This is a genomic window from Butyrivibrio sp. LC3010, assembly GCF_000424385.1.
GTDB lineage: Bacteria > Bacillota > Clostridia > Lachnospirales > Lachnospiraceae > Butyrivibrio.
Map to the genome: position 1 here is coordinate 1 of NZ_AUJU01000005.1, position 57,671 is coordinate 57,671.

Genomic DNA, 57,671 nt, shown 5'->3' on the forward strand with positions numbered 1-57,671 from the left:
GAGAGGACCGGGATGGACGGACCGCTGGTGTATCAGCTGCATCGCCAGATGCATAAGGCTGGGTAGCCAAGTCCGGAAGGGATAAACGCTGAAGGCATCTAAGCGTGAAGCCCCCCTCAAGATGAGATATCCCTGCATTTAGCAGTAAGACCCCTTAGAGACTATGAGGTAGATAGGCACAAGGTGTACGCACGGTAACGTGTTCAGCTGATGTGTACTAATAGGTCGAGGGCTTGTCCAATATGGATATAGAACGAAAAAAGCGGATCAAAGATGAAGTATTCAGTGTTCGGTTTTGAAGGTACGGAAGGTTTGTGAGAACTGCTTCCTTTGCAGCGATTACTGTGTAATTCCTGCCATGTGGTTATAGTCACATGATGTACGTTTCAAACAGATCTTGGTATGCAAGCATCCCAGAGTCTGTTTGAACCGCACATAGCGCGGTTCAATTTTCCTCAATAGCTCAGTCGGTAGAGCATTCGGCTGTTAACCGAAGTGTCGTAGGTTCGAGTCCTACTTGGGGAGTTCGTTTAACGGAGTTAAACAAAAACATATCCTGTGAGGCAGGAAATATACGGCTCCGTGGTCAAGTGGTTAAGACATCGCCCTTTCACGGCGGTAACACGAGTTCGAGCCTCGTCGGAGTCATTTAATTAAGGAGCTTTAGCTCAGTTGGTTAGAGCAACCGGCTCATAACCGGTCGGTCCTGGGTTCGAGTCCCCGAAGCTCCATTTTAAAGTCGCTTAATAGCGGCTTTTTGTTAATAAAAGCCGGCGTGGCGGAACTGGCAGACGCCCGGGACTTAAAATCCCGTGGGTAGCGATACCCGTACCGGTTCGATCCCGGTCGCCGGCAGTATATTTGAAGAGAAGCATGCATTTGTGCTTCTCTTCTTTTTTAGCATGAAGTAGAATAATACTCATAAAATGCTTTCTTTGCTAAGGAGACTGGACATGCAGTTGGAATCACATGACTTAAACACGTTAAGAAAAATCATAAGGGATTTAGAGGAAGAAAATCATAACCTAAAGTCTCTTTTATCAGATAATGGCATTGCTTATGAATCCACAAGTGTTTTTTATGAGGATGTGTTTAACAGAGATGTTTATGATGCTTGGACCAATGAGGCACAAATATACCGCGAGACAGCAAGCTGATGAGCAGGGGATTGAAAGGCTTCTAGTACCGAGATTTACACGAGTTATCAATGTAACAGGGGAAGTACTGGATATTAATAAAGCGGACAGCCTTATTATTGAAAGTGAAGTAAGAAATGAGCAGATAGTCAGCGATGTTGAAAAAGCGATTTCTGATGGTAGGACACCTTTAGTGCTTACTAAGCTCAAAAAGCATGTGGATGTAATAAGGGAGAAATTGCAAAATAAAGCAGATCATGTATTCGTCATCTATGGAGATAAGCCAAGGCAGGAATCAGGTGTTAATATTGTGGTAATAACAATGAATCCAGAGACAGTGGGATATGAGGATACTATTGAGCTTGAACTTCTTATTGATGAACTCCAAAAAGCGGGTATTTTGGTGAGAACCACCGATGATTACTCTGAATGCTATGCTGTCATAGACAAGACTATTGTCTGGAATGGCGGGATGAACCTTTTGGGAAAAACAGATGCTTGGGATAATCTTATCAGGATAGAAGATATCCACGCAGCAGAAGAATTGCTGGAAATTACAGAGCAGATGTTGAAATAAGTAAAAGTAAAAAATTAGAATCTATTAGTTTGAGAAAGGATACAACATGAACCTGCCAAAATTTATGAGAGCAGTAGATACAGAACTTGAAAGTATGTCAGAACAGGAGCTGAAGTCATGTCTTCGTGAATTGGCAAGAACTCTTCCTGAAAATGATAGAACTCATTTTCTTAGTATTATTGATAATAGAAGTGGAATAGTAAAACAGGACAGTGATGAAGAAAAATTATTAAAGAAAAAAGTCGAGGATATCATATCTGTACTTGAAGAAATTGGTGAAGGTGAGCGCTGTCTTGCCAGTGAGTATAATGAAGAGTGGGATGATTGGTACAATAGTGATGATGATGAAGTTTTTTTCTCGGATCCAGAGAAAATAGTACCTGATTTTATAACAGCTATCAGACTAATCCATGAATGTGTTGACACCGAGTCGTATACAGAGGGGTATAAACTGGCAAAGGTATTATCTTCAATCAGTATTTTCGCTGATGGAGATTGGGATGATTATTGCGGAGATTCTTTAGGAATAAAGGATTTATATGAACATGAACTTATAGTAGGTCTTTTTGACAAATTGGTTGCAGAATCATTATATCTGACATATATGGCTAAGGAATCAAGGGCACGTGCAAGTGAAATATATACAATGATGGGAAATTTTGACTGTAATGATCTTAGGCTTGAAGATGTAATGCAGATAGGAAATCATTCTCTTCCTGAGTTCAATACCTTTTTGTCAGATTGGATAACACTCCTTGGTGCTCATAATGACTGGAGAACTAAAAGGCTTTTAAAAGAAGCAGTTTCTATGATTCAAGATGAGTATCAGGCTTTAAATGTGGCTAGAACGCATGCTGTAACGCATCCGGAATTATTTAAGCAGATTCTGGAAACCGGGGAGTCTGACGCAGATCCAATCAAGTTGTTTAGGATAGGAACGGAAGCTTTGGATAAGATACCGGATAATCTAACTATTCGCGGAGAAATAGCGCTTTTAACTGCAAACTATGCTGGCAGGATAAATACACTACCAGGAGTAGAGCTATGTTGGTTAGAAGCTTTTAGATCAGATAGTTCTGTAGTTAATTATCTGCGTATTCGTTTTCTTACCAGGGTTTGGAAGGATTATTCCAAGCAAGTTGAAGATATTATTGAGAGTGAATATGCCAAGACATTATCCCGCAGCAAAAGTGTAGATACGTATAATAGGGAATACATACTGAACGAAAATGCGTTATATAAAAATGATTATTGTACATTGCTTTTCTGGGAAAAGAAATTTGACGAAGTTTTTAACCTTGGGCTTTGTGAAAAACAGATGTTAGGATGGTCTAGTACCTTTATGAAGCAGGGGCTGGCTATGTTTATGCTGATTCTTTACGAAAGTGAAAAATACCAAAGCGGACTTCAGAGTATGGCTAGGTTAGCAGTGTCAGGATGTAAGCTTAATGCTGATGATTACTACAAAGGAACATGTGATTTGGAACACAAGGACAGTTATTCTTTGTTTATGGAGCTCTTTACTAACTTGAAGATGGAATTAGATGTCTCTGAAGATGATAAAATAAAGTGGCTTGATAAGATAGGAAAAATTATTGAAAAGCGAGTTGTTGCGATAATGGAGGCTGAAAGACGTAACTACTATGGGGAATGTGCATCATTTATTGCAGCTTTTGGTGAAGTAATTGAGTCAAGAGGGCAAAAAGAAGCAAAGCAGTCGCTTATGATGAGTTATAAAGCAAAGTATCCGAGAAGAAGGTCATTTATTCAGGCTTTGAAGAACTATGGGTTTAGAGCATAAATATGGTTTTTCAGCAGGAATAGCGTTGTTGGTTAGAAATAATCTGTTTTATAATAGGAATACGAAGGGAAAATCCACTGATGATTATTGTTGAAGAAGAAATAAAAATTGAACAGATGCCAGTTTTGGAAGACAAAATGTATTTCAATGAAGATGAAATGGTAAAGGCGGTAGCAGATGTTGATAAAGGGATACTTGCATTAAATGCAGAACTGCATTCAGATTTGGAACAGATGCTTTTGGAGAATGGATCAGATCAGAAGTCGTTATATGGATTCAATATATATTTCGATGGTGAAATTGAGTATGATTCTATGATTAACCCACCAAGAAACAGAGAGGCAGGATTCCCGCGTGTAGGGAGAGACGTTGCAGATCCGGTTGCAAGAGAAAAAATAAAGGAGCTAGTTGAAAAATGGATAAAGATTTAAGAACTACGTGGTTTGAAATGCCGGTTAGCATGCAGATTTCTAATATAGGTAGTGAGGTTTCCAGAGCAATTAATTGGAAAAATAAAGGTAATGAAAAAAGGAAAATAGGCTTTTGTGAAAAGGCGATTGAGTTTTTGCAACTTTCTATTGAAGATCCTAAGAACAGACATAGGATTGGGGAGTTTTCGTTTTGTATTGAGGAATTGAAAGATTATTTCCTTGGAGAGAATATTTACAAAACAACCGATGAGATGCTTCACAAGTATTACGATGCCTTTATTTGAAGTATATAGTTTTGTATGAGTAATGATATTTAAAGTGATTAAGTAAAAATGTGTATCCTTTACTACACGAAAATGGTACAAATTTGGTACAAAAAAGAGGCGTGGTCGGCGAAGCCCCTTTCTCTGCGGGGGTTGGAGACTGCTAAAAGTTCGATCCCGGTCGCCGGCATTTGATAGTGGTCGCAAACTCAGATATTATCTGGAGTTGCGACCTTCTTCTTTTTTATATATGGCGTACGGATATTTGCAGAGAAATATACAAGAAAGCTGATGCTATATCAAGGGCTTTATTACAGTTAATATAAGGAATTAGATAAGTGTTTTTGACGAAGATATTTGAATTTACCCTTGGGGCATAGTTTATCATTACGACAGGAGCTATATTAATGAAAATCATTGCTATCGGTGCGGTAACAGCAGGAGGAAAAACATCTGCAATCAATCAAATTGTTGGAAGGATTCCAAGGGCTGTAGCGCTGCACTTTGATGAGTACTCTTTTGAAGGCGAGGTTGAGGATTTTGGTCTGTGGGTTAAAAATGGAGCCGATTACAATGTTTGGAATTTAAGCCCATTGAAGGATGATATAGAAAAAGTAATTGGTATCGGTAAATATGAGTATTTATTTTTGGACTACCCATTTGCGTACCAGAATAGCTTGATTAAAGATTATATTGACTGCGCTATTTTTATAGATACGCCTCTTGATATAGCTTTAGCCCGAAGAGTGTTACGTGACATGCAGGAAGCATCTGCAGATAAAATAAGGTATGAGATGGAACTTTATCTGAAACATTCCAGAGCCGCCTATACACAAATGCTAAAGGATATTAGAACAACTTCAGATTATGTGGTTGATGGCGCGCAAGAGCTTGAAACAGTTGTGGAACATATCATAAGAATAGTAGAAAAAGTTTAACAGGCTATTTTGAGGGAAAATAATGCAGATACTTGAGTGGGCGAATAGAGGTTAAGTGACTATAGTAAGCATTTTCTGAGGCTGTGATCAATTCCATTGTTCATAATCACTGGGTTGAGCAGAATGCACCTTCTTTCACAGCATACAAAGATAGGCTGGAAATTCTTTCAAGAGGAAATCTCCCACCTAAACAGACAATGGAAGGCTTTTTCTTAGGAGAGTCTGTTCCGGTCAATCGAAAACTGTCGGATATCTTTTTACAGCTCCATATAAGCGAGCGTTCAGGGAGAGGTATACCAAGAACAGTTGGAAAATACGGAAGAGATGCAATTGAGTTTAGAGATAACACTATTCTTGTAACTATACCATTTGATAGATTACAGCAAGATATGGGTACAAAGGCTGCAAGTAATACAGTAAACAGAAATGACCGAAGTTTTGACCGAAGTTTAGATAGATATGCTGTTGATAATTTGGCTTGACCACTGGTAGACAAGGATATTTTTAACAGAATTCCAGTTCATCAAGAGAACTTCTAAGAAATACTTAGTAGTTCGACAAGTTGGAGAAATTGATTTTTACCGTAAACTCCTTCCAGGATATTTGTATAGAATGAGGATATGGATGAAGAAGAAAAAATAGGTTATAAAAACATAATAGTATAGGGAGTTGTGGGGAAATGGCATCATCAATGGTTCATTACATAGTTTCTCGGTTTGTGGCAAGAGAACTCGGAGTAGGAGATTTAAATATGTTCCTTGTAGGATCCGTTCTTGCACCTGATACTGGGAATAAAGAAGATGGAAGTTACTGTAAATTACATTACATGGATATTCGTGAAGAAATAGCTCGGAAAGGTTTTAATTGGAGAACATTCATTGACGAGCATGCCGATAAGATGCATGAGGATTATTACAAAGGATATTGCTGTCATCACTAGATCATTATGGTAAACAAAGTTTTAAGGGAAAATCTGTGGTTGCAAAAGTCTGTGAAAGGTATTTGATGCTTAATGCAATACATGTATCAGGCAACGAATTGGGGAGTAATGGAACTACCCAATCGGTGAACGAGAAGAAATTAGTTGTTAGAAACAGAGTTTCAGTTCTTGGTAGAAGGAAACGAGTATGATCATATAATACGAGGAAAATTCATTGGCTTTGGGAGGAATGGGGATATATGGCATCAAGTATTATACATTTGGCGGTTACAAATGAACTTACGAAAAGGCATACATTCAATGATGAGGGAAGGCTAAAGTTTGGGGCGATTCTTCCGGATGCAGGAAAAGGAAAGGCAAGTCATTTAAACAAATATGTATGGGGATTTAATCGAAAGGCATATGATTTTGAGCTTTTCAGGTCTAAGTATGGAGAACTGATGAAGACAGATGATCTCTATATAGGCTATTATCTGCATCTTGTTCAGGATATTTGCTATAGACATTTTGTTTTCGACAAATATAAGTGGAATCCCATGATACCGGGGAATGTGGAGAAGCTTCATAAGGATTATTCAATAATAAATTATTATGTTGTCACACAGTACGGACTTAGCAATGATATTGAAGTGCCTGATAAATTCGAAGATGAGCTGATAGCAAGCTTATGTACTTATGATATTGATGGACTAATGAAGTCGATGGCTGACTATTTTGTTCCAGTACCTGACGATGATATTTTCTTTTTTACAAAAGAGATGGCTGATGAGTACATAGCAGAGGCTGTGGAATTGTGCCTTAAGGAACTAAAGGCATTAGAAACAGGAGAAGGTTTGATTGATAGCTACGACAATGCATGGGACAATAAGACATATTCTTTGCTTGAAACGACCTTAACTACCAGAGATTTAGGCGGATATAGAATTGACGGAACAGAGCGTTACACCAAGTATGGCAGAATAATACGGAGTGATGTTGCAAATTATCCATCTGAGAAAGATATATCATTTTTAAAGAACTCTTCAACTACAACGATTATCGATACCAGATCTACAGAAGAAAAAGAAAGAAAGCCTCATGGACTTGCGAATATGGAAGGCTTTGAATATTATGATATTCCAATAGAAGAAGGTAGTGGAGTTCCGGAAAGTGTAGAAGCTGTCCCGGAGAGCTACTATCAGATCGCGCATGCAGCTAACATTGGTGAAGTGTTTAGGACAATAGCAAACGCAGATTCTTCGGTTATGTTTAATTGCACTGCGGGAAAAGATAGGTCAGGGGTAATATCTGCGCTTTTACTGTGGCTTTGTGGTGTTAGGAAAAGCGATATTGTTTATGACTATATGAGGACGAAAGAAAACAATAAGAAGCGCTTTGAGCAGATACAGCAGAATTTTCCGGATCTGGATATGAAGATTGTTATTCCAAATGAGAATAATATGATCAAGTTTATGGAGATGATAGAAGCTAATCATGGAACTGTTCAGAATTATTTCACGTCAATAGGAATTACGCCTGATATTCAGCAAAAGATTATAGAAAAGCTATGTGAAGGATAAAGGGGATTTAATATATATGTCTAAGGTAATAATGACCTGCGGATTAATTTGTTGTGGGAAAAGCACATATGCCAAAAGGATTAAGAGCGAGAGCGGTGCAGTCATTCTCTCTATTGATGATCTAACGCTCTCTATGTTCCCAGAGGGAGCTGGAGATATGCATGATACTTATGTAATGCGTGCAGAAAGGTACCTACTGGAATTATCTCTTCAGATTATGAATTCTGGAATAAATGTAATTCTTGACTGGGGACTTTGGAACAGAGCTACAAGGGATAGAATCAAAGAATTCTATGCTTCCCACGGAGATATAAAAGCAGAGCTGCATTATCTTAAGGTTTCACCTGAAGTATGGGAGGAAAGAATCAATAAAAGAAATGCATCGGGTGAAGCTGCGTATTATGTTGATGAAGGTTTGCTTAATAAGGTCAAATCATTATTCGAAGAGCCATCCGAAGATGAAGTAGATGTGCTGGTCGAGAGTTAACTAAGAATAATTGACCTTGCCCTTAGGGCATAGTTTATCATTATGACGGAGCGACATATAAATGATACTTGTAACCGGAGCAAAAGGGTTTGTTGGCAGTAAATTAATGAAAATCTGCAAAGATGTGGTGGCCGCACCATCACTTAGAAATGCTTCTTTGGATCAGATCAAGAGAATTGTTAGTGAGAGCGGTGCAGATACTATTGTGAATACTGCAGCTATTTCAGATATTGGGGAATGCCAGAAAAATCCAGAGTCATCATATATTGCAAATGTTCAGCTACCGGTGTTTCTTGCTAAAGCATGCGAATGGAGAAAACTTATCTGCTTCAGCTCTGATCAGGTATATGGCGGACTTGAAGACAATGGGCCTTATACAGAAGAAAATGTTAATCCGTCAAACATCTATGCAAAGCATAAACTTGAAATGGAACAGAGGGTGCTTGATATCTGCCCCGATGCAGTTATGCTTCGTGCTGAATGGATGTATGACTATTATGTAAAAAAATCCAATTACTATATGAACATTGTAAATGCTAAGGATGCGGTTGCGTTTAGTTCTCGGCAATATAGAGGCATCACTTACGTAAAAGAAGTCGCTGAAAACATGGAAAACGTAATATTATTGCCGGGCGGAATTTATAATTTTGGCAGTGAAACTACAAAATCCATGTATGAGATAACAAGTCAGTTTATAGAAGAACTTGGGTTAGAAATTCGGCTAGAAGATGCACCTGCAAGGCACAATTTGTGGATGGACTGCAGTAAAGCAAAGAGATATGGTGTCATTTTTAGTGATGTTTCTAAAGCTTTGATGAAATGCGCAAAAGACAATGGATTTGAAATTAAGAATAATTCGGGAAAAGAGTGATTTTGCAGCGGACTTATAATTTCGAGTAATGGGAGGAACTATGCTACCAACAAGAATGGAAGCAGAAAGACTTTTAGAGGAAGCAGAGAAGTATAATCCTGGACCATGGGGGAATCACAGCCGTGTTGCTGCGCATTGTGCAGAGAAGATTGCTTTAGGCTGTGAGGGGATGAATCCGGAGAAAGCCTATATTTTAGGACTCCTTCATGATATTGGAAGAAAGTTTGGAGTAAGCTATTTGAAACATGTTTCTGATGGATATTCATACATGATGTCCTTGGGATATGATGAAGTTGCCAGAGTGTGCCTCACACATTCCTTCAACAACATGAGAGTTGATGAGTATGTTGGTAAGGTTGATACTTCAGATGAGGAGTATGAGCTGATTCAGACTGAGTTGGGGAAACTTTCAGCTGATGATTATGACAGACTGATCCAACTTTGTGATGCATTGGCCGGAAGTAAAGGTGTGATGAACATCGAAGAACGCATGAATGATGTCAAAAGCCGCCATGGAAATTATCCTCAGGCAAAATGGGATTCCAATATGCGTTTGAAAGCATATTTTGAAGAGAAAGCATCCAAAGATATATATGATTTGGTAGAAAAAGACAGTTATACGCTGGACTAATGGAGACTGATGGGGGGAGACAAGAAATGCTATTTAAATTCTGTGCAGAATGTGGACATGAGCTTCAAGATATAAAATGCGGTGATGATGACTGCAAGATTTGTCCTTCCTGCAAGCGGATATATGGAAGAAATCCAATCCCTACTTATAGACGACAGCATTCGACAGTCATCTGATCTAAAAAGCCATTTAGCAGAATAAAATACTGTTGAATGGCTCTTTTTCTGTTATAGTAAAAATATGTTTTTTTTGGAGGGTGTTCGATGAAGCTTATTGTTATAGATGTACAAAAAGGAATCACCGATGAAAGACTATATGATTTTGACGGATTCATAAAGAATGTGACAAGTATTATTGATGCTGCAAGGAAGAATAATGTTGAGGTTATTTATGTTCAGCATGATGATGGCCCTGGAACAGGCTTTTCTTTTGGTGACAAGGATTTTGAGATAGCTGATCAGGTGGCTCCAAAGGAAAATGAGAAGATTTTCATAAAGACGATAAACAGCTGCTTTGGTAATAATGATCTTGCAAATTATCTCAGAGAATCCAGAGAAAAAGATTTGATGATAGTCGGATTGCAGACGAACTTTTGCATTGATGCCTCTGTGAAATCGGCTTTTGAAAGAGGATACAAGGTAATAATTCCGAAAGGTACCAATTCTACTTTCGACAATGATTACATGGATAGAGAAACTACCTACAAGTATTACAACGATATGATGTGGCCGGAAAGATTTGCAAGCTGCATTTCTGTTGATGATGCAATTAATATGATAGAGGATTTGTGATGAAGCTGGATAACATAGAATGGCTCTTTTTTGATGTTGGCTCAACTTTGGTAAGTGAGGAAAAGCCATTTTTACATAGACTACACGAAATTGCTGATGCTGTTAATGAACCTTTTGATTCGATACAGAATAAGGTTACTCAGCTTTATAAGGAAAAGAAAAAGGGAGAACAAGTACTGATTCAGGAATACGGAATAGAAAGACCTCGCTGGAGAAGTGAAGATGAGGAATTGTTTCCGGAGTCATATAAGTGCCTTGAGCGATTGAGTAAGAAATATAAAATTGGAATTATTGCAAATCAGATCCCGGGAACAGCAGCCAGATTGGAAAAGCATGGTGTTTTAAAGTTTATAGATATTGTCATTGCTTCTGCAGAAGAAGGATTAGAGAAGCCGGACAGGAGAATATTTGAACTTGCTTTATCAAGAGCTAGTTGTAAGCCTGAGAATGCTGTCATGATCGGAGATAGGGTTGATAATGACATAATACCTGCTAAGAAAATAGGTATGAAGACTGTTCGTGTGAAGCAAGGGATGTGGAAATACTGGGATGCTCTTGGCGAAGAGGAACAGGCAGATTTTGAGGTGGATGATCTGAACGCGGTAATAGAGCTGTTAGGTTCGTTATGAAATCTAAATGGATTCTGCAATGAAGGATTATTTTTGGTTAATAAGCTGGTTGACAACTATAATTTGCTATGTGGATTTCTTTTGGTTATCGTAATTGTTTGGAACTTTCGAAGGAGATACTGTTGGAAGAATGATTCAAGCAGCTGAATGGGGAATTCAGAGGCGTCATAAAAGTTCAATCACGGTCGCAGGTATTAAATGTGTATGGCTTCAAACTTAGAATTTATCTAGATTTGAAGCTTTTTGTTTTACTAACGATTTAAGATGATATTTAATTATTGCGGAGATGTTCTCAAATACAGCTATTTTGTGGGAGATACTCAATGGTTATGCTAAGATATGTAGGTATTTTCCAAAGCATAATTATATATGGGAGGGTTGTCGATGCGGGATTATAGTGAGCAGCATAAAAAAGCATGGGAGTATGATGCCTATGACTTTTGGGTTAAGACAAGCGGAACACCACAAGAAAGAGCACAGAAGGACATAGCGGATCCAATAGGAATGCTCAAAAAATATGCCGTATATTTTGATTCCTTTGAAGGTATTAAGGTGGCAAATATCTGTGGCTCTTGTGGGAAGAAAGCTATTCCACTTGCTCTTCTTGGGGCAGATGTCACTATTTTTGACATTTCTGAAGATAACAAAAAGTATGCTATGGAAGTAGCAGCTTCTGCGAATGTCGAGATTGCTTTTGAAGTTGGGGATGTACTTGAATTAAACCTTGACAGGTATTCTGAATACTTTGATGTTGTTTTCATGGAGGGAGGAATACTTCACTATTTTCACGATATAGATGAGTTTATGAAAGTTATGAACGCTATTCTTAAAACAGGCGGAAAGATAATCTGCAGTGACTTCCACCCTTTTACCAAAATATTTGATAGTTTAAAGCTAGAACAGCCTACGGGGAGCTATTTCTCTACTGATATATTTGAAGGTGAAATGGCACATGCCAGATTTTACGATGAAGAAATAAGAAAAAGCATCCCCAAATGCAGTTATAGAAAATACACGATAAGCGAAATCATAAATTCTATGCTAAGAAATGGATTTTCTATAAAACAGTTTGATGAGCACCCTTCCTGGGAAGATGAAAGGCTGCCTGGGGAGTTTACTGCGATAGGAATTAAGTACTGCTAAGAAGTGATTGTCTGATATAGAAGAATTAAAGAGATCGCTTGATACAGAGGAATAGAGGTATAGCTTTGGAAATACAATTACTAAATAATGATGAGAAATATGGCTTTATGAAGCTTGGAGATTTTGAAACGATTTATGGGGGGAATGGATCAGCTATTTGAGAAGGTGATCTAAGTGAGCTGAGCAAGATATCATAAAGATACTATTTGCATTTTTAGCATAATTAAAATGGATAGGAATAATACATAATGAATATAAAAAATAAAGACATTACTATAAGAAATGCAGAAAAAACTGATTGTGAGCAGCTTGCTATATGGTGGAATGATGGTAAGGTTATGGCACATGCAGGCTTTCCTAACGGGCTTGGGACTACTGCAGATGAGATCCGGGATCAGATATCAAGTGACATGGACGAGACAAAGCGAAGGCTCATCATAGATTATAAAGGTAGTTCTATAGGAGAGATGAGTTATTACAACATGGGCGAAAATATTGCTGAAATTGGCATCAAGATCTGTGACAGCTTATATCAGGAAAAGGGATTAGGCAAAAAGATACTTAGCATGCTTATTGGCGAGTTATTTGCAAGAGGATATAAGAAGATTATTCTTGATACCAATTTAAATAACAAAAGAGCTCAGCATGTCTACGAGACTTTGGGTTTTAGCAAGGTTAGAGAAAATATAGATTCATGGACAAACCAGGTTGGAGAAATTCAGTCTTCAGTGGATTATGAACTGATACCGGAAAACTTTGTAGATTTTACATGACTATTAAAATATTAGTTTAAGGGAATGAATCATGGAAAAAGGGATGCATACGACAGTAAGCATAAAGAATTAAAAGAAACATTGAAAACGGTAGCTGATTACACTGATATTCAGAAACAGGAAGCGGTAAAAGCTAGCAGTTATGGCTTTATTACAGTTTTCATGGTATGTGCAGCTACAATTTTGGTTCAATTGGTAACGTATGCTGACATGAGACTGGTAATTGGAGAAACTGCAGCTATATTAGCCGGAGGCATTATATATCTGACGATTGTTGTCAGAGCAGGTGTATGGAACGGCTTAAAGAAGGAGTCGGAGGTCATAAGTAGGGATCTTCTTGTCAGTGCAGTAACTTCATTGGTGTTTACAGTACCCTTTTTCTTTATAGCACTTAGATATTCTGTAAGAAATGAATTTCAGCTCTCCATTGCTTTCTTTGGTATCATTTTTATTATATCTTTTGTTGTACTTAGGGCTTTAGCGGCTATTTCATCCAGGCACAGAAAATGATGTATTGTCGTATGAGAGCGGAGGTGCATTATGACATTTGACGATGAAAAAGATTATATCATGCGCATCATTAAGGAAATGGTAAGGGTACTTTTTTCATTGATGCTAGGTAAAAAGTATGTTGCAGTAGAGATGGAGCGTGATAATGGCTATGAAGTTTCCGGGAGAAAACTTGCTGAGCTTCTTGAAATGATAGATTGCGGAGAGATAAATAAAGCTGAAAATCTCCTTTTGGAATCTCTTGATTATTCTGATAAGAATAGCATTGCTGCTGCGGCAATGTTCTATCAATATTTATCTGAGAAGGGAGAAGAGTTCCTTATAGAGCATGATTTCTCCAGGGAAGAAGTGCTTGATGGAATAAGCCGCTTAATACGACAGGCAGGCTATGCTGATGTTATCGATATTGTAGAAGGTACTGTTATTACTTGAAATGCTTTGTAATTAGGAAAAACAAATAAAAGTGGTATAACTATATTTACATTTTATTCAGTATTCAAGTGGACCATCAACAAACGAAAGTGGGTCAGAATTTGGACCAAAAAAGAAGGTGAGACTTAATTATGAAAAAGTGTTGACCTTGCCCTTGGGGCAGCCCTTACCATTAAGTAATCACAGGATGAAGTACGTACGAATCAGCTGTATTACTTAGTTTCTAAAAATGCATTTACCTAAAAAGGAGGGCATCAGTATGAAGGAAAAAATGACATCGGGAGAAATTGCAAAGCAGGCAGGAGTATCAACAAAGGCGCTTCGTATATATGATGAAAAAGGGCTGCTTAAGCCTGTTGGGCATTCCGATGGCAATTACAAACTCTATGACAAAAGCTCACTGATAATTCTTGAAAAGATTATTGCGCTCAAGCATATTGGATTTAGTCTTGAAGAGATTAAGAGCAGTCTTGAGAATGATGAACAGAGTTCTATAAGAGAAATCCTCGAGAAACAGCTTGAAATGATGAATCAGAAAATATATGAACTTCAAAAGGCTGCAAAGTGCATAGAATCAGCGCTTGCAAGGTTTGATGAAAATCCTGACTGGGACGATATTGCAGACATTATCAAGAAGATGGAAATGAGTCAGGGGGCGGATGAGCGCAGATGGTATGCTGCGGAACATGCTGCAGACGGAATTGAGTGGTATGAAAAGATTTTTAATTCTTTATCATTTGAAGAAAATGATACTGTTCTTGACCTTGGTTGCAGCTACGGCCTTTTGTGGAGAAAGAACTGGGATCGTATTCCCAAGGGCTTCAATGTATTAGGTGTAGACATTCACGGAAATTGGGCTGATGATCTCTACAATTATCTGGAGGATAACCGCGAGACTCTTCCGGAAGGCTCTGATATTCAGATCTTTTTCAGTAATCTTGAAAAAGATGAGACATGGGAAAAGATAAGAGAGAAGAAGTATTCAAAGATCATTGCGCATTATCTATTATCTTATCTGCATGATGATGCTTACTTTATTCAAAATGTGGCGCAAGTGCTGGTGCCAGGCGGTATGTTCTCTGTTAATCATTACGGAGAAGCAGTGAAGGAATACGATTTCTGGGAAAATTGTTTAACTGAAGCGGGTTTAGATATTTCTTTTGCCCTTAAAAAGAGACAAGAAAGAAGGCAGGCAGACGCAGAGTTTGAGGCGCTTTTATCAGAGAACTTCGATAGAGTAGAAAAGATAGCGCTTCCGGGGCCATTAGTATTCGATAGCACAGATGCTCTTTTTGACAGAGTGCAAATGAAATACCCCGAGGGCGGGAAATATCTTGAGGACAACAGGGATGCTATAGAAAAATACTTTGAAACTGTGTTGCTGAAAGATGGCTCTGTTACTGTAGATATGGATAGCACATTTTATCATTGTTATAAGAGTGAGGGTTAAGGATGGATAATATGCTCTTTCCTGAGAGGCTTGATAGAAACAAAGTATATGAATGTGGAATATTTTCGTTATATACAGATAAAGTCAAGCTTCCAAGTGGGTATATCATTGAAAAATATCACCAGATTCATCACCATCATGAGGGTGTTTCAATAGTTGTCTTTAATGATAAAGATGAGATATTGATGATCAGAGAAATGCGATATACTGTGGGACATCTGGAGTGGGAAATACCTGCGGGCGGAGTAGAAAACGGAGAGTCAATAGAAGAAGCTGCCAGAAGAGAGGTTATGGAAGAAACCGGATGCACAGTAAAAGACCTTAAGTTCTTGTGCTCTCAGAATCCGTCAAATGGTATGTCAGATCAGGTGATGCATGTTTTCGGTGCTAAGGTGGATTCTGAAGGACGGATCAAGGATACTGATGAAGTAGCAGATAAAGTATGGATGCCAATTGCAGAGGTGAAAGAGCTTCTTAGAAACAACCAGACAAAGGATGGCATTGCTATTTTGGCAATCCTTTTTGCATTACAGTTTTATGAGTATTGACCTTGCCCTAAGGGCATGCTTTATCCTTATAGGTGAAAAAAATATGCAAAGGGGAAGCTATGAACAGAAAAGATATATTAGGGAATGAAATTAAGTCTGAGTGCGTAGGATGCGCAATTGTGCGTGGCGAGGTGAAACTTCCTGGGGGAATTATTTATGATGGGGAGTCGATTATTCTTGCCGCAGATCCTGAGATTCCAATTCCCGGTTTTCTAATAATTACAAGTAAAAGACACATTCAGTCTTTTGCGGAATTAACTGTAGACGAGAGAGCTGAGATAGGAAATACAATAGCAATTGCAGAAAGAGCTATAAAGGATCTGAAAATTGCCGAAACTGTTACATTGGTTCAGGAAGAACGCTCCAAGCACTTTCATATATGGATTTTTCCTAATCAGGAGTGGATGCTGGAAAAATTTGGATATGGTTTGCAGTATCTGCGTGATATCAATGCTTTTGCCAAAGATAATGCTTCTGATGCGGATGTTGAAATCGTGATAAGGACTGCCGAAGAAATCAAGAAATACATAGAAAGTGCAAACTAATATGACTAAAATTGTTCCAATAGAAGAGCTAATAATACAAGAAGTGGCGGCAAGAGAACTGCCAAAGGATATTCAAGAAGGAGTGCAAGTTTACTGGAATGAACTTACAGCAAAGTACCCGGGGATGTTTAATGGGGCGTTATATTCTGTAATCAATATGGAAAATGATGACGGCACAGTCACGATAACCTGTGAGCCCTCTGATTATGCCCATTACAAATACAGTGAGATCATGGATCTTGGAGAGTATGCATGTAGAAGTATGTATGCCGGTTGCATATTAGTTTCATCTGACAAAAAGCTGTTTGTTTCATTAAATGGAGTAGGTTCAGAGTTTGTAGGAAAGATTCAGGGGATAGGTGGAGTTATGGACCCTTCTGACAGGATTATTGGTGGTGCCACACGCAAGGATGGCAGTACAGAGACTAATAAGCTATCACCCTTAGTAACAGCATTTCGAGAGCTTGAAGAAGAGGTAGGAAAAGAAATCAGGAATAGCGTTACTGATATAGGCAAATCATATCTTGTTACTAATGACAATAAGTATGGCTTTCCTTTTGTGTTTTATTCAAGCCTTGATTCAGAAAACATTCTACATGCCTTTGATTCTTTTAAGAAGGAGACCGGCAGTAATGAGGTTGATAGGCTGATCTATTTTGGAAAAGATGATACGGCTGAACTTGAGAAATATGAATCCGGACAAGATATTGGTGTAGTGGATCTTTTGAAAATCATTATGGGGGAATTGTAAAAAAAGAAACTGAATATTACTTGTCTTTATCTCTATATAATAGGCAAAAAAAGACAAATAATGATTTTGCTATGCATATTTGGAACTTATTTTATATGCTGTAAAAGTGGTACAAACTTGGTACAAAAGAAAGGCAAGGCCGGCGAAGCCCCTTTCTCTGCGGGTTTTTGGGACTATTAAAAGTTCGATCCCGGTCGCCGGCAGTAAAGAGAAGCAGTGATGCTTCTCTTTTTTTTGCTGTATCATTAAGGTATAATATAGCTAACGATTGAAGCTATAAATGAGGTGCAAGCTTTTATGAGTGATATAAAAGAAAAAAATGAATTGGATTATACATGTGGAATTTCTGATGATGAACTAACTCAGAGATTTATTGAGTCCATTCGCATTGATGAAGAAATTAGAAAGATAAAAGGACTTCCTACATCAGGATATGATGCTGATTTAAAGAAGGCATATTTACTTTATCCGGATGGGAGGAAAGAATATGTCTGAGGAGAAGGCAAAGAAGAAGCAGCTGGATGAGGTGCTGACGCTGGATAGATAAGGTTCTGATCTATGATCTGGAGCATATCGAGATCAGGTAGAAGTTTCCAGATGAAGTGATAAAGTTCATAGAGGGATAGGCGGCGGAGCCGGTTGGAGCGATCTGATCGGCTTCTTTTTTTGCTTGAAAAATCCTGAGATTAAAATATACTACTAGTTATACAAATAAGACAACGATTGATCAGAGAACAGGGAAGAAATCATGGTCAAAAATAATATCGAATTAGATGTGAAAGTTAAGTGCATAGAGCAGGGAAAGACTCAGGCGCAGGTGGCGAAAGAGATTGATACCACCAGGGCCTATGTAAACCGGGTTATCAAGCGAAACGAGAGCGTAGTCAATAATACCTTCGTCAAGATGATGGAGGCATTGGGGTTTGACATTGAACTGCATTATGTGAAGAGGGAAGAGTAAGTGGAAATACTGGATAAACGAATAGATGATGGAACAGCATTTGATTGGGGAAGAACATCTGAGGAATATGCCAGGTACAGAGATATCTATCCGGATGAATTTTATAAGAAGATTGCGGACAGGGGTCTTTGCATAAATGGGCAGAAAGTCCTTGACCTGGGAACCGGTACAGGCGTTCTGCCGCGCAATATGTACAAATATGGGGCGGAATGGTTCGGGACCGATATTTCTCCGGAGCAGATTGAGCAGGCAAAGATACTGGCTTCCGCTTCAAATATGAGGATAGACTTTCAGGCTGTTCCAACAGAACAACTGGATTTTACGGGAGAGACCTTTGATGTGATCACAGCTTGTCAGTGCTTCTGGTACTTTGACCATGAGAAGGTAATCCCCAAACTGGCTGATCTTTTGAAACCGGATGGAAAGTTGCTCATCCTGTATATGGCATGGCTGCCATATGAAGATAAAATCGCAGGCGCAAGCGAAGAACTTGTGCTTAAGTACAGTCCAAAATGGTCAGGTGCCGGGGAAACGAGACATCCAATTTGGATTCCGGATGTAGCATATGACTATTTTGAGATGGAGGATCATGAGGAATATGATCTGATGGTACCATTTACCAAAGAATCCTGGCATGGGAGAATGAGAGCCTGCAGAGGTGTGGGAGCCTCATTGTCAGAGACAGAATTAGCCAGGTGGGATAAAGAACACAGGGAGCTGTTGGACAGGATCGCACCGGAACAGTTTGAAGTCCTGCACTATGCAGCTTCTGCAGTGCTGCGAAAGAGAGAAAAAATAAGTGGAGATAGTTACAGCGAAAAAGGAGGATTTGGAAATCGTTCGTAAGATTACCAGATCCACAATCAAATCAATATATCCCCGATATTATCCAGCAGGAGCCGTGGAGTTCTTTCTGGCACATCATTCGGACGAACATATTGTGACGGATATCTCTGATAATAAGATTTTTGTTTTATATGAGGGCGGAGAGTCGGTCGGTACAGTGACGATTAAGGACAATAGTATTAATCGTTTGTTTGTTCTTCCAGATTACCAGCATAAGGGATATGGGAAGGCCCTGCTTGATTTTGCGGAGAAGAAGATACTGGAATTGTATGAATGTGTTCAGATCGATGCATCATTTCCGGCAAAGCGGATTTATTTGAAACGCGGATATAAGGAAATAGAGTATAACATCATCAAAACGGATAACGGTGATTGTCTCTGCTATGATGTTATGAGATTGGAGAAAAAGCATGGTTAGAGAAGCTGAACAAAGTGATCTGGATGCAATACTTGAACTGTATCTGTTCTTACATGAGGACAGTATCCCTGAAAAAGACGAGCATTTGAGAGATACATGGCTTCAGATAATACAGGATACGAATCACCATCTGATTGTGAACGAGGTGGATGGTAAGATTGTTTCATCTTGCGTGTGCGTGATCATCCCCAATCTGACAAGAAATATCCGCCCCTATGCTTTTATTGAAAACGTGGTGACACGTAAGGATTATCGGGGAAAAGGCTATGCCAGTGAATGTCTGGAGTTTGCCAGGGAGATTGCAGAAAAAGAGAACTGCTATAAGATGATGCTACTGACAGGTTCAAAGAAGCCGGAGACTCTTCAGTTTTATGAAAAATGCGGATATAACAGTAGCGACAAGACAGCCTTTATACAGTGGCTGGGAATTGAGAAATAAAGCAGATGGCATCATTATTACAGTCAACATTAAATACGAGGGCACTGCCTATAGGAAATCTACGTTATATACGAAGTGATTATCCAGGAAAACTTACAGATCAGGAAGTGAAGTGGCTTGTTCAAAATGATGATGGAACAAGTTTGTAAAGGATTTCTGCGAAGATGAGGCAACGAAGGAGTTTCCATAGAGGCTGAAAGTGGCAGCGGCGTTATGGAAGTCAGTAAGAGAGTCGGATATGAAAAAAGAATATTCGCATGATCTGCTTGAAAAGTACAAGAATGATATAGGACAGGTAAGTTGCTGATGATATTGAGAGATTTCAAAAAGGAAGATGCGCAGATTATAGCCGGGTGGCTCCAATCAGAGGAAGAATTATACAAATGGTCTGCTGACAGGTTTAATAAGTATCCTCTTTCGGGAAATGACATAAATGAAAACTATGCACCTCAGCTTGAAACGAGGCGTTTCTATCCACTAACGGCAGTAGATGATAATGGCGATGTTTTAGGGCATTTCATCATACGGTATCCGCGAGTTGACGATGACAGTTCTGTTCGGTTTGGCTTTGTAATAGTCAATCCCGCTATAAAGGGAAAAGGGTACGGAAAAGAACTGCTTCAGCTTGGAATAGGATATGTAAAGGAACATCTCAGCGCCAAAAGGATTGATCTGGGTGTATTTGATAATAATGAGAGTGCAAGGTATTGTTATGAGGCGGTAGGGTTTACGGCGTATGCTACGCGAGAATGTGAGATGCCGATAGGAACCTGGAAATGTACGGATATGGAAATGTTCATAGAAAAATCGCTTGAAACAGAACGCTTGATCATGCGTTGCTGGAACGAAAGCGATGCAGAGGATTTATATAAATATGCCAGTGATCCCGATGTGGGTCCTATTGCCGGATGGCCTGCTCATCAGAGTATTGAAGAGAGCCGGGATGTGATAAAGAATGTCTTTAACGGCAAAGAGGCCTATGCTGTTTGTCTGAAAGAGGATGGCAAGGCTATCGGAGCAATTGAACTGAAGCTGAACGGTCATACCGATATGACTGACCGAGATGATGAATGCGAGATGGGATACTGGCTCGGAAAGCCGTTCTGGGGTCAGGGCATTATGCCGGAAGCGGTGAAGGAAATGCTGCGCCATGCTTTTGAGGACTTAGGTATGCAGAAGGTATGGATTGGATATTATGAAGGCAATGCCAAGTCCAAGCGAGTCCAGGAGAAATGCGGATTCAAGTATCAGTGGCGATCCGAAAATGTGGATGTGCCGCTGATGCACGAGAAGCGGACAGGCCATGTGAGCCTGATGACGAAGGAAGATTGGAAAACATCACACAGGACTATGAAACGGGAACTTGGGATTGCGCGCTGCGGGCTGGCTTGCTGCTTATGCTCCGAGAATTTTACATGTAAAGGATGTAAACGCGATGGTTTTATGGAACTTTCATGGTGTAAGGATGCAGAATGGTGTGAAGTACGCAGATGCGGTATTGATAAAAACCTGAGTGGGTGCTATGAGTGCAACCCTGCGGAATGCCGTAAGGGTTTATATGCAGAAAAAATAAAGCCAAGGGCTTTTGCGGAATATGCCCGGAGGTATGGACTTGAAGAACTTCTTGATTGCTTGGAACGTAATGAACGAGCAGGCGTGGTCTATCATCGTGAAGGAATAACGGGTGACTACGATGATTTTGATGATTTAGAGGAACTGATTGATTTTATCAAAACCGGTAAAAAGATGTGCATAGATTTGAAGCCGATAGCACGAGAGGATATTGAAACAGTCTGGAAGATGCAGGTGGAAGCATTCTCGGATCTTTTGGAAAAATATCAGGATTATGATATGAGTCCCGCGGCTGAAGACATGGATAAAGTATTAGCAAGGTTTGAACAGCCGTGGACGACATATTTCTTCATTATGGCAAATAATGAGAAGGTAGGAGTGATCCGTGTTGTAGATAAGAAAGACGGGAGCAGAAAGCGGATTTCTCCTATTTGGATCATGCCTGAGTACCGAAATAAAGGATATGCGCAGCAGGCAATACTTGTGGCGGAGAAAAAATATGGATCAACCCATTGGTGTCTGGATACCATATTACAGGAAAAAGGCAATCTTCATTTGTATGAGAAACTTGGCTATCATCAGACAGGCAGAATTGATAGAGTTAACGATCATATGGATATAGTGTACTACGAAAAAGATTGAGGAAAGCGCATGGATGATACAATGAAAGTTGAGAAGGCTGATATCGAAGATATAGATTCCCTTGTTGAACTCCGGCTTGATTACCTAATAGGAGATACAGAGTATTGCGGTTCTCTTTTTTGTACCATTTTGTACTGTAGAATAGTGTGTATAATTGCATTGGTAGGGGAAGAGGAAGACAAAAGTATGATAACACATCCAATTGAGCCAATATATGATTATAATTCTAATATCCTGATTTTAGGGAGCTTTCCATCGGTTAAATCAAGGGAGGAAGGCTTTTTCTATGGACACAAGCAGAATAGATTTTGGAAGATAGTTTCCAAAGTATTCGAAGAGGAAGAACCCAGGACAATTGAGGAAAAGAAAGCTCTATTGATAAGGAATAAGATTGCATTATGGGATGTGATACAGTCATGCGATATAGTAGGATCATCGGATGCAAGTATCACAAATGTAGTGCCCAACGATTTAAGTGTTATCTTAAATACAGCGGATATCAAGGCAATATATGTGAATGGGAAAACAGCACTAAAATATTATAAAAAGTATACGGAGCCTGTGATCAAAAGGCCTGCAATATGTCTTCCATCTACGAGTCCCGCAAATGCTGCCTGGAATATGGAAAAGCTTTTGACTGCATGGAAGTGTATATCCAATCATTAAGCATGCAAGCGGGTCAGGGATATATGAAAATAGCTTAATAAATAGCAAGATGATTGGGAATTTTGCTTAAAAGTGGAATTTTATAATAGAGCCATGAAGGAAACGGTAGTTAAAAGATTAAGGTTGGCGGATGCATAAAATATGTGTAGCCTTTACTACACGGAAGTAGTACAAATAGAAGGCAAGGCTGGCGAAACTTTGGAAGTTGTTGTTCTTTTGAAAAATGATTATGGAGTAGATTTGAAGCATGATTAAAGGGAAAGTAAAAAACATTAAAGTAGGAATTTCAGCCTGCTCAAATGGGCATTTGCCGGAGTGGCAGGAGCAACTGACAGAACTTGAAAAGGTTCTTAGCGACATGAATATCGGGACAGATTTTTCTCCACATATCATGAGAACGGTTGATGTATATAGTGGAACTGATAAAGAAAGAGCTGAAGATCTCATGAAGTTTTATACCGATGATGAGATAGATGCGATTTATGATATCTCAGGCGGAGACCTGGCTAATGGAGTGTTAAAATATTTGGACTATGAAACCATTGCGAAGACCGATAAGACTTTCTGGGGATATAGTGACCTGACTACTGTTATAAATGCTATTTACACGATGACAGGTAAGCCAGGAGTTCTTTATCAGGTAAAGAACATGATTTGGTCCTGGGGGGATATTCAAAGGCAGAGATTTTCAGATTATATTTCAGGAAAGAATAATGACTTGTTTGATATAAAATACAGCTTTTTGCAAGGAAAAGCCATGCAGGGTGTGGTTGCAGGCGGCAATATCCGCTGTTTTACAAAACTTGCAGGAACCAGATACTGGCCTGATCTGAATGGGAAGATACTTCTTCTTGAGTCTCTTGGCGGGGAAGTTGGACAGATAGGGACTCTTTTTAACCAATTGGATGATATAGGAGTATTTGACCAAATAGCAGGAGTGTTGCTTGGGACTTTCACTAATTATGAAAAAGCAGAATTACCCCTTTCAGTATATGATCTTTTGAAAATGCATATCTCAAATACACTTCCTGTGGCATGTACAAGAGATATTGGGCATGGCCATGATGCAAAAGCAATCGTTATTGGGAAAGAATATGTTTTTTAGGGAGATAAAGCAATATTTTCCATTATATAGATTTGATCATTCCATCTGCGTAACGCAGGCGGTTTTTTATTCAAATGTTCTCATATGGTATAATTAAAATGACAGTTAAACAATTGCGAGGAGAGCATAATGACAGTAAAGGATTTAATGGTCGGTCAGACTGCAAGAATAGATGTAGTAGGTGGTGAAGGTGCGCTGAGACAGCACTTTCTGGATATGGGTGTTATTCCCGGGGCAGAGATCACTCTGGTGAAACTTGCGCCGCTTGGAGATCCCATGGAGCTTAGGATTCATGGGTATGAACTCACACTAAGACTTGCCGAAGCTGAGCAGATACAGGCTACACTTGTTGAACGGGAAGCTGAGGATAATGTAGAAGTCTCCAAAAAGCAGGAAATAGAGCATCCCGGTCTTGGTGAAGAAGGTAAGTATCATCCTAAGGGAAGCGGCAATCCATTACCAGATGAAGAGATTCTAACGTTTGCGCTGGTAGGAAACCAGAACTGCGGAAAGACAACATTGTTTAATCAGCTTACAGGTTCCAATCAGCATGTAGGTAATTTCCCCGGGGTAACAGTTGACAGGAAGGATGGTGCCATTCGTGGAAGATACAATACATCTATTACTGATCTTCCGGGTATATATTCCATGTCTCCATATTCAAGTGAAGAGCTGGTAAGCAGAGACTTTGTACTTAATGAGAAACCAAAAGCCATAATTAACATAGTTGATGCAACCAACATTGAGAGAAATCTGTATCTGACGATGCAGCTTCTTGAGATGGATATCCCTATGGTAATTGCCCTCAACATGATGGATGAGCTGAGAGGAAATGGCGGATCAGTCGATGTGAACCGAATGGAGAAATTGCTCGGAGTTCCGGTTGTTCCGATTTCAGCAGCGAAAAATGAGGGTATAGATGAGCTTGTACATCATGCAATACATATTGCTCACTATCAGGAAAAACCGCAGATTGATGATTTTTGCGATGTTAATGACCACGGCGGATCAGTTCACAGATGCATACATGCTATGATACATCTCATTGAAGACCATGCCCAAAAGGCGCAGATACCTGTTCGCTTTGCAGCGAGTAAAGTGATTGAAGGTGATGAGAGAATTATAAAAAGGCTGCAGCTTGATCAGAATGAAATAGAGATGGTGAAGCACATCACAAAGCAGATGGAAACAGAACGTGAGCTTGATTGCAGTGCTGCCATAGCAGATATGAGATTTTCCTTCATTGAAAAGGTCTGCGGGGAATGTGTGGTAAAACCCCACGAGAGTAAGGAACATTTAAGAAGTCAGAAGATAGATAAGTATCTCACGGGAAAATATACAGCAATTCCTATTTTTATCATTGTAATGGGAACTGTATTCTTTCTTACCTTTAATGTAATAGGTGCTTTTTTACAGGGATTGTTGGAAATGGGAATAGGAGCGCTTGGCGATGTTACTGACAAAGCGTTGACCCTGGCAGGCGTAAATGATGTTATACATGGTCTTGTTATAAACGGAATATTTGAAGGTGTAGGAAGTGTACTTAGTTTTCTTCCGATCATTGTTACCATGTTTTTCTTCTTATCCCTTTTGGAAGACAGCGGATATATTGCAAGAGTAGCTTTCTTCATGGATAAGATTTTGAGAAAAATCGGTCTTTCAGGAAGAAGTATCGTGCCAATGCTTATTGGTTTTGGGTGTACAGTACCTGCTGTTATGTCAACAAGGACCCTTCCCAGTGACAGGGACAGAAAGATGACAATACTTCTCACGCCTTTCATGAGTTGTACTGCAAAGCTTCCGATTTATACATTTTTTGCAGCTGCATTTTTCCCAAGGTATGGCTGGATTGTGGTGACACTTCTTTATTTTCTTGGAATAATTTTGGGAGTGCTGGTGGCTCTTATTTACAAAAAGGTTTTGTTTAAGGGTGAGGCGGTTCCTTTTGTCATGGAGCTTCCAAACTATCGAATGCCCAGTGCTAGAAGTGTGATGCAGCTTTTGTGGGAAAAGGCCAAGGACTTCTTACAGAAAGCCTTTACAGTTATTTTTGTAGCAACTGTTGTTGTATGGTTTTTGCAGAGCTTTGACTTGCATTTCAATCTCATTAATGACAGCAAAGACAGTATACTTGCGATGATTTCAGGATTACTGGTGCCACTGTTTAAGCCTATAGGACTTGGAGACTGGAGGATTGTTACTTCGCTTATCTCGGGATTTATGGCAAAAGAGAGCGTTGTCTCAGTTTTGCGGGTTCTTTTTGAAAGAGATGGTGTGGAAAATGTTCTGTCTGTTTTAACAGCAAGCAGTCTTTTGGTATTTTCTCTTCTTTATACGCCCTGTGTTGCAGCTGTGGCATCTATAAAAAGAGAAATGGGTATAAAATGGGCAGTCATGGTTGTATTGTGGCAATGTGTGGTTGCCTGGATAGCTGCTCTTGTAGTAAGAATTATTGGCATGGCTATGGGATTTTGAACCTGATTTGCTAAAAATATGTATCCCCTTTAATGAAGAGCGTAATCGACCAGGCTAAAGAATACAGTCGTGGTTAAGCTTTGTATTTTACAAGAAAAAGAAAGACTAAATAATATTAAAGACCTTCTGAATGATAGTAATAAATCATTCAGGAGGTTTTTATATTGTTTAAAAAGCATAACATGACAACTTTTGCAATGTGAGTAACAACTGTGACAATGGGTTTTTGTTTTTTTGCCATGTATTATGTAAGCATCAAGGGACCTGATGTATAAGTCAGATGAAAACCAGTATTTCGGAGGAGAATTGTCATGTTCGAAGAGATTAAAGAGAAATTTACAAAGATCGGTATTATTCCGGTTGTAGTTTTAGATGATGCTAAGGATGCGCACCCTCTTGGAAAGGCGCTTATGAACGGAGGACTTCCTGCAGCTGAGGTTACTTTCAGAACAGAGGCTGCTGAAGAGGCTATTCGTATTATGTCAAAGGATTTTCCGGACATGCTTGTTGGAGCAGGCACGGTACTTACCTGTGAGCAGGCAGACAGAGCAATGGCAGCAGGTGCCAAATTCATAGTAGCACCGGGCTTTAATCCCACTGTTGTTAAGCATTGTCTGGAGAAGGGATATCCTGTAACACCCGGCGTGCAGACACCAAGTGAGATGGAACAGGCTATGGAGCTTGGACTTGATTTTGTTAAGTTCTTCCCCGCAGAACCTGCAGGCGGACTTGCCATGATAAAGGCTTGCGCAGCTCCATATACAAAGCTCAAATTCATGCCTACCGGTGGAATAAACAAAGACAATGTAAGAGATTACCTTGGATATAACAAGATAGTTGCCTGTGGTGGAACCTGGATGGTTAAGGGTGATCTTATAAAAGCAGGTAATTTTGCAGAAGTTGAAGAAATGACAAGGCAGGCAGCGGAGATAGTTAAAGAGATTCGCGGCTGAAAAGATGTTTAAGATAAGCGGAAATAATAATTCCATAGCATCAGAAGGCAAGAGCTTTAAATACGATGTAAGGGGTTAGAGAAATTGGAGGATACAGATAATTATGGAAATGACACTTAGATGGTACGGAAAAGATTTTGATACCGTAACACTTGAACAGATAAGACAGATTCCCGGAGTTAAGGGAGTTATCACAACACTTTATGATACAAAGCCCGGGGAAGTCTGGAGCCGCGAGAGAATTAAGGCTATGAAGGATGAGGTTGAGGCAGCAGGTCTTAAAGTAGCTGGTATAGAGAGCGTCAATGTGCATGAGGATATTAAGCTTGGTAAGCCCGGCCGTGATCAGCTTATCGACAATTATATCGAGACACTTAAAAATCTTGGTGAAGAAGACATCCATATGGTGTGCTACAACTTCATGCCTGTCTTTGACTGGACACGTACGGAGCTTGCAAGAAAAAGAGCAGATGGTTCAACAGTTCTTGCATATACCCAGGAAGCTGTTGATGCACTTGTTCCGGAAGAGATGTTTAATTCAATTGCCGGTGATACTAACGGTTCAGTAATGCCCGGATGGGAGCCTGACAGACTTGCTCATGTTAAGGAGCTTTTTGAGGAGTACAAGGGAGTTACAGACGAAGATCTATTTGAAAATCTTAAGTATTTCCTTGAGAGGATAATGCCTGTATGTGATCAGTATGATATCAACATGGCTATACATCCTGATGATCCTGCATGGCCTGTATTTGGTCTTCCCAGGATCATAATCAATAAAGAAAATATCCATCGTATGATGAAGATGGTTGATAATCCGCACAATGGTGTAACCTTCTGCTCTGGTTCATATGGTACTAACTTAGAGAATGATTTACCGGATATGATCAGAAGTCTCAAGGGAAGAATTCATTTTGCACATGTTCGTAATCTTAAGTTCAATTCTCCTACAGATTTTGAGGAAGCAGCTCATCTCTCAAGCGATGGAAGCTTTGATATGTATGAGATTGTTAAGGCTCTTTATGATATCGGATTTACAGGTCCCATCCGTCCTGATCACGGACGTATGATCTGGGGTGAAAAGGCTATGCCCGGATACGGACTTTATGACAGAGCACTTGGTGCAACTTATATCAATGGCCTTTGGGAAGCAATCGAAAAGAGTAATAAGTAATAGGGGATGATAGCAATGAAATTAACAAACGAAGGTATTAAGGATAGAAAGGTCTGGGAGGAAAAAGGTTATAAGCTTCCGGGCTATGACAGAGAAAAAATGGTAGAAAGAACCAAAGAAAATCCTACATGGGTTCATTTTGGTGCAGGTAATATATTCAGAGCTTTTCAGGCAAATGTTGTTGAAAAGCTTCTGGATGAGGGTGTAACAGATACAGGTCTCATCGTTGCAGAGGGCTACGATTATGAGATTGTTGAAAAGTACAACAGACCCTGCGATAACTTAAGCATTCTTGCAACGCTTAAGGCTGACGGAACAGTTGAAAAAAGCGTGGTTGGCTCAATAGCAGAATCCTGCATACTGGATGAAGAGAACGAGAAGGAAATCGAAAGACTGCGCGAGATTTTCAGAAAGCCGTCTCTTCAGATGGTCAGCTTTACGATCACTGAAAAAGGTTACAAGACCAGAGCTTATATGAATAAGGTTGTTGGACTGCTGCTTGAAAGATATAAAGCTGGAAGTCTTCCGGTTTCAATCGTTTCCATGGATAACTGTTCTCATAACGGAGATAAATTGAAGGAAGCAGTAGTGGAAATCGCAGGCGAATGGGTAGAGAGCGGCAAGTGTGATAAAGGATTTGTTGACTACATTAATAATCCCAAGCTTATCGCATTTCCTCTTACAATGATCGATAAGATCACACCCCGTCCGGATGACACTGTAAAAGCAATGCTTGTTGAGGATGGTGTTGAAGGTGCAGAGCCTATAGTTACAACAAAGCACACCTATGTTGCAAATTTTGTTAATGCCGAAGAAACTGAATACCTGGTTGTTGAGGACCTTTTCCCTAACGGACGTCCTCAGCTTGAAAAAGGCGGAATTATTTTCACAGACAGAGAAACAGTAGATAAGACAGAAAAGATGAAGGTATGCACCTGCCTTAATCCGCTTCATACAGCACTTGCCATTTTCGGTTGCCTCCTTGGATATACAACAATTCATGATGAAATGGATGACGCAGATTTAAAGAGACTTGTAACAAGACTTGGTAAGGAAGAGGGAATGAAGGTAGTAGTTGATCCCAAGGTACTTTCTCCTTTTGAATTCCTTGATGCGGTACTTACAAAAAGACTTCCCAATCCTTTCATGCCTGATACACCGCAGCGTATTGCCTGTGATACATCACAAAAGCTCCCCATCCGTTTTGGTGAGACCATAAAGGCATACAGGAAACAGAGTGAACTTAGCACAGATAGCCTTCAGGTAGTGCCTCTTGTTCTTGCAGGATATTTAAGATATCTGGAAGGTATCGATGATGAAGGAAGAGAATTCGAGCAGAGCCCTGATCCGCTTCTCGATGAATTAAAAGCTCTTTCTCCTGAAGATGTTCTTAAGAGAGAAGATGTATTTGGCGTAAATCTTTACGAGGATAATCTTGCCAGGAGAGTGCTTGAAATATATTCAGATATGAAGGGCAACGGCAATGTAAGAAAGAAACTTGAGAAAATATGATGAAGTTTATGGATAAAGATTTTCTCCTTTCAAACGATACTGCAAAAGAGCTTTTTAGCGCAGTTAAGGATGAGCCCATAATAGATTTTCATAATCACTTAAATCCAAAGGAAATCTATGAGGATAAATGCTTTGACAACATGGCTGAGGTCTGGCTTGGAGGAGATCACTACAAGTGGAGAGCCATGAGAGCAAACGGAGTATCTGAGAGACTTATTACCGGTGACGGTGCACCATTTGATAAGTTTATGGCCTGGGCTGACACAGTTCAGAATCTTATCGGCAATCCGTTATATCATTGGACTCATCTGGAACTTCAACGTTACTTTGGAATCGAAGAACCACTCAGTCCTGATACTGCAGAAGATATTTGGAACAAATGCAATGATAAACTGCATAAGAAGGAGTACTCAGTACGCAATCTGTTAAGGATGCAAAATGTATCCGTTTTGTGTACCACAGATGACCCTGTTGATAATCTTATGTGGCATAGAAAAATCCGTGAGGATGGTTTTGAGATTAAGGTTCTTCCAAGCTTCAGACCTGAGAAGGCAATCGGAATAGAAAAAGAAGGCTTTGCAGATTATATTAAAAAGCTCAGTGAAACAGTAGGCTTTGAGATAGACAGCACTGAAACACTGCTTAAGGCGCTTGAGCTTCGCCTTGAATTTTTCCTTGAAAATGGATGCAGGGTTTCCGATCATAGCCTTGAGAGTACCTTCTTTGTGCCTACTACTAAGGAAGAGGTTGATGAGCTTTTAATGAAAAAACTCTCCGGTGCAGTACTTAGTGAGGAAGAGCAGGGCAAGTTTAGGGGCTACATGCTCACCGAACTTGGAAGACTCTACTCAAAACATGATATTGTGATGCAGCTTCATATAGGAGCTATAAGGAATAACTCTGAGAGATTCTTTAAAAAGCTTGGTCCGGATACAGGTTTTGATGCTTTAAATGATTTTAATTATGCTCCGCAGCTTTCAGCATTACTGTCTGCAATGGATTTAAGAGATGAACTTCCAAGAACAATCCTTTACTGCTTAAATCCTAAGGATACTGAGATGCTTGTAGCGATGGCAGGAACATTTTGCAGTAATGAAAAAAATATAAAAGGCAAGGTACAGCCCGGTGCAGCCTGGTGGTTCTGTGACCACAAGAACGGAATGGAGAGGCAGATAGAGTCAATGTCTGATGGTGGACTTATCTCTACATCAATAGGAATGCTTACAGATTCAAGAAGCTTTTTGTCATTCCCGCGTCATGAACTGTATCGCAGAATCCTTTGTAATAAGATTGGCAGCTGGGTTGAAAATGGTGAATATCCGAAAGATATGGGATATTTAAGTAATCTTGTAAAAAATATCTGTGGACGTAATGCAGTAGAGTATTTCGGATTTTAAATAATACTGACAGGGATGTGGCATGATTTGCCAATGTTACTGAGGGCAGACCGGCATGAGTCAGATAAAAACATGTGATTATAAATGAGGAGCTAACAATGGATTTAAACTTAAGAGATAAAAAAGATTGTAAATATGACGCAGTTTCACTTGGAGAAGTAATGCTTAGATTTGATCCCGGTGAAGGACGTATTCGTACAGCCAGAGAATTTAAGGTTTGGGAAGGCGGCGGAGAGTACAATGTTATCCGTGGTCTCAGAAGATGCTTTGGCATGGATACTGCGGTAATAACAGCGTTTGCTGATAATGAAGTAGGACACCTCGTAGAAGATTTCATCATGCAGGGCGGCGTGGATACAAGACTTATCAATTGGAAAAAGACTGATGGAATCGGCAGAGAGTGCAGAAATGGTCTTAACTTTGTGGAGAGAGGCTTTGGCATAAGAGGTGCTCTTTCCTGCTCAGACAGAGCAAATACTGCAATCTCACAGGCTACTGATAAGGATTTCGATTTTGATTATATCTTTGGCGAGCTCGGAGTAAGATGGTTCCATACAGGCGGAATCTATGCGGCTCTTTCAGAGCAGTCAGCTGAGACAGTTGTTAAGGCGATTAAAACTGCAAAGAAATATGGCACAGTAGTTTCCTATGACCTCAATTACAGAGCTTCTATGTGGTCTGCAATCGGCGGACAGAAAAAAGCCCAGGAGGTTAATAAGGAAATCGCAAAGTATGTGGATGTTATGATCGGAAATGAAGAAGACTTCACAGCCTGCCTTGGCTTCGAGATTGAAGGAAATGATGCTAATCTCAAGGAGCTGAATCTCGATGGATATAAGAAGATGATCGATGAGGCTGCTAAGGTTTATCCTAACTTCAAAGTAGTTGCCACAACTCTTAGAACAGTTAAGACTGCAACTGTAAATGACTGGTCAGCACTTTGCTGGGCTGATGGTCAGATCTTCAAGGCTAAGGATTACAAGGGGCTTGAGATTCTCGACCGCGTAGGCGGCGGTGATTCATTTGCATCCGGACTTGTTTACGGACTTATGACAACCGGTGATGCAGCTAAGGCTGTTGAGTACGGAACAGCTCACGGAGCACTTGCAATGACAACTCCCGGTGATACAACAATGGCTACCTGTGCTGAGGTTGAGGCCATCATGGGCGGTGCAGGCGCAAGAGTTAAGAGATAAGATCTTTATTATAGCTCCCGGTCGATGTTTATCGGCCGGGAGTATTTTGTTATCGATAGCTTATTGAAATTCGGTATTGATTTATAAATCATTATAGGGTATAGTCTTGTATACATGGAAAACGTTTTCTTAAAGGAGACTATATGAATTTAAGTGCAATATACCATAGAATGTCAGAACAATACTGCTATCCCCTTGACCAGGATCAGCTGATAATCAATATTAAGACCGGATACGACGTTGATAAAGTATATATCTATCATGGAGATCCCTATGATGCGGGTATCATGGGTGGTAATGAGCGCTGGAGCGGTCATAAGGAAGAGATATATTTCAAAAAGAGATTAAAGGATCATATCTGGTGGACAACCACACTTCGTCCTGAGTATAAGAGATGTAAATATTATTTCGAGATTCATTCAGGTGATGAGTGCATCTATTACTTTGAGGATGGATTCCTCACAGATGAGGAGATGAACCAGGAGGGGAAGACTCTTTCCTATTTCATAATGCCCTGGATGAATGCTGCAGATGTCTGCGATACTCCTGCCTGGGTTAATGATACCGTGTGGTATCAGATTTTCCCTGAGAGATTCTGTAATGGAGATGAGAGCATTAATCCCACGAATGTTCTGGAGTGGCAGACCGGTAAGGTGGGCATGAAGGATTATTACGGAGGGGACATCAGAGGTATACGCGACAGGCTCTCATATTTGAAGGAGCTTGGAATAACAGGTATTTACCTGAATCCTGTTTTTGAAGCCCACAGTAATCATAAGTATAATACTTTTGATTACAAGAAGGTGGATCCTGCCTTCGGAACTAATGATGATTTGAAGGCGCTGGTCAGAGAGGCACATGATGCAGGTATAAGGGTTATGCTGGATGCGGTTTTCAATCACACTGGAGCAGATCATCCCATGTGGCAGGATGTGCTGAAAAATGGAAAGGACTCTGAGTATGCGGACTGGTATATGGTAAACAAGTGGCCTGTGGAACAGGGACGCGATACCAGAGATGGAAGATATTATTCCTTTGCTTTTGCGGAGTACATGCCAAAGCTCAACACCAGTAATCAGGCTGTTCAGGATTATCTTTTGGATATCATCAGATTCTGGATTGAGGAATTTGACATAGATGGTCTTAGATTTGATGTTGGTAATGAGGTGTCTCACTCATTCTTAAAGGCAGTCAGATACATGACAAAGCGTATGAAGAGTGACTTTTACCTACTTGGTGAGATATGGCATGATTCAGTATCATGGCTGAGGGGAGATGAGTATGACTCAGTAATGAATTATCCGCTTTCTACAGCTATAGCAGATTTCTGGGTTTATAAAAACAGAGGTAAAGAGACTTTTGAATATGATATAAACAGATGCTTTACCATGTATTATTCTCAGGTAAACGATGTACTGTTTAATCTTCTGGATTCTCATGACACTAACAGACTTTTTGAGAAGGCTGAGAAAAATGTAGATATATTCTATCAGCAGCTGGCTGTACTATTTACAATGCCGGGAAGTCCCTGCATATATTACGGAACAGAAGTCATCATGGATGGAACATATGATCCTGATTGCCGCAGATGTATGCCCTGGGATGAGATAGATGCAGGAAAGAAATCAGCTGAGATTTCTGAAATAAAGAATCTTATTAATATGAGGAAAAGCCTGCAGGCTTGCAAGAGCAGGAATTTCCATTTCTCTGATGATATCGAAGAGAAAAGGGTAATAGAGTATTTGAAGATTGGTGAAAATGAAAGCCTTCAGATTTATCTTAACTGTGAGGAAAAGCCTGTGCAGCTCGATATAAAGGATTTCTCAGATATTGTTTACTCAAGAAAATGGGAGATGGACACGGAAGATATTGGAACCTTGGGGGTAAATGGAATTCTTATATTAAGGCATTAAGTATTTGGTGGCTGTCACGCTGGTTTTAGCGTGGCAGCGTTTTTATATCATAGGAAATTTCTTTCCTATGATATAAAAACGCTCCGCGAGGATGCGCACTCGCGCGAAAGGAATATGTTGCATTCTGCAACCGCGCTCGGCGCGAGAATGTCGCAAGCGACATTCTTTTCTTACCATATAGGAAATTCCGTTGGATTTCCTATATGATAAAAAGCACTCCGTGGGATGCACAGCTAGCGCGTGGTTTTCACGATCTCGAGAAGGAGTAAATATAAATTAAAATATTGATATTACGTTAACTTTTTTACAATATCTGCTATAATAAAGGGTGTTGTCTTGAATTGTTTTACTTAATGCAAAAAGAGGATTGGGGTCAGAGTATGGGAAAAGTTGCGGTTTTATCTGAAAATATGAAAAAGAGAATAATAGGAAAGGATGACGTGATCAGAAAAGTCATCACAGTGCTGCTTGCAGGTGGACATGTTCTTCTTGAGGATGTTCCGGGGGTTGGTAAAACATCTCTTGCAAGAGCGCTTGCTGATTCTCTTTCCTGTAGTTTTGCCAGGATACAGTGCACTCCTGACACTATGCCGTCTGACATAACGGGCTTGTCTGTGTACAGTATGGAAAAGGGAGAATTCAAAGTTCTTCCGGGTCCCATAGTAAATCAGATAGTTCTTGCTGATGAGATCAACAGGACATCTCCAAAGACTCAGGCTGCTCTGCTTGAAGCCATGGAGGAGAGACAGGTTACCATAGATGGCAATTCAATTTCTATTCCCGAACCTTTCATGGTTATCGGTACGCAGAATCCCATGGAGATGGCAGGAACCTATCCGCTTCCGGAGGCGCAGCTTGACAGATTCATGATGAAGCTTTCTATAGGGTACCCTTCAAAGGACAGTTCAGTTCAAATTGCAGACGATTTTCTAAAAGGAATACTTCATGAGGAAACTCAGGCTGTACTTTCAGCTGAGGATATCATACAGATGAAGGAAGAAGCGGCTAAGGTTGAGATACATAAAGACCTGGTGAATTATGCGGTAAACGTTGTCGAAGAGACGAGAAAACATCACAGTATAAAATGCGGGGCAAGCCCGAGAGCCCTGCTTGATCTTTTGAGAGCATCCCAGGCAAGGGCATATCTTGACGAGCGTAATTACTGCATCCCGCTTGATGTTTTCGAGACTGCAAAGGATGTTTTGCCCCACAGACTGATATTATCAGCTGAGGCTAAGATGAATAAAATGTCACAGGAAACTGTAATGCTTCAAATACTTAATAATCATCCTGTTCCGCAGTAAACCGGTGTCGCTATGAAAATCAATTATAAAAGATTATTCATTTACCTGATTATTTTAATAGCATCTGTTGTCTGGGCATCATATATGGGTGGAACGCTGCCATATATGTGTCTTTTCACTATGCTTTTTTATCTGCCGTTATCTGTTATTTATATACTAGTCAGTAATTATTTTTTCCAGACCTATCAGGAGCTTCCGTCAAGAAGAGTAATGAAAAATGAGGAGCAGCCCTACGAGCTTGTAATCGAGGATGCAGGATTTTTCAGGATAAATGATGCAAGGCTGATAACAGAAGAAAATCTTGCAACCTCACTCCTTGATAGTGACAGGCTCATAAATCTTACTCCGGGAAAACGTGTGGTTATTAAGGGGAAGGTTAAATGCAGATATGCCGGTATCTATAATGTCGGCCTTGTAAATGTATGTTTTTATGATCCCTTTTATATATACGGTGCTGTTTTTCAGATACCATCACCGTACAGAGTAACGGTTATGCCAATGATAACCGAAGTGGCCAATCGTGTGCTTGATTTTGAGAATCTAAAAAACAGCAGCAGAATCAGAAGTCTCGTATTAAAAGAACCTGTTCCGGGAAATGAGTTCAGACCCTATAAGCCCGGAGACCCGCTAAAGAGTATTCACTGGAAAGCCAGTGCTTCTGCCGGGGAACTGATAAGCAGGATACCGGATACTCTTGAACTTAGAAGTGTTGTTATGGTGCTTGTTGCGGAGAACAGTATTTCGCAAAACAGTGATACGGATTTCATAAAAAGAAGGGATTATTTCCTGGAATTTGCAGTATCTGCAGCCTATTATTTTGCACAAAAGGGAGAGAGTATAAGGATTCTTTATCCCAGAGGTGAACTCAAGGACGTACAGGTTGCTTCACTGGATGGATTTTCAGAATTCTATGAGGACATATCCAAGGGCCCCTTTTATAACAGGGAGAAGGATATGGAAAAGCTAGAAGCACAAAGTGGGAGTATAGCTGAAAATGAGCAGGACAGTATCGTTATCACAGTCAGAGAACATGAATATGGAACAGAGCATTTTCTGGAAATCAGAAACAGCGATTGAGCGAATTCTGCTTGTGAGCATCATCACGCTTATTTTAAAACCTGGATTTTGGCCGGTTTTTATTGCATTTTATGTACTTTTCGAGGGCATTTTGCTGGTAGGGCGATTTATCAGCAGCAGTGGGCTTATTATAGGTGCACAGGTGGTAATAACAGGTGTGCTGTTAATGTTTTTTCATGATATTCCGGTTCTTTGGGCAGAGGAATCGGAGAACCTTTTGGAGAGCTGTGTTTCGTCCTTTGGAATAATTGCTCTTGGGGCCTTTTTGGTTTATCTGGTACTTCATTTTATTTCGAAGGTGCCTGCATTTGTGGCATTTATTGTTTTGGTGGTGGATGTCATTACTGTTATCAGATTTATGTATGGATATTTGGATCTTAAGATTGTAATATCCTTTGCACTTATGCTTACCCTGATTGAAGGATGCAGGATCATCTGTCTGATTTCAGTAAGAAACAAGAAAAACACAGAGATACCGGGATTTAGTCTGAGCGAAATCGAGGATATCAGAGGAGATGAAGACTCCCCTGAGCCTCAACTGCATAAAGATGAAAACGGTAAAGGTAATAGTAGTCCGGAGATTTACAGATACAGATGGCTTGCTTTTTTTATTCTGCTTGAAGCATTGTTGTTTTTTATTCCAACAAGTGATAAGCCTATCGATTGGAGTGTTTTATATAGAATCGGGTATCAGATAAGAGATGGATTTGAAACTCTGGCTGAGAATACCGGCTACTATTTTTCAGGGATAGGCGATGGGATGTTATATCAAAGCGGGTACAGCGGACTTGGCAATGCTCCCGGAAGCCTGGCATCCAACAGCAGAGATGAAATATATGTTACGACAAAGGGCACTACTGACAGTCTTTATCTTACAGGAAAAATAATGTCAGGTGATGATAAAGACATTGTGGAGGATCTTGAAGGAAGGCGCCTTTTGAACTTTTTATATGCATTATATTCCCATGACATAGAAAGAGAAGAGGCTAAATGTTTTGGAAGAATTGAAAAAGCAACGATTGAGCTTGCCTACCTCAGAACGAAGGATATAATCAGACCGGAAAACTGTCTCAGAATCGAGTATGGAAACAAGGATGAAAAGAATGATTCAGGGACGGAATTCAAGCGGATGCACAAAAAGGGTGATAGCTATAATGTGATTTATATGAATATCGATTATGGCAGTCAGTATCTGGAAAAAATCATGAGGAGTCCAAAAGAGGTTCCGTGGCCAACCTATGCAGAGATGGAGGAATATTGCGGACGGCTTTATGATTACCAGCTTAGCCGGAGTGTAAGTGAGAGGGATTATAATAAGTGGATTCAGGAGAATAATGATCTTAATAAATATCTGGATGCAGGAGATATTGCAACTTCCAGAATGAAGGACTTATCTGAAGATATAACAGAGAATGCAGCGAGCAGCTATGATGCCTGCAGGGCTATTGAATCATACTTAAGGCAGTATAAATATTCAACTAAATTGCAGGGCCCGGAAGAGGGCGGAGTTAATAACGATAATTATGTAGACTCATTTTTGTTTGAAACAGGAAAAGGATACTGTGTTCATTTTGCAAATTCCATGGTGGCACTTCTGAGATTATCAGGAATTCCCGCAAGATGTGTTGAAGGGTACTGTTATGCCTTTCCTGACACAGATTATGATAAATTTTCCATCACCGGAGACAGGGCGCACGTCTGGGTGGAAGCTTATATTGAAGGAATCGGCTGGGTACCTTTTGAACCCACAGCAGTCAGAAGGACATCCATAGATACGGGATGGAATATAGTATTACCGGAAGAGGAAGAGATAACTCTTACGGAGGAAGTATCAGAAAAAGACAGCGAAATGTATATTCCCAAAATGCCTGAAAATCTGGAGGAAAACTCAGATCTTGAAGGCGATGAAAAAGCAGGTCAGAAGGAAAGACATGTTATTGATGTACTTGTTTTGCTGAAGACTCTGGGAACTATTCTGATAGGGCTTCTTTTATACGGAATAGTCATGATATTGGCAATAATCCTTGTGAGGGCACTAAGATACCAAGCCGCACCCTTGCCCGGAAAGCTTGAAAAAAACATGAAAGATATTCTGTTTTTCATGAACAGAGAGTTTGCAGAGCAGGGGAAGGAAATAAGGATGCTGGAGGACTACCTTCCTCTTATTCCGGAAGGAGAAAACGTACCGGGGGAGAGATTGGAGATAACAGATTTAAAGGCACTTTCAAGGCATACCTTTTCCGTATACTACAGGCAGCGTTTCGCAGGGCAGGCTGCAAACGGTGTAGAAGTACGGGATGCGGAATATTTGCGCAAGTACCTGCTTACACGTTATTTAAAACATTTTATGACTTCTTTCGGACGAAAGTGGAAATAGACTACAGGAATTCTATGACAAAGTCTGCTTAACATTTTGCCCGATAATTTCATCTATGTTGTTGATTGTGGCAAAGCAGTTGAAGTCTGCGAGTATGTCGCGGATCTGTTTTAGCTCATATTGACTTATTACAACGTAAAGAGCCTTGTTCTGCCCCGCGATATAGCCTTCTGTATTCCACTCGGTGCAGGTTCTGCCAAGCTCCTTGTAGATACGGTCCTTAATTGCGTTTATATCATCATGGGTAAAAATGATGCAGGCTCTTTGCGCGTCGAAGCCTTCTTCAACGCGGGTCATTACAACGGAAACCAGCACATAAGTCAGGATGGAATAAAGACCATTATTCCAGCCATATAAGAATCCGATTATCATGTACAAAACTATATTGAACATCAGTACCTGACGTCCGACAGGCAGATGTATCCTGGGACTGAGGATAGAAGCGACTATCTCGGTTCCGTCAAGGCATCCGCCATAGCGCAGAATTATACCGACACCCACGCCCAGAATAAGTCCACCAAAAGTTACGGCAAGTAGATGCTCATTTGTAACAGCAGGAGTGGTCTCAAAGAAAGCAACGGCTATTGCGAATATAGTCATGGCATATATTGATCTGAATACGAAATGGGGTCCCTTTTTCTTCCATCCAAATAATAAAAACGGGATGTTGAGAACCCAGGTTAAAATACTTAGTTTGAAACCGGTAAAGTTGGCAATAATCATTGAAACACCGACTATTCCGCCATCGAAAATTCTGTTTGGTGCAAGAAAGTCTTCAATGGAAAATGCTGCAATAGTGGCACCTATTCCAATCATTGTGTAGCTGAAAATATCTTCTTTCAGGGTGTTGTTATCTCTGAATCCTGCCAATTTAAATCCTCCTGTTTTTTATAGTTATATTCTGTTTGCGCTTAGAAATATATATAAATCCATTATAAAACCACACATATAACTGAAAAATAAAAAGAATCTTAATTTTGATCAGTCTCAGCTCTAAAGTCCCTTGTACTGTACCGACAGGTATATGGAAAATCCTGCAAGACCGGCTGTTTCGGCCAGATGATAAATCACGGATGTCCAGACAATTCCTATGGCTTTTCCCATAAAAAGAACTGTCTGCATCTGAAAAAGACCAAAGGCAAGTATGAAAATTACAACTATTGTAATAGACATGAGTTTAAGGTAATTATCCTTTAGAAATATTCCCGTAGTGACGACACCAAGGACAAGGGAAGTCAGAATCTCCAGATACTTAAATCCGTGGGTCATATTATAAAGAAGAACAAGTATTTCCTGTGAATCCTGAGGATTTATTGATAGTGCACCTGTGAGAATGCTTATAAAACGTCTATACATAATTGACGTGAAAAGATAGAGCATCTCTGAACCAATGAAAATAACGCTCCAAAGCTGAAGGAGCTTACTTATTGATGATGCTGTGAGGGATGGAAGATTGTTCTTGAAGTATTCAAGCTGTAAAATGCGCATAGCTTCTCTGTCTTCCTTTGGGATAACTCTGATATCATGATTCATCTGATTCCATGCGTGATAAAAAATAATGGCAATGGAAAAGATTTTTACAATAGAGCCGATAAACTGGACTGACCAGTAGGCGTTATTTAGCATATCCGGACTCAGGTTTTGAGATTTGCGCATGAAAAATCTGAACAGAGCTATGAACAAAGTCACAAGAATCTTTATTACTGCAACCATCAGAATTGATTTTGAGAGATAATGACGTGTTTTGTTCAGATACATTTTTTATTCCCCCATAAATAATGATAGCGTAGAAAAGTATTTAAAATCAACTAAAATGTTCCTGCGTGATTATTGAAATATAAAAAATAAAATCCATTTTTATTTTTTTTTGATATAATGTAGTGAATTTATTTTTCGGAGGTTTATATTTTGGGACAAGATAATAGAAGTTCATTTTCAGGCAAGATAGGATATGTTCTTGCTGCTGCCGGAGCATCAGTAGGACTTGGTAATATATGGAGATTCCCATATCTTTGTGCAAAGTATGGTGGAGGAATTTTCCTTGTTGTATATATCCTTCTGGCGCTTACTTTTGGATACACAATGATCATAGCAGAGACAGCTATAGGACGTTTTACCAGAAAAAGTCCCGTTGGTGCGTTTTCCAAATTGGGTAACGATTCATTGGGTATGAAGATTGGTGGATGGATAAATGCTGTTATTCCCATCCTTATTGTTCCCTATTATTCGGTTATTGGAGGATGGGTATGTAAGTATTTATACGCATATCTGACCAGTCCTGTGAAAGATATAGCAGACGCTTCTTTCTTTACCGGATTTATCTCAGATGGCACCGCATCTGAATTTTGGTTTATAGTTTTCATGTTGATGGTGCTGGTTGTTATTTTTATGGGGGTGGAGAATGGTATTGAAAAAGTTTCAAGAATTATGATGCCCATTCTGGTTGTGCTGGCAATAATCATAAGCGTTTATTCCGTGACACGCCCAGGTGCACTTGCAGGTGTGAAGTATATGCTGGTTCCGGATTTTCAACATTTTTCCTGGATGACAGTGGTTTCTGCCATGGGACAAATGTTCTACTCTTTATCTATTGCTATGGGTATTCTTATAACTTTCGGTTCTTATATAAAGAAGGAAGTAAGCATCGAAGCCGCTACAAGACAGGTTGAGTTTTTTGATACAGCGATAGCTATACTTGCAAGTCTTATGATCATTCCTGCAGTATTTGCTTTTTCCGGTGGAGATCCTGAGACACTGCATGCAGGACCTTCTCTCATGTTTATAACTATGCCTCAGATTTTTGCCAGCATGGGATTTGGCAGAATCGTGGGAATTCTATTCTTTGCACTTGTCCTTTTTGCTGCATTGACCAGTGCGATAGCTCTTACAGAGAGTGCAGTTTCTACATTCGCTGATGAATTTAAATGGAATAGAAGGAAGGGTACGGTGATAATGGCTGTAATAATGGTCATTTTGGGAAGCCTTTCATCTCTTGGAAACGGACCTTTGGAAAATGTAAAAATCATAGGTATGCAGTTCCTTGATTTCTTTGACTTTTTGACAAATTCAGTGATGATGCCGATAGCAGCTTTTGCAACATGCATCTTAGTTGTTTTCTACATGACTATCGATAAGGTTGAGGAAGAGGTAGTATATGGGAATCATCTTTTCAAAAGAAAAAAAGTATTTTCCTTTATGATTAAGTATCTGTGTCCTATATTTGTTGTTATAATCTTAATCAGCTCGATTGCATCAGTTCTTGGATTTATAACCTTCTGATGAATATGATGATAGGTTAAAAAAGTCATGATGCGACTATGCGTAACTAAACTACATCATGAATATTAATATGGCTACAAATTTTTCTTTTAATAAGATAATGTGCGTGCTATAATCATTAGGGCTTCAAGGGCGATAACCCCTGGAGCCTTTTTTATGTAATCATATAGGAGGAGAAGATATGGGAGAAAAAGGTAAAGTTATTTATGACGCATCTGTACTTGGCTGGCGCAAGATGGCTATTTTAGGTCTGCAGCACATGTTTGCTATGTTTGGTGCTACGATTCTGGTGCCGATACTTGTTAACAGCTATTTTCACGGAGAGGGACTTTCGGTTCAGGTAACCTTATTCTTTGCAGGTGTAGGTACGATTTTGTTCCACCTGTTTGCAAAACTTAAGGTGCCGGCTTTTCTGGGTTCTTCCTTTGCGTTTCTTGGAGGTTTTGCAACGGTTGCAGAGCTTAAGACAGGAATCTTTGCGGACATGACCTATGGGGAAAAGCTTCCCTATGCTTGTGGAGGAATTGTAGTGGCAGGCCTTTTGTACCTGGTTCTTTCATTGTTTATTAAGCTTGTAGGGGTGAGGAAGGTAATGCATTTCCTTCCGCCTGTGGTAACAGGTCCTATAATAATCTGTATAGGTTTATCCCTCGCACCGTCAGCTGTCAGCAATGCAGCTGTTAATCCGATTCTTGCGATCATAGCTCTTTCAATTGTTATTATCTTTAACATATGGGGTAAGGGAATGTGGAAGATCATTCCTATACTGATGGGTGTTGTTATCTCATATGTGGTAGCAGTTGTAATGCATCTTGCAGGAATGACAAATGTGGATGGAAGCGCAATTTTGGATTTTGCACCTATAGCTTCAGCAAGCTGGGTAGGTGTTCAGCCCTTCGTCATTGCCAAGTTTGATCTGACAGCAATACTTGTTATGGCGCCGATCGCTATGGCTACCATGATGGAACATGTTGGTGATATTTCAGCTATATCAGCTACTACAGGCAACAATTTCCTTGAGGATCCGGGACTTCACAGAACACTTTGGGGTGACGGTCTTGCCACAGCTCTTGCAGGAATGTTTGGCGGCCCTGCGAATACAACCTATGGTGAAAATACAGGAGTCCTTGAACTGTCCAAGGTTTATGATCCAAAGGTTGTAAGACTTGCAGCAGTTTATGCCATTATCATAAGCTTTATTCCCAAGATCACAGATGTGATAGGCACAATGCCAACAGCCATCATCGGAGGTATCAGCTTCGTGCTTTATGGAATGATCTCTGCTATCGGTGTAAGAAACGTGGTAGAGAATAAGGTTGACTTTACAAAGTCAAGAAATCTTATTGTGGCGGCAGTTATTCTGGTAACAGGACTTGGTTTTTCAGACGGATTTACATTTACAATCGGATCAACCGCAGTAACTCTCACATCATTAGCACTTGCTGCAATATTCGGAATTGTTCTTAATGCAATTCTTCCCGGAAATGATTATAGCTTTGGTGAGAACTATAAGGGAGACATCAATCGCGGAGTAAGCTTCAACAACAACGTCGAGGCAGAGGCAGATAACGTGTAAAACGGAATATTAAACTTTTCTAAACAGTATATAGGAGACACCGTGTGTGCTATCATTAGCATATACGGTGTTTTTTTGCAGGCAAAATTCTTATTATATAGGAGGGGCATATGCTTAAAGATTTTATTGTAACTGAGATACCTGAGGAAGAAGATTTGAAAGCAAAGCTGAAGGAAGAGCGCGGCAAGCTTTTTGCATCTCAGATGAAGATAAAAGAAGCCGGTCTTCCTGTAATGGTTATGTTTGAAGGGTGGAATGCTGCAGGTAAAGGTGCTGTGATCGGCAAGGTTATCAGGAATATTGACCCTCGATTTTTTAAAGTCGCTACTCTTGATCAGGAACCCAGTGAGGAAGAGAAAAGATATCCTTTCCTGTACAGATATATAAAAGAAATTCCTGAGGCGGGTAAATTCAGGTTTTTTGATACCTGCTGGATGGAAGAGATAATCGATGGTGTTTTGCAGGGCACCATAGATGAGGAGACCTATGTAAGCAGAGTAAGATCTGTAAATGTCATCGAGAGGCAATTGTGTGATAACGGATATCTTGTAATAAAGTTCTTTATGAATATTTCCAGGAAAGAACAAAAGAAGCGTCTGGATAGTCTTCTTAAGAATAAAAATACAAGCTGGCGCGTCACTGATGCTGATATAAAGCAGAACAGGCACTATGATGATATCCTGGAAGTATATGACAGATATTTAGGTGACACCAATCAGTCAAGAACACCCTGGTATATAATCGATGCTACAGACAGAAAATATGCTGAGCTTCAGGTTTTGCAATTCCTTAATCAGGGAATAGATGTAGCATTGAAAAATCACTCGCTTAATGTTCCTATATTACAGAATACATTCCCTATGGAGAAGGTACAAAAGCTTGCGGATATTCAGCTCAATGATAAATTCCTGACAGATGAGGAGTACAAGATAGAACTTAAGACTCTTCAAAAGGAACTTAAGGAACTTGGTAAAAAAGCATACAGAAAGAGAGTTCCTGTAATTATCGCTTATGAGGGATGGGATGCAGCTGGTAAGGGCGGAAATATCAAAAGGATAACAGCTGCCCTGGATCCAAGGGATTATGTGGTTGAACCGATTGCAGCCCCTGAGCCTCATGAAAAAGCAAGGCATTATCTGTGGAGATTTTGGACAAGACTTCCTAAAACCGGACATATCACAATATTTGACAGAACCTGGTATGGCAGGGTTATGGTTGAGCCTCTGGAAGGATTCTGCACAGAAAATGAATGGCAGAGAGCTTATAACGAGATAAATGAATTCGAGAAGGAACTGTATGACTGGGGCGCAGTTATAGTAAAGTTCTGGGTTCAGATTGATAAGGACACCCAGCTTGCGAGATTTACTGAAAGACAAAACACGCCGGAGAAGCAGTGGAAGATTACGGATGAAGACTGGCGAAACCGCGAAAAGTGGGATCAGTATGAGGCTGCAGTCAATGAGATGATTGCAAAGACCAGTACCACCTTTGCTCCATGGCATATTCTGGAATCTGTAGATAAGAAATATGCAAGAATCAAAGCTTTGAAGATAGTTATTGAGGAAATGAAGAAAGCACTAAAATGATCTGATTTGAAGTACCCCCGAATCATTTTGATCTCGGGGGTAATTTTATATCAAAATAGTATCAATATTTATAGAAAGAAAATCGACTAATTACTTAATACTCTCCTTTGGGCTGCCCGCTCTCTGAATTCTTTTGGAGTCAGATCCGTCTTCTTTTTGAATATGCAGTTAAAGTAGCTCTGTGAACTGAAGTTGAGAAGAGTACTTATTTCCAGGTAGGATAGTTCTGTATTGGCTAAGAGGTGTTTGGCTTCGTTGACACGAAGATCCTGCATAAAATCAGTAATTGATGAGCCTGTTTCTTTATTAAACAGGGCAGAGAGATACTTGGCAGATATGTGAAGCTCCTTGGCGAGCTCATCCAGACAGACTTTGTCGGGGAGTCTTTCGATGATTCGCTGGATGCATTTGTTAGTCATAGGAGAATATGCTTCATTTGTGTATTTGTTCATATCATGAGAGTTGCGCGCAAATTCAATAGCGCATTTCTCTACGATTTTCGAAATGCTTTCAAAGCTTTTAGCGTTTAATAACTGTGCGGAATACTTATTATATCTTGTGTAGCATGATGCACTGTCATTGCCGCTGTCATGAGAAGCTATTCTTGCCAGTGTCAGAAGCTCGGCAGCTTTTATTCTGCAGCTTCCAACTGATGCCTTATTTGGAAATATGACAGAAATGGCATGCTCATCTTTAAATAAAGAATATAGCTGATAAGTATTACCGTTTGTTATATAGATCTGGAACAAATCTTCCAGTCTGCAGATTTCATCAATAATTGAAGCATCAAAAGAAGCCAGTTCAGATTCAGCAGCACTAATTTCATCAGCTACTGAAGAATATTTATTTATGACTGTGCTGAGATTATCGGATTCAAAGGATGGAGGCGTAATTTCAATGACTTGCTTAAGAAAATTGGTAATCTCAAGTTTGAAGTCAGAAATTCCCATAACAGGTAAGGCTCTTGAGAGAATTCTTTTCTGCTCAGCAAAAAGATTCCCTGTAAATCCCAGCTCAGGCCAGATACTTTCAGTTGGGCTGACAGTCAGAACAGGACCTAATATCATCGTGTAATTAACGTGTTTGCCGACAGAATAGGAAAATTCGAAATACATGACATAGGGATTATCAAGATTAAGATGATAGCCTTCTATAGAATGCGCCAGTACGAAATTTCTTGCAAGCGGTCTTATGCATTCGAAGAGGTTCAGGATGGCAGCAGTAGAGAAATTTGTGTATGCAACATCAAAATTCTGGTCAAAAAACCAGATAGGAATTTTCTTCTCCTCGTAATAGCTCTCCAGTTTCCACTTTATAAGCGAAGTGTTTGTCTGCATAAAAAACTTACCCTGTCCCCTCAAAACTATCCGCTAAGCTCCCAAATTCATAAAAATTTAGTCATAAAACGACTAAGAAAATTTTACATTAAATTAGAAGAAAATACAAATTATTCGAGCAACATTTGTAATAGTGGCAACAATTCGTTGTAAATAATCACAATAGAGTCTTGATTATATAACGTTTAAGTGTAAAAAATGAACAAAAGTGGAAATTTTTTTATGGATGTGGAATTTTTGATATAAACGAATATGAACAAAATATTAAAATTCTATTATCAAAATGTGAGTGAGAACTCAAAACAAAAATGAAAGGGAGGTAAGTTATGAAGAAAAACTTACAGAAGGTTATGTCACTTCTGTGCGTATCCGCATTATCACTTTCCATGTTAGCTGGATGTGGCGGTGGATCAAACAGTGGCACAACAACAACAGAGACTCCTGCAGCAACAGAGGAGACTTCTACAGCAACTGAGGAAGCTCCTGCAGCAGAAGAAACAACTGAAGAAGCAGCAGCAGAAGAAGAAGAAACAACTGAAGAAGCTACTGAGGAAGAAGCCGCTGAAGAGGAAACCGAAGAAGCCGCTGATGATACAGCTGCTGCAGACGGCGAGTCAACACCCAGAAACGAGACTCTGTATGAAGCAGGTCAGCAATGGGGAACAATCAATGACTGGAACCCTATGTCAGCTAACTCAAACAATGGTCTTGCACTTTCCGCAAATGATGTTGCACGTGAACTTGTATATGAGACATTGTTCATGTTCAATCCTCTTGATGGCAAGCTCTATCCTCTTCTTGGATCTGAGTACAGCTGGAATGATGACCAGACAGAACTTACTATAAAACTTAATCCCGATGCTAAGTGGAGTGATGGTTCTGCATTTACTGCAGAGGATGTTGCTTACACATATGCTACTCATGTTAAGTATCAGTCTTCACAGGGTTCTGACTTCTCTACATATATTGATTCCGTAGAGGCTACCGATGATACAACAGTAGTTGTAAAGGCTAAGGTTGCAGACGGCAAAGCTGTTAACCCTCTTAAGGTTACATCAATCCTTAATACAATGTACATGCTGCAGAAAGCATATCTGCAGACTGTAGAAGAGAGAAACGGCGAGGATGCTGATAAGGTTAAACAGGATACTATGGAAGATCTTGTACATACAGGACCTTATGCTCCTTACATTTCTAACGATCAGAAGGCTGTTCTTCAGAGAGATGATAATTATTGGGGACAGGCAGCTTCCATGTGGGGCAAACTTCCCGTTCCGAAGTACATCGCTCATACAATTTATAAGGACAACGCAGCAGGACAGGTTGCTCTTTCACAGGGCGAAGTTGATGTTTGCCAGCAGTTCATCACAGATGTTCAGAATATGTGGTTAGAGGATGATCTTCCGATTTCTACATGGCTTGATGAAGCTCCTTATGGACAGTGCGAAGCTATTCCTTCAATGTTCTTTAACGTAGAGAGACCTGGTCTTGATCAGAAGGAAGTACGTCGTGCAATCGCTATGGCAGTTGACTATGAGCAGATCATTGCATCAGCTATGTCTGGTCAGTCACCTACATTTGATGAGTATCCCAGATCAGTAGTTGGACCTACAGATGGTGAGAGAAAGTATGTTGACTTTGATGCTATCGCAGATCTTCAGTGGAAGAACGCTGATGTTGACGGTGCAAATGCACTCCTCGACGAAGCTGGCATCAAGGATACAGATGGCGATGGAATCCGTGAGTACAACGGTGAGAACCTTTCCTTCAAGGCTGAGTGCCCTACAGGATGGTCAGACTGGAATGCATCAATGGAAATCGTTGCAGCAGCAGGCGAGAAGATTGGTATTGATATCCAGACATATTTCCCTGAAGCTTCTTCATTCTATGATGATATGACAACCTGCAACTTTGATATCTGCATGTGGTCAGCACCCGGCGCTGGTGTTATGAACCCTTACTCAAAGGGAATGTTCTACTTCTCAGAAGAGTATGCAAAGCTTGCTTCTAACTGGAGTGGTAACTTTGGTCACTACATGAACGATGATGCCGAAAAGATCCTCGAAGCTATTCCTACAGAGACTGATGAAGCAAAGCTTAAAGAGTACTATACAGAGCTTTCAAGAATCCTTCTTGATGAGTGCCCTGCAGTTGCTCTTATGTATCGTCCTCAGTTGTTCTACGCTGTAAACGAGTCTGTATGGACAAACTTCCCTGCAGCTGATGATGGAAGAAATATTCCTCCGACAGACTGCACAGATGGTTATGGTATTGCAGCTCTTTACGATCTTGAACTTGTTGAGTAATGATGAATTAAATATTGATTTTAGGTAAACTGGGGCTGCCGTTAGTGGCAAAAACGCTTACGGCAGCCTTTTTATACCAAAAAATGGCGTATGAATGCAGAAGGGAGGTCTTTTAATTGAAAGGGTATAAAAAATATTATGGTAAGAAATTGTTATGGTATTTTCTTACACTTGTTTTTGCCGTAATCCTTAATTTTGTTCTCCCGCGCCTGATGCCCGGAAATCCTGTTTCCGCTATAGCATCTAAGGCAGTAAGCGGTATGACGGATTCAACGGCTATACAGAAGGTTTTAAATGACTATGCAAATAAGTTCGGTATTAACGAACCGATGTACAAACAATTCTTTATGTGGCTTGGAAATGCATTGAAAGGTGATTTTGGTGTTTCCTTCAGCCAGTATCCAAGACCTGTTTCCGATATAATAGCAAGCGCAGTATGGTGGACAATATGCCTCCAGCTTCCGGCAATTATAGTTGGATGGATCCTTGGTAACGTTCTTGGTGCGATTGCCGCTTATATCAAAGGTGCTTTTGATAAAGTAATCCTTCCTATTTTCTTATTTATTGGTAATATTCCTGCATTTGGAATGGCAACAGTTCTTCTTTATCTGTTTGCGATCAGACTTAAAATAGCTCCCTCATCAGGCGGCTATGGATATGATCTTATTCCAAATATGAGCTGGACATTTATTAAGTCGATTATCGCGCATTACCAGCTTCCTTTCTGGTCAATCGTTCTTATCACGATTGGTGGTCAGGCAATCGGTATGCGATCAATGTCAATATATGAATTAAATGCAGACTATGTTAAGTATTCAAGATTCCTTGGAATCAAGGATAAAAAGATCGTAGGATACGTGTTCAGAAATGCAATGCTTCCTCAGATAACAGGTCTTGCACTTTCAATTGGAACTATGATGGGTGGTGCTCTCGTGGCAGAGATGATTTTCTCATATCCGGGACTTGGCATGACACTTCTTTCAGCTGTAAATGGTCAGGATTATCCGCTGCTTTCAGCATGTACACTCATTATCACAATAATGGTACTTATAGCTAACCTTGCGGTAGAACTCCTATATGGTGTTATTGATCCTCGAGTTAAAGCTAACCAGATAGATTAAGGAGGGAATGAAAAATGAAAAATACAATAAAACAAATTTTCCATTCCGGAAAGTTTCTGTTTGGTTTTGTAATCTTTATGTTTATACTTCTCACAGTACTTATTTATCCTATTTTTGTGACGGCTGATCCGCTTCAGATGATAGGACAGGGTAACTTCTTCAAACCCGGTACTTACGTATCAGTTGAGGAATCAGCACTGGAGAAATCCTATAATCTGCAGATTCCAAAGCAGTTTTCAAAGCTTGAAATGGTTCTCGATATCGATACCAGAGCCAACATTCAGAATTTCCTTATAAAGCAGGCCGGTGTTGCAGAATCTGAGATTGACGTAACAGATGCAGAAGGTCTTGTAGCACTTTGGAAAGCAAATTATGATCCCAATACAAAGTATAAGGGACTTACAACAGCTAAGAGAAAAGCTCTTAAGAGACTTGATAATCAGATCACAGCAGCCATGAAGGACTCAGGTGTTATCGTAGCTGAAAAGGATGAAGAGGGTAATCTTAAGCAGAGCAAAATAATTAAAGATACAGATTATGTAAATATTAAAGATGTAACAACAAAGACATTCATTCTTGGAACTGATAACTTTGGACGTGATGTACTTACAGAGCTGGTTGCAGCTACAAAATCATCCTTAAAGATTGGTCTTCTTGCAGGACTTATTGCAACAGCCATCGGACTTTTGCTTGGACTTCTTGCAGGATATATGGGCGGACTTGCTGATAACATCATTATTTTCATAACAAACCTGTTTACAGTAATTCCTTCCTTCGTAATCCTGATCCTTATATCCTACTCCGTAGGTGATAAGGCGAGAGGTATAGTGATGGTAGGTGTTATCATCGGACTTACTTCATGGCCCTGGACCACAAGATCTGTAAGATCTCAGGTTATTTCTCTTAGAAACAGAGACCATGTTAACTTATCAAAATTGTCAGGACACAGCATGTTCAGAATTATCTTTACCGATATTCTTCCTTACATTGCTTCCTATGTTGTTATGGCTATGATTCTTCAGATTTCATCAGGAATCCTTGCAGAAGCACAGCTTTCAATGATAGGACTTGGACCTGCAACAACAAAGACTGCTACTTTGGGACTTATGATGCAGTGGGCTATGCAGTACTCTGCACACCTTAACGGTTCATGGTGGGCATACTTCCCTGTAGTAATTCTTATAGCACTGATTTCATTCTCACTAAACCTTATGAACACAGGAATGGATCAGGTATTCAACCCGCAGCTCCGTGATTGATGCTAAGACGTAATTATAGGATTCCGAACGATTTTTTCTTATTATCGTTCGGAAAGTCATGGAAAACAGATCATTTTCATTTGATCTAAGAACAGTAAAGGAAAAGGTTAAGTATGGGAAAAGTAATGCTTGAGGTAAGAGACCTCAAAACAAAATATATAACCAGATTCCATGAGGACGTGTATGCGGTTGATGGTGTTTCTCTTAAGGTAGAAGAAGGAAAATCACTTGGTATAGCCGGAGAATCCGGATGCGGTAAATCAACACTTGCACTTTCACTTATGGGTTACTATTTTGCTCCCCTTCATTATATAAGTGGAGATATTATAGTAGACGGCCAGACAATTTCAAATATGAAGCCTGATGATGTTCGTAGAAAGATTCTTGGTAACGAGATAGCTTACATCCCTCAGGCAGCCATGAATGCGCTGAATCCTACTCAGAAGATTATTCGTTTTGTTGAGGACGTTATTCACGCTCATGGAATCAAGATGACGAAAAAAGAAATTTACGATATGGCAAGAGAGCGTTTTGCAGAGCTTGGTCTTCCGGAGGATGTACTTGAAAAGCATGCTGTAGAGCTTTCAGGTGGTATGAAACAACGTACAGTTATTGCCATTTCCACAATTCTTTCACCTAAAGTACTGATTGCGGATGAGCCCTCATCAGCTCTTGATGTTACATCACAGAAGATGGTTATCAGAATGATGAGACAGCTTATGGAAAAAGGCTTCATTAAGTCCATGATTTTCATTACACATGAGCTTCCGCTTTTGTACAATGTAACTGATGATATCGCAGTAATGTATGCCGGACAGTTTGTAGAACTCGGAACAGCAAAACAGATGGTATTTGATCCGATTCATCCTTATGCAAAGGGGCTTATGGGATCCATCATCGTTCCTGAGGAAGGTATGAAAGCCCATAATCTGACAGCACTTCCGGGAACACCTCCGAACTTAAAGAATCCGCCTAAGGGATGCAGATTTGCACCCAGATGTAAATATGCAGTACCTACATGTACTGCTATGGCACCTGATGTAAAGGAATTTGAGAACGGCAGATGCTACCGCTGCTTGATGTCAGTAAGAAAACTTAGGGAGGTATATGCTAATGGCAACGAATCAAAACCAGAGCCAGAAACAGAATTCGACTAATGCAAATAAGCCTGCACCGAAGCCTTGCCTCTCAGGACGAGGATTAACAAAAGTATTTGGTATTGGTAAAACACAAAAAGTAGCTGTTGATCATGTGGATTTTGATTTCAATGAGGGTGAGATCGTTTCTATAGTTGGTGAGTCAGGAAGCGGAAAGACAACTCTTTCAAAGATGCTCCTTGGACTTATCAGTACAACGGAAGGAACAATAGATTATCAGGGAAAGCCCCGTGATATCAGCACAAATGCGAAGAAGAAAGAGTATTGGAAAAATATTCAGCCCATCTTCCAGGATCCTTTTTCATCCTATAACATCTTCTACAAGATTGATGCGGTACTTGATGACTGTCTTAACATGAGAGGTTTCAAGAACCTTCCTGAAGAGCAGAAGATACAGATGAAGACAGAGGCCTGCAGCTTCGTTAACCTTAAGTATGCAGAGCTTACCAACAAATATCCTTTCGAGCTTTCCGGCGGACAGATGCAGAGACTTATGATAGCCCGCATTTTCCTCTTAAAGCCGAAGATCCTTATGGCCGATGAGCCTACATCCATGATCGATGCCTGCTCAAGAGCAACAATCCTTGATATGCTCTTAAAGCTTCGTGATGAGATCAATATGACGATCATTTTCATCACTCACGACATTGGACTTGCTTATTATATTTCCGATAAAGTTTACATCATGGAGCATGGTAAATTTGTTGAATCCGGATCTGCAGAGGATGTTATTCTCAATCCTCAGGCTGTATATACAAAGAGACTTATCAGTGATGTTCCCAAGATCTATGAAAAGTGGGATCTTGATACGGTTGTAGGTTCCTGAAACGGAGAAAATCAGTAAAATAATATTAGAATTGTTTTTAATGAAATGGTACCATTTTTGCACAATAAAGTGGTACCATTTATATTTAAACAGAGTATTTTGCGAGGTGTTTCCAGCTTAGTGGAGATTGTTTGGCAAAGCATTTTTGAAGATACAATTAGGTATAGCTACGAGGAGGAACCATCATGACGAAGTCATGATTCGGAATGGTTCCGACCGATAGGGCAGGATTACGAAGTAATCGTGCCAATACACAACGAGGAGGAACCATCATGACGAAGTCATGATTCGGAATGGTTCCGACCGATAGGGCAGGATTACGAAGTAATCGTGCCAATACACAACGAGGAGAAATGTTTATGAAGAGTACGACTTTTTTAGACAAGAATTGGAAAATGCACAAGGCAGGGGATGCAAAGATGATAAACGCAGTTGTCCCCGGCACCGTCTATACTGACCTTTTAAGAGAAGGTGAGATGGAGGATCCTTTCTGGAAGGATAATGAGGACAAGGCGCTCAAGCTTATGGATGATGACTATGAATATGTCTGCAATTTTAAAAAGCCTGCAGAAGCAGATTCATCGGACAATGTAATTCTTCATTTTGATGGTCTTGATACGCTCACGGATATTTATTTAAACGGAAAAAAACTGGGCAGTACCTATAATATGCACAGAATCTGGGAGTTTGATATAAAGGAAGAGCTTGAGGATGAGAACGAGCTCAGGGTTTATTTCAATTCACCCACAAGATATATAAAGGATGCATATGAAAAAGCTCCCACAAAAGGAAGCGAAGATGCAATGCAGGGCTTTGTTCATCTTAGAAAGGCTCATTGCATGTTCGGATGGGACTGGGGTGCACATCTTCCGGATGCAGGAATATACAGACCTGTATCACTTATCTGCTTTAACAAGGCAAGAATTGATTCTGTTTTGATAAGACAGAATCATGAGAATGTTAAGATTGATAAGGACGGAAAAGAGAGCGGAACTGTAGGACTTGATTTTGAATTTGAGATCATCGACGTAGCTGAAGAATACTCATGCTCCTGCGAGGATAAGGATGATTTTGAATTAAATGTTGATATTAAGATTACAGCTCCTGACGGAAGCGTTACTGAATATAAGGATGAGATTCCTGATGAAATCACAATCGAGAATCCGCAGCTTTGGTGGCCAAATGGTTATGGAAAGCAGCCTCTTTACAATGTTCAGGTGACTTTAAAGGATGAGAGTGGCAATGCTCTTGATGTATGGGAGAGGAAAATAGGCCTTCGTACCTGTACAGTGAGCACAAAGAAGGATGAATGGGGCAATGAATTCTGCTTCGTGGTAAACGGTGTTAAGGTATTTGCCATGGGTGCGGATTATATCCCTGAAGATCATCTTCTTGGAAGAGTTAATCCTGAGGTTACAAGAAAGCTTCTTGATAAAGCAGTATTTGCAAATTACAACTCCATCAGAGTATGGGGCGGCGGATATTATCCTGATGACTGGTTCTTTGATATCTGCGATGAGTACGGAATACTTGTCTGGGAAGACTTTATGTTCGCCTGCGGTGTTTATGATCTGACACCTGATTTTGAGGACAATATTACAGCTGAATTCGAGGATAATTTAAAGAGAATAAGGCATCATGCATCTTTGGGACTCATGTGCGGAAATAATGAGATGGAGATGTTTGTAAATTACGGTCTGTGGGTTTCAAAGCCCTCAGAAAAGCGCGATTATACAATAATGTTTGAATACCTTATTCCTAATATGATGAAGGAATTTGCTCCTGATGTGTACTACTGGCCGGCATCTCCTTCTTCAGGCGGATGCTTTGATGAACCAAACGATGAAAATCGCGGGGATGTTCATTACTGGGCAGTATGGCACGAAAATCAGCCATTCTCTGAATACAGGAAATATTATTTCAGATTCCTGTCAGAGTTTGGATTCCAGTCCTTCCCTGCGGAGAAGACTGTAGAGTCCTTCACTGATGATCCTGCAGATAAGAATGTATTTTCATATATTATGGAAAGGCATCAGAGGAATGGTGCTGCCAACGGCAAGATACTTAATTATATGCAGCAGACATACCTTTATCCCAATGATTTTTCAACAGTCATCTATGCTTCACAGATGCTCCAGGCAGATGCCATCCGCTACGGCGTAGAGCATTTCAGAAGAAACAGAGGAAGATGTATGGGCGCCGTGGTATGGCAGCTTAATGACTGCTGGCCTGTTGCATCCTGGTCAAGTATAGACTATCAGGGAAGACTTAAAGCACTGCACTATGCTGAAAAGAGATTCTTTGCTCCGATAATGGTTTCCTGTCAGGAAGAGGGCGAGATGACCTGCGGAGTTCCTCTTAACTGGTTGCCGAGAGAAGTTAAGCAGGAAGCAATTTTCAATGTGGCAAATGAGACCAGAAGTGATATTACCGCTAAGGTAACATGGGCTTTAAGAGATGCTTCCGGAAAAGTATTAAGGGAAGGTATTGCTGAGTTTGATAGCGAAAGAGAGGGAGGAAATCCCGGATCTGCAGGTGCTGATAAGAACATACTCGTTCCTGCCCTTTCAAGTACATGGACTAAGAAGGTTGATTTTGCCGATGCTGACAGATTCTCGCAGTATGTGAGCTACGAAGCAGAGATTGATGGAAAAGTTGTTTCATCAGGAACAGTCATATTCACAATGCCGAAGTACTTCAAGTTCCAGAATCCGAATCTGTCCGCAACTGTTCATGATGGCAAGATTACTGTTAAGGCTGATGCTTATGCCCGCGGCGTGGAAATCTTAAATGAAAATGAGGATCTTATCCTGTCTGACAATTACTTTGATATGAATGCAGGAGAAGTTACTGTGGACGTGATTTCAGGCGATACATCAAAGCTCAGACTAAGAAGCGTATATGATATAAGATAAAAATTCCCAGGTTTCGTGAAAAAGAGATTCTGGTACCAAAAATAATAGGCCTTCTGCTACTTTGGGTAATGTAAAAGCAACGATGAAGCATTGGACTGACCTATGGGATTCTCCGTAGGCAGTTCCTCCCCTTGGGTCAAATTGCAGAAGGCTTATATTATGGAAAAAATCTGTATTCTTAAATTTAAAAATAATTTAGCGAATTAAATCGTTAAAATTTGTTGTAGATTTTTACATACTAATGAGCGTATAATGCGCTTTATAAGAGTTCGAATTGCATTGGCTTATTAGCCATAGGCAACAAAAGGAGGAAAAATGAGTACTAGAATCGGTATATTAGGCTATGGAAATCTTGGTAAAGGCGTTGAACTTGCAGTAAAGGCAGCTCCTGATATGGAGCTCGTAGCTGTTTTCACAAGAAGAGATCCTTCATCATTATCAATAAAGACCCAGGGCGTTCCTGTTGTTTCTGTAAATGATGTTGAAGACTGGAAGGACAAGATTGATGTTATGATTCTCTGTGGCGGTAGTGCTACAGATCTTCCTGTTCAGACACCTCAGTACTCAAAGCTGTTTAATGTAGTAGATAGTTTTGATACACACGCAAGAATTCCGGAGCATTTTGCAAATGTTGATGCATCTGCAAAGGAAGCAGGAAAAGTTGCAGTTATTTCCTGTGGTTGGGATCCCGGAATGTTCTCTCTTGCAAGAGTTTACTCAAATGCGATCCTTCCCGATGGAAATGATTATACATTCTGGGGCAAGGGCGTTTCTCAGGGCCACTCAGATGCGATCAGACGTATCGAGGGCGTAAAGAATGCAAAGCAGTATACAATCCCTGTTGAGAGCGCACTTGAAGCAGTAAGAAGCGGCAAGAATCCTGAGCTTACAACCCGTGACAAGCACACAAGAGAGTGCTTCGTTGTTCTTGAGGATGGCGCAGATGCAGCAAAGGTAGAAAAGGAAATCAAGGAGATGCCCAACTACTTTGCTGACTATGATACAACTGTACATTTCATCAGCGAAGAGGAGCTTCTTAAGAACCACAGCGGAATGGCTCACGGCGGATTTGTATTCAG

Annotated in this window: 54 protein-coding genes, 4 tRNA genes and 1 rRNA gene (1 of these 59 running past the window's edge); 56 read left to right on the forward strand and 3 right to left on the reverse strand. The window is 40.1% G+C overall.

The window, feature by feature from the left end; all coding sequences use genetic code 11:
- From G622_RS0104955 to G622_RS0105195, 46 genes are all read left to right on the forward strand, one after another.
- Positions 1-241: ribosomal RNA gene (locus tag G622_RS0104955) — 23S ribosomal RNA — on the forward strand; the annotation flags it as partial.
- Positions 242-452: 211 nt separating this feature from the next.
- Positions 453-525 (forward strand) — tRNA-Asn (locus G622_RS0104960).
- A gap of 51 nt (positions 526-576) precedes the next feature.
- Positions 577-648: transfer RNA gene (locus tag G622_RS0104965), tRNA-Glu, on the forward strand.
- Positions 649-657: 9 nt separating this feature from the next.
- A tRNA-Ile gene (locus tag G622_RS0104970) sits at positions 658-731 on the forward strand.
- A 38-nt stretch (positions 732-769) separates the two neighbouring features.
- Positions 770-855: transfer RNA gene (locus tag G622_RS0104975), tRNA-Leu, on the forward strand.
- Between the two features lie 98 nt (positions 856-953).
- A complete protein-coding gene (locus G622_RS0104980; protein WP_026509771.1) occupies positions 954-1,157 on the forward strand; it encodes a hypothetical protein in 204 nt (67 codons plus the stop codon).
- Positions 1,108-1,713 carry a hypothetical protein gene (locus G622_RS0104985; protein WP_155831420.1) on the forward strand — a complete coding sequence of 202 codons (606 nt, stop codon included), beginning with the start codon at positions 1,108-1,110 and terminating at the stop codon, positions 1,711-1,713. The genes G622_RS0104980 and G622_RS0104985 overlap by 50 nt, the downstream gene beginning before the upstream one ends.
- A gap of 46 nt (positions 1,714-1,759) precedes the next feature.
- The gene (locus G622_RS0104990) at positions 1,760-3,514 is read left to right on the forward strand and encodes a hypothetical protein (protein ID WP_026509773.1); all 1,755 of its coding nucleotides are present in this window, start codon (positions 1,760-1,762) and stop codon (positions 3,512-3,514) included.
- Between the two features lie 80 nt (positions 3,515-3,594).
- Positions 3,595-3,945 (forward strand): DUF5674 family protein, encoded by a 351-nt coding sequence (locus G622_RS21690; RefSeq protein ID WP_049945693.1) that lies wholly within the window; start codon positions 3,595-3,597, stop codon positions 3,943-3,945.
- Entirely contained in the window at positions 3,930-4,229 is a 300-nt protein-coding gene (locus tag G622_RS0105000; protein ID WP_026509774.1) for a hypothetical protein, read from the forward strand. The genes G622_RS21690 and G622_RS0105000 overlap by 16 nt, the downstream gene beginning before the upstream one ends.
- A 386-nt stretch (positions 4,230-4,615) precedes the next feature.
- Positions 4,616-5,146, forward strand: a complete 531-nt coding sequence (locus G622_RS0105005; RefSeq protein ID WP_026509775.1) for a hypothetical protein — start codon at positions 4,616-4,618, stop codon at positions 5,144-5,146.
- A gap of 83 nt (positions 5,147-5,229) precedes the next feature.
- Positions 5,230-5,628 (forward strand): ATP-binding protein, encoded by a 399-nt coding sequence (locus G622_RS0105010; protein WP_026509776.1) that lies wholly within the window; start codon positions 5,230-5,232, stop codon positions 5,626-5,628.
- 197 nt (positions 5,629-5,825) lie between these two features.
- Positions 5,826-6,086, forward strand: a complete 261-nt coding sequence (locus tag G622_RS0105015) for a hypothetical protein (RefSeq protein WP_044916177.1) — start codon at positions 5,826-5,828, stop codon at positions 6,084-6,086.
- A 239-nt stretch (positions 6,087-6,325) separates the two neighbouring features.
- Positions 6,326-7,645: a tyrosine-protein phosphatase gene (locus G622_RS26425; protein WP_049945694.1), complete on the forward strand. Its 1,320-nt coding sequence runs from the start codon at positions 6,326-6,328 to the stop codon at positions 7,643-7,645.
- A 16-nt stretch (positions 7,646-7,661) separates the two neighbouring features.
- On the forward strand, positions 7,662-8,132 hold the full coding sequence (locus G622_RS0105025) for an AAA family ATPase (protein ID WP_026509779.1): 471 nt from the start codon (positions 7,662-7,664) through the stop codon (positions 8,130-8,132).
- A gap of 61 nt (positions 8,133-8,193) precedes the next feature.
- Complete coding sequence (locus tag G622_RS0105030; RefSeq protein WP_026509780.1) at positions 8,194-9,003, forward strand: SDR family oxidoreductase; 810 nt, start codon at positions 8,194-8,196, stop codon at positions 9,001-9,003.
- Between the two features lie 40 nt (positions 9,004-9,043).
- Positions 9,044-9,634, forward strand: coding sequence for an HD domain-containing protein (locus G622_RS0105035; protein ID WP_026509781.1), 591 nt, complete (start codon positions 9,044-9,046; stop codon positions 9,632-9,634).
- Between the two features lie 263 nt (positions 9,635-9,897).
- Positions 9,898-10,425, forward strand: a complete 528-nt coding sequence (locus G622_RS0105040) for a cysteine hydrolase family protein (protein WP_026509782.1) — start codon at positions 9,898-9,900, stop codon at positions 10,423-10,425.
- Positions 10,425-11,054 (forward strand): HAD family hydrolase, encoded by a 630-nt coding sequence (locus tag G622_RS0105045; RefSeq protein ID WP_026509783.1) that lies wholly within the window; start codon positions 10,425-10,427, stop codon positions 11,052-11,054. Before G622_RS0105040 ends, G622_RS0105045 begins: the two co-directional genes overlap by 1 nt.
- A gap of 384 nt (positions 11,055-11,438) precedes the next feature.
- Entirely contained in the window at positions 11,439-12,197 is a 759-nt protein-coding gene (locus tag G622_RS0105050) for a class I SAM-dependent methyltransferase (RefSeq protein WP_044957170.1), read from the forward strand.
- A gap of 248 nt (positions 12,198-12,445) precedes the next feature.
- On the forward strand, positions 12,446-12,970 hold the full coding sequence (locus G622_RS0105060) for a GNAT family N-acetyltransferase (protein ID WP_026509785.1): 525 nt from the start codon (positions 12,446-12,448) through the stop codon (positions 12,968-12,970).
- Between the two features lie 24 nt (positions 12,971-12,994).
- A complete protein-coding gene (locus G622_RS0105065; protein WP_026509786.1) occupies positions 12,995-13,480 on the forward strand; it encodes a hypothetical protein in 486 nt (161 codons plus the stop codon).
- A 30-nt stretch (positions 13,481-13,510) separates the two neighbouring features.
- Positions 13,511-13,912, forward strand: coding sequence for a DUF6483 family protein (locus G622_RS0105070; protein WP_026509787.1), 402 nt, complete (start codon positions 13,511-13,513; stop codon positions 13,910-13,912).
- 259 nt (positions 13,913-14,171) lie between these two features.
- Entirely contained in the window at positions 14,172-15,362 is a 1,191-nt protein-coding gene (locus G622_RS0105075; protein ID WP_242832957.1) for a MerR family transcriptional regulator, read from the forward strand.
- A 2-nt stretch (positions 15,363-15,364) separates the two neighbouring features.
- Entirely contained in the window at positions 15,365-15,910 is a 546-nt protein-coding gene (locus G622_RS0105080; RefSeq protein WP_026509789.1) for an NUDIX hydrolase, read from the forward strand.
- Between the two features lie 59 nt (positions 15,911-15,969).
- Positions 15,970-16,455, forward strand: a complete 486-nt coding sequence (locus G622_RS0105085; RefSeq protein ID WP_049945695.1) for an HIT family protein — start codon at positions 15,970-15,972, stop codon at positions 16,453-16,455.
- Position 16,456: 1 nt separating this feature from the next.
- Complete coding sequence (locus G622_RS0105090; protein ID WP_026509791.1) at positions 16,457-17,206, forward strand: hypothetical protein; 750 nt, start codon at positions 16,457-16,459, stop codon at positions 17,204-17,206.
- A gap of 297 nt (positions 17,207-17,503) precedes the next feature.
- Positions 17,504-17,701 (forward strand): hypothetical protein, encoded by a 198-nt coding sequence (locus G622_RS0105095; protein ID WP_242832958.1) that lies wholly within the window; start codon positions 17,504-17,506, stop codon positions 17,699-17,701.
- 253 nt (positions 17,702-17,954) lie between these two features.
- On the forward strand, positions 17,955-18,167 hold the full coding sequence (locus G622_RS0105100; protein WP_026509793.1) for a helix-turn-helix domain-containing protein: 213 nt from the start codon (positions 17,955-17,957) through the stop codon (positions 18,165-18,167).
- Positions 18,168-19,013 (forward strand): class I SAM-dependent methyltransferase, encoded by an 846-nt coding sequence (locus G622_RS21695; RefSeq protein WP_044957172.1) that lies wholly within the window; start codon positions 18,168-18,170, stop codon positions 19,011-19,013.
- Positions 18,997-19,431, forward strand: a complete 435-nt coding sequence (locus G622_RS0105110) for a GNAT family N-acetyltransferase (RefSeq protein WP_242832959.1) — start codon at positions 18,997-18,999, stop codon at positions 19,429-19,431. The genes G622_RS21695 and G622_RS0105110 overlap by 17 nt, the downstream gene beginning before the upstream one ends.
- Positions 19,424-19,870 (forward strand): GNAT family N-acetyltransferase, encoded by a 447-nt coding sequence (locus tag G622_RS0105115; protein WP_026509795.1) that lies wholly within the window; start codon positions 19,424-19,426, stop codon positions 19,868-19,870. Before G622_RS0105110 ends, G622_RS0105115 begins: the two co-directional genes overlap by 8 nt.
- 5 nt (positions 19,871-19,875) lie before the next feature.
- Positions 19,876-20,019, forward strand: a complete 144-nt coding sequence (locus G622_RS25680; RefSeq protein WP_155831422.1) for a hypothetical protein — start codon at positions 19,876-19,878, stop codon at positions 20,017-20,019.
- A gap of 157 nt (positions 20,020-20,176) precedes the next feature.
- The gene (locus tag G622_RS27130) at positions 20,177-22,084 is read left to right on the forward strand and encodes a GNAT family N-acetyltransferase (protein WP_330363566.1); all 1,908 of its coding nucleotides are present in this window, start codon (positions 20,177-20,179) and stop codon (positions 22,082-22,084) included.
- A gap of 186 nt (positions 22,085-22,270) precedes the next feature.
- Positions 22,271-22,750, forward strand: coding sequence for a DNA-deoxyinosine glycosylase (locus tag G622_RS0105135; protein ID WP_044957192.1), 480 nt, complete (start codon positions 22,271-22,273; stop codon positions 22,748-22,750).
- Positions 22,751-22,997: 247 nt separating this feature from the next.
- Positions 22,998-23,855, forward strand: coding sequence for an LD-carboxypeptidase (locus G622_RS0105145; RefSeq protein ID WP_044916845.1), 858 nt, complete (start codon positions 22,998-23,000; stop codon positions 23,853-23,855).
- Positions 23,856-23,984: 129 nt separating this feature from the next.
- Positions 23,985-26,330, forward strand: a complete 2,346-nt coding sequence (feoB, locus tag G622_RS0105150; protein WP_026509798.1) for a ferrous iron transport protein B — start codon at positions 23,985-23,987, stop codon at positions 26,328-26,330.
- 311 nt (positions 26,331-26,641) lie between these two features.
- Positions 26,642-27,283, forward strand: coding sequence for a bifunctional 4-hydroxy-2-oxoglutarate aldolase/2-dehydro-3-deoxy-phosphogluconate aldolase (locus G622_RS0105155; protein ID WP_044957174.1), 642 nt, complete (start codon positions 26,642-26,644; stop codon positions 27,281-27,283).
- 103 nt (positions 27,284-27,386) lie between these two features.
- Positions 27,387-28,454, forward strand: a complete 1,068-nt coding sequence (gene uxuA, locus G622_RS0105160; RefSeq protein WP_026509800.1) for a mannonate dehydratase — start codon at positions 27,387-27,389, stop codon at positions 28,452-28,454.
- Between the two features lie 15 nt (positions 28,455-28,469).
- On the forward strand, positions 28,470-29,966 hold the full coding sequence (locus G622_RS0105165) for a mannitol dehydrogenase family protein (protein WP_026509801.1): 1,497 nt from the start codon (positions 28,470-28,472) through the stop codon (positions 29,964-29,966).
- The gene (gene uxaC / locus G622_RS0105170) at positions 29,963-31,363 is read left to right on the forward strand and encodes a glucuronate isomerase (protein WP_026509802.1); all 1,401 of its coding nucleotides are present in this window, start codon (positions 29,963-29,965) and stop codon (positions 31,361-31,363) included. The genes G622_RS0105165 and uxaC overlap by 4 nt, the downstream gene beginning before the upstream one ends.
- 98 nt (positions 31,364-31,461) lie before the next feature.
- Complete coding sequence (locus G622_RS0105175; protein ID WP_026509803.1) at positions 31,462-32,559, forward strand: sugar kinase; 1,098 nt, start codon at positions 31,462-31,464, stop codon at positions 32,557-32,559.
- A gap of 143 nt (positions 32,560-32,702) precedes the next feature.
- Positions 32,703-34,472, forward strand: a complete 1,770-nt coding sequence (locus tag G622_RS0105180) for a glycoside hydrolase family 13 protein (protein ID WP_044957176.1) — start codon at positions 32,703-32,705, stop codon at positions 34,470-34,472.
- 380 nt (positions 34,473-34,852) lie between these two features.
- Complete coding sequence (locus tag G622_RS0105185; protein ID WP_026509805.1) at positions 34,853-35,776, forward strand: AAA family ATPase; 924 nt, start codon at positions 34,853-34,855, stop codon at positions 35,774-35,776.
- A 12-nt stretch (positions 35,777-35,788) separates the two neighbouring features.
- Entirely contained in the window at positions 35,789-36,853 is a 1,065-nt protein-coding gene (locus G622_RS0105190; protein WP_026509806.1) for a DUF58 domain-containing protein, read from the forward strand.
- A complete protein-coding gene (locus tag G622_RS0105195) occupies positions 36,771-39,230 on the forward strand; it encodes a transglutaminase-like domain-containing protein (protein ID WP_081675190.1) in 2,460 nt (819 codons plus the stop codon). The genes G622_RS0105190 and G622_RS0105195 overlap by 83 nt, the downstream gene beginning before the upstream one ends.
- A gap of 12 nt (positions 39,231-39,242) precedes the next feature.
- On the opposite strand, the gene G622_RS0105200 is transcribed toward G622_RS0105195, so the two are convergent.
- Both G622_RS0105200 and G622_RS0105205 read right to left on the reverse strand, forming a co-directional pair.
- A complete protein-coding gene (locus G622_RS0105200; RefSeq protein ID WP_026509808.1) occupies positions 39,243-40,100 on the reverse strand; it encodes a YitT family protein in 858 nt (285 codons plus the stop codon).
- A 123-nt stretch (positions 40,101-40,223) separates the two neighbouring features.
- Entirely contained in the window at positions 40,224-40,988 is a 765-nt protein-coding gene (locus G622_RS0105205; protein WP_026509809.1) for a hypothetical protein, read from the reverse strand.
- Positions 40,989-41,135: 147 nt separating this feature from the next.
- Here G622_RS0105205 and G622_RS0105210 point away from each other — a divergent pair, with 147 nt between their 5' ends.
- The 3 genes from G622_RS0105210 (at position 41,136) to pap (ending at position 45,671) form a co-directional block, all read left to right on the forward strand.
- Entirely contained in the window at positions 41,136-42,509 is a 1,374-nt protein-coding gene (locus G622_RS0105210; RefSeq protein WP_044957177.1) for a sodium-dependent transporter, read from the forward strand.
- Positions 42,510-42,690: 181 nt separating this feature from the next.
- Complete coding sequence (locus G622_RS0105215; protein ID WP_026509811.1) at positions 42,691-44,085, forward strand: uracil-xanthine permease family protein; 1,395 nt, start codon at positions 42,691-42,693, stop codon at positions 44,083-44,085.
- 110 nt (positions 44,086-44,195) lie between these two features.
- Positions 44,196-45,671, forward strand: coding sequence for a polyphosphate:AMP phosphotransferase (gene pap, locus G622_RS0105220; RefSeq protein WP_026509812.1), 1,476 nt, complete (start codon positions 44,196-44,198; stop codon positions 45,669-45,671).
- A gap of 86 nt (positions 45,672-45,757) precedes the next feature.
- Here pap and G622_RS24325 read toward each other — a convergent pair whose 3' ends face one another.
- Positions 45,758-47,008 (reverse strand): helix-turn-helix domain-containing protein, encoded by a 1,251-nt coding sequence (locus G622_RS24325; RefSeq protein ID WP_026509813.1) that lies wholly within the window; start codon positions 47,006-47,008, stop codon positions 45,758-45,760.
- Between the two features lie 326 nt (positions 47,009-47,334).
- Between G622_RS24325 and G622_RS0105230 the strand changes: the two genes are divergently transcribed.
- The 7 genes from G622_RS0105230 to G622_RS0105260 form a co-directional block, all read left to right on the forward strand.
- Positions 47,335-49,314, forward strand: coding sequence for an ABC transporter substrate-binding protein (locus G622_RS0105230; protein WP_026509814.1), 1,980 nt, complete (start codon positions 47,335-47,337; stop codon positions 49,312-49,314).
- Between the two features lie 116 nt (positions 49,315-49,430).
- Positions 49,431-50,435: an ABC transporter permease gene (locus tag G622_RS0105235; protein ID WP_026509815.1), complete on the forward strand. Its 1,005-nt coding sequence runs from the start codon at positions 49,431-49,433 to the stop codon at positions 50,433-50,435.
- Between the two features lie 14 nt (positions 50,436-50,449).
- Entirely contained in the window at positions 50,450-51,694 is a 1,245-nt protein-coding gene (locus G622_RS0105240) for an ABC transporter permease (protein ID WP_026509816.1), read from the forward strand.
- 113 nt (positions 51,695-51,807) lie between these two features.
- The gene (locus G622_RS0105245; protein WP_026509817.1) at positions 51,808-52,851 is read left to right on the forward strand and encodes an ABC transporter ATP-binding protein; all 1,044 of its coding nucleotides are present in this window, start codon (positions 51,808-51,810) and stop codon (positions 52,849-52,851) included.
- Positions 52,808-53,677 (forward strand): ABC transporter ATP-binding protein, encoded by an 870-nt coding sequence (locus G622_RS21710; protein ID WP_081675191.1) that lies wholly within the window; start codon positions 52,808-52,810, stop codon positions 53,675-53,677. Before G622_RS0105245 ends, G622_RS21710 begins: the two co-directional genes overlap by 44 nt.
- Positions 53,678-54,036: 359 nt before the next feature.
- Positions 54,037-56,592 carry a beta-mannosidase gene (locus G622_RS0105255; RefSeq protein ID WP_026509818.1) on the forward strand — a complete coding sequence of 852 codons (2,556 nt, stop codon included), beginning with the start codon at positions 54,037-54,039 and terminating at the stop codon, positions 56,590-56,592.
- Positions 56,593-56,907: 315 nt separating this feature from the next.
- Positions 56,908-57,671: the 5' portion of a diaminopimelate dehydrogenase gene (locus G622_RS0105260; RefSeq protein ID WP_026509819.1), read on the forward strand. The gene runs 223 nt beyond the window's last position; 764 of the gene's 987 nt are visible here — the first part of the coding sequence; the start codon lies at positions 56,908-56,910; its stop codon lies beyond the right edge, outside the window.

Coding starts and splice junctions, on each gene's coding strand:
- G622_RS0104980 (WP_026509771.1), top strand. CDS start 954: ATGCAGTTGGAATCACATGACTTAAACACGTTAAGAAAAATCATAAGG.
- G622_RS0104985 (WP_155831420.1), top strand. CDS start 1,108: ATGATGCTTGGACCAATGAGGCACAAATATACCGCGAGACAGCAAGCT.
- G622_RS0104990 (WP_026509773.1), top strand. CDS start 1,760: ATGAACCTGCCAAAATTTATGAGAGCAGTAGATACAGAACTTGAAAGT.
- G622_RS21690 (WP_049945693.1), top strand. CDS start 3,595: ATGATTATTGTTGAAGAAGAAATAAAAATTGAACAGATGCCAGTTTTG.
- G622_RS0105000 (WP_026509774.1), top strand. CDS start 3,930: ATGGATAAAGATTTAAGAACTACGTGGTTTGAAATGCCGGTTAGCATG.
- G622_RS0105005 (WP_026509775.1), top strand. CDS start 4,616: ATGAAAATCATTGCTATCGGTGCGGTAACAGCAGGAGGAAAAACATCT.
- G622_RS0105015 (WP_044916177.1), top strand. CDS start 5,826: ATGGCATCATCAATGGTTCATTACATAGTTTCTCGGTTTGTGGCAAGA.
- G622_RS26425 (WP_049945694.1), top strand. CDS start 6,326: ATGGCATCAAGTATTATACATTTGGCGGTTACAAATGAACTTACGAAA.
- G622_RS0105025 (WP_026509779.1), top strand. CDS start 7,662: ATGTCTAAGGTAATAATGACCTGCGGATTAATTTGTTGTGGGAAAAGC.
- G622_RS0105030 (WP_026509780.1), top strand. CDS start 8,194: ATGATACTTGTAACCGGAGCAAAAGGGTTTGTTGGCAGTAAATTAATG.
- G622_RS0105035 (WP_026509781.1), top strand. CDS start 9,044: ATGCTACCAACAAGAATGGAAGCAGAAAGACTTTTAGAGGAAGCAGAG.
- G622_RS0105040 (WP_026509782.1), top strand. CDS start 9,898: ATGAAGCTTATTGTTATAGATGTACAAAAAGGAATCACCGATGAAAGA.
- G622_RS0105045 (WP_026509783.1), top strand. CDS start 10,425: ATGAAGCTGGATAACATAGAATGGCTCTTTTTTGATGTTGGCTCAACT.
- G622_RS0105050 (WP_044957170.1), top strand. CDS start 11,439: ATGCGGGATTATAGTGAGCAGCATAAAAAAGCATGGGAGTATGATGCC.
- G622_RS0105060 (WP_026509785.1), top strand. CDS start 12,446: ATGAATATAAAAAATAAAGACATTACTATAAGAAATGCAGAAAAAACT.
- G622_RS0105065 (WP_026509786.1), top strand. CDS start 12,995: ATGAATCATGGAAAAAGGGATGCATACGACAGTAAGCATAAAGAATTA.
- G622_RS0105070 (WP_026509787.1), top strand. CDS start 13,511: ATGACATTTGACGATGAAAAAGATTATATCATGCGCATCATTAAGGAA.
- G622_RS0105075 (WP_242832957.1), top strand. CDS start 14,172: ATGAAGGAAAAAATGACATCGGGAGAAATTGCAAAGCAGGCAGGAGTA.
- G622_RS0105080 (WP_026509789.1), top strand. CDS start 15,365: ATGGATAATATGCTCTTTCCTGAGAGGCTTGATAGAAACAAAGTATAT.
- G622_RS0105085 (WP_049945695.1), top strand. CDS start 15,970: ATGAACAGAAAAGATATATTAGGGAATGAAATTAAGTCTGAGTGCGTA.
- G622_RS0105090 (WP_026509791.1), top strand. CDS start 16,457: ATGACTAAAATTGTTCCAATAGAAGAGCTAATAATACAAGAAGTGGCG.
- G622_RS0105095 (WP_242832958.1), top strand. CDS start 17,504: ATGAGTGATATAAAAGAAAAAAATGAATTGGATTATACATGTGGAATT.
- G622_RS0105100 (WP_026509793.1), top strand. CDS start 17,955: ATGGTCAAAAATAATATCGAATTAGATGTGAAAGTTAAGTGCATAGAG.
- G622_RS0105115 (WP_026509795.1), top strand. CDS start 19,424: ATGGTTAGAGAAGCTGAACAAAGTGATCTGGATGCAATACTTGAACTG.
- G622_RS25680 (WP_155831422.1), top strand. CDS start 19,876: ATGGCATCATTATTACAGTCAACATTAAATACGAGGGCACTGCCTATA.
- G622_RS27130 (WP_330363566.1), top strand. CDS start 20,177: ATGATATTGAGAGATTTCAAAAAGGAAGATGCGCAGATTATAGCCGGG.
- G622_RS0105135 (WP_044957192.1), top strand. CDS start 22,271: ATGATAACACATCCAATTGAGCCAATATATGATTATAATTCTAATATC.
- G622_RS0105145 (WP_044916845.1), top strand. CDS start 22,998: ATGATTAAAGGGAAAGTAAAAAACATTAAAGTAGGAATTTCAGCCTGC.
- feoB (WP_026509798.1), top strand. CDS start 23,985: ATGACAGTAAAGGATTTAATGGTCGGTCAGACTGCAAGAATAGATGTA.
- G622_RS0105155 (WP_044957174.1), top strand. CDS start 26,642: ATGTTCGAAGAGATTAAAGAGAAATTTACAAAGATCGGTATTATTCCG.
- uxuA (WP_026509800.1), top strand. CDS start 27,387: ATGGAAATGACACTTAGATGGTACGGAAAAGATTTTGATACCGTAACA.
- G622_RS0105165 (WP_026509801.1), top strand. CDS start 28,470: ATGAAATTAACAAACGAAGGTATTAAGGATAGAAAGGTCTGGGAGGAA.
- uxaC (WP_026509802.1), top strand. CDS start 29,963: ATGATGAAGTTTATGGATAAAGATTTTCTCCTTTCAAACGATACTGCA.
- G622_RS0105175 (WP_026509803.1), top strand. CDS start 31,462: ATGGATTTAAACTTAAGAGATAAAAAAGATTGTAAATATGACGCAGTT.
- G622_RS0105180 (WP_044957176.1), top strand. CDS start 32,703: ATGAATTTAAGTGCAATATACCATAGAATGTCAGAACAATACTGCTAT.
- G622_RS0105185 (WP_026509805.1), top strand. CDS start 34,853: ATGGGAAAAGTTGCGGTTTTATCTGAAAATATGAAAAAGAGAATAATA.
- G622_RS0105190 (WP_026509806.1), top strand. CDS start 35,789: ATGAAAATCAATTATAAAAGATTATTCATTTACCTGATTATTTTAATA.
- G622_RS0105195 (WP_081675190.1), top strand. CDS start 36,771: ATGAGCAGGACAGTATCGTTATCACAGTCAGAGAACATGAATATGGAA.
- G622_RS0105205 (WP_026509809.1), bottom strand. CDS start 40,988: ATGTATCTGAACAAAACACGTCATTATCTCTCAAAATCAATTCTGATG.
- G622_RS0105215 (WP_026509811.1), top strand. CDS start 42,691: ATGGGAGAAAAAGGTAAAGTTATTTATGACGCATCTGTACTTGGCTGG.
- pap (WP_026509812.1), top strand. CDS start 44,196: ATGCTTAAAGATTTTATTGTAACTGAGATACCTGAGGAAGAAGATTTG.
- G622_RS24325 (WP_026509813.1), bottom strand. CDS start 47,008: ATGCAGACAAACACTTCGCTTATAAAGTGGAAACTGGAGAGCTATTAC.
- G622_RS0105230 (WP_026509814.1), top strand. CDS start 47,335: ATGAAGAAAAACTTACAGAAGGTTATGTCACTTCTGTGCGTATCCGCA.
- G622_RS0105240 (WP_026509816.1), top strand. CDS start 50,450: ATGAAAAATACAATAAAACAAATTTTCCATTCCGGAAAGTTTCTGTTT.
- G622_RS0105245 (WP_026509817.1), top strand. CDS start 51,808: ATGGGAAAAGTAATGCTTGAGGTAAGAGACCTCAAAACAAAATATATA.
- G622_RS21710 (WP_081675191.1), top strand. CDS start 52,808: ATGGCAACGAATCAAAACCAGAGCCAGAAACAGAATTCGACTAATGCA.
- G622_RS0105255 (WP_026509818.1), top strand. CDS start 54,037: ATGAAGAGTACGACTTTTTTAGACAAGAATTGGAAAATGCACAAGGCA.